The 56,276-nt window shown below is 68.4% G+C and carries 55 protein-coding genes and 7 pseudogenes (2 of these 62 only partly in view); 29 read left to right on the top strand and 33 right to left on the bottom strand.

The features are described 5' to 3' along the window. Positions 1-381 carry the end of a serine hydrolase gene (locus tag OG422_RS02090; RefSeq protein ID WP_405738998.1) on the top strand. The gene continues 522 nt to the left of window position 1, outside the view, so only the last 381 of its 903 coding nucleotides appear in the window; the start codon falls outside the window, past its left edge; its stop codon occupies positions 379-381. 52 nt (positions 382-433) lie between these two features. On the opposite strand, the gene OG422_RS02085 is transcribed toward OG422_RS02090, so the two are convergent. After that, complete coding sequence (locus OG422_RS02085; RefSeq protein WP_405738995.1) at positions 434-1,375, bottom strand: LLM class F420-dependent oxidoreductase; 942 nt, start codon at positions 1,373-1,375, stop codon at positions 434-436. A gap of 354 nt (positions 1,376-1,729) precedes the next feature. On the opposite strand from OG422_RS02085, the gene OG422_RS02080 reads away from it, so the two are divergent. The 3 genes from OG422_RS02080 (at position 1,730) to OG422_RS02070 (ending at position 3,337) form a co-directional block, all read left to right on the top strand. Next, a complete protein-coding gene (locus OG422_RS02080; protein WP_405738992.1) occupies positions 1,730-2,425 on the top strand; it encodes a DUF4232 domain-containing protein in 696 nt (231 codons plus the stop codon). 181 nt (positions 2,426-2,606) lie between these two features. After that, entirely contained in the window at positions 2,607-2,978 is a 372-nt protein-coding gene (locus OG422_RS02075) for a peptidase inhibitor family I36 protein (RefSeq protein ID WP_405738989.1), read from the top strand. Positions 2,979-3,130: 152 nt separating this feature from the next. Then, positions 3,131-3,337 carry a hypothetical protein gene (locus OG422_RS02070; protein ID WP_405748078.1) on the top strand — a complete coding sequence of 69 codons (207 nt, stop codon included), beginning with the start codon at positions 3,131-3,133 and terminating at the stop codon, positions 3,335-3,337. A gap of 513 nt (positions 3,338-3,850) precedes the next feature. On the opposite strand, the gene OG422_RS02065 is transcribed toward OG422_RS02070, so the two are convergent. Continuing rightward, the gene (locus OG422_RS02065; protein ID WP_405738987.1) at positions 3,851-4,453 is read right to left on the bottom strand and encodes a TetR/AcrR family transcriptional regulator; all 603 of its coding nucleotides are present in this window, start codon (positions 4,451-4,453) and stop codon (positions 3,851-3,853) included. 86 nt (positions 4,454-4,539) lie between these two features. On the opposite strand from OG422_RS02065, the gene OG422_RS02060 reads away from it, so the two are divergent. Both OG422_RS02060 and OG422_RS02055 read left to right on the top strand, forming a co-directional pair. Further along, complete coding sequence (locus OG422_RS02060; RefSeq protein ID WP_405738984.1) at positions 4,540-6,027, top strand: carboxylesterase/lipase family protein; 1,488 nt, start codon at positions 4,540-4,542, stop codon at positions 6,025-6,027. Between the two features lie 380 nt (positions 6,028-6,407). Next, entirely contained in the window at positions 6,408-7,316 is a 909-nt protein-coding gene (locus OG422_RS02055) for a hypothetical protein (RefSeq protein ID WP_405738981.1), read from the top strand. 1,009 nt (positions 7,317-8,325) lie between these two features. Here the strand turns inward: OG422_RS02055 and OG422_RS02050 are convergent. Next, positions 8,326-8,625 carry an ATP-binding domain-containing protein gene (locus OG422_RS02050; RefSeq protein WP_405747604.1) on the bottom strand — a complete coding sequence of 100 codons (300 nt, stop codon included), beginning with the start codon at positions 8,623-8,625 and terminating at the stop codon, positions 8,326-8,328. A gap of 193 nt (positions 8,626-8,818) precedes the next feature. Between OG422_RS02050 and OG422_RS02045 the strand changes: the two are divergent. The 3 genes and pseudogenes from OG422_RS02045 to OG422_RS02035 all read left to right on the top strand — a co-directional run. After that, positions 8,819-8,983 (top strand): annotated as a pseudogene (locus tag OG422_RS02045) (ferredoxin); the annotation flags it as partial. Between the two features lie 60 nt (positions 8,984-9,043). After that, positions 9,044-10,306, top strand: a pseudogene (locus OG422_RS02040) (NAD(P)/FAD-dependent oxidoreductase); the annotation flags it as partial. Positions 10,307-10,354: 48 nt separating this feature from the next. Then, entirely contained in the window at positions 10,355-10,969 is a 615-nt protein-coding gene (locus OG422_RS02035; protein WP_405747602.1) for a cytochrome P450, read from the top strand. A 118-nt stretch (positions 10,970-11,087) separates the two neighbouring features. Here OG422_RS02035 and OG422_RS02030 read toward each other — a convergent pair whose 3' ends face one another. Then, positions 11,088-11,336: a hypothetical protein gene (locus OG422_RS02030; protein WP_405738978.1), complete on the bottom strand. Its 249-nt coding sequence runs from the start codon at positions 11,334-11,336 to the stop codon at positions 11,088-11,090. Beyond that, positions 11,252-11,464, bottom strand: coding sequence for a hypothetical protein (locus OG422_RS02025; protein ID WP_405747600.1), 213 nt, complete (start codon positions 11,462-11,464; stop codon positions 11,252-11,254). Before OG422_RS02025 ends, OG422_RS02030 begins: the two co-directional genes overlap by 85 nt. Before the next feature lie 230 nt (positions 11,465-11,694). Between OG422_RS02025 and OG422_RS02020 the strand changes: the two genes are divergently transcribed. Then, the gene (locus tag OG422_RS02020) at positions 11,695-12,036 is read left to right on the top strand and encodes a hypothetical protein (RefSeq protein WP_405738975.1); all 342 of its coding nucleotides are present in this window, start codon (positions 11,695-11,697) and stop codon (positions 12,034-12,036) included. 166 nt (positions 12,037-12,202) lie between these two features. Here OG422_RS02020 and OG422_RS02015 read toward each other — a convergent pair whose 3' ends face one another. The 16 genes and pseudogenes from OG422_RS02015 to OG422_RS01940 form a co-directional block, all read right to left on the bottom strand. Further along, on the bottom strand, positions 12,203-12,340 hold the full coding sequence (locus tag OG422_RS02015) for a hypothetical protein (protein ID WP_405738973.1): 138 nt from the start codon (positions 12,338-12,340) through the stop codon (positions 12,203-12,205). Beyond that, positions 12,312-13,877, bottom strand: a complete 1,566-nt coding sequence (locus tag OG422_RS02010; protein ID WP_405738970.1) for a carbamoyltransferase C-terminal domain-containing protein — start codon at positions 13,875-13,877, stop codon at positions 12,312-12,314. The genes OG422_RS02015 and OG422_RS02010 overlap by 29 nt, the downstream gene beginning before the upstream one ends. A 49-nt stretch (positions 13,878-13,926) precedes the next feature. After that, the gene (hisN, locus tag OG422_RS02005) at positions 13,927-14,733 is read right to left on the bottom strand and encodes a histidinol-phosphatase (protein ID WP_405738967.1); all 807 of its coding nucleotides are present in this window, start codon (positions 14,731-14,733) and stop codon (positions 13,927-13,929) included. A gap of 80 nt (positions 14,734-14,813) precedes the next feature. Next, entirely contained in the window at positions 14,814-15,503 is a 690-nt protein-coding gene (locus OG422_RS02000) for a methyltransferase (protein ID WP_405738964.1), read from the bottom strand. Positions 15,504-15,529: 26 nt separating this feature from the next. Next, positions 15,530-16,819 (bottom strand): DegT/DnrJ/EryC1/StrS family aminotransferase, encoded by a 1,290-nt coding sequence (locus OG422_RS01995; RefSeq protein WP_405738961.1) that lies wholly within the window; start codon positions 16,817-16,819, stop codon positions 15,530-15,532. A gap of 167 nt (positions 16,820-16,986) precedes the next feature. Continuing rightward, complete coding sequence (locus tag OG422_RS01990; protein WP_405738958.1) at positions 16,987-18,009, bottom strand: Gfo/Idh/MocA family protein; 1,023 nt, start codon at positions 18,007-18,009, stop codon at positions 16,987-16,989. Between the two features lie 93 nt (positions 18,010-18,102). Then, a complete protein-coding gene (locus OG422_RS01985; protein ID WP_405738955.1) occupies positions 18,103-18,576 on the bottom strand; it encodes an NUDIX hydrolase in 474 nt (157 codons plus the stop codon). 1,112 nt (positions 18,577-19,688) lie between these two features. Then, positions 19,689-20,531: an SAM-dependent methyltransferase gene (locus tag OG422_RS01980; RefSeq protein WP_405738952.1), complete on the bottom strand. Its 843-nt coding sequence runs from the start codon at positions 20,529-20,531 to the stop codon at positions 19,689-19,691. 27 nt (positions 20,532-20,558) lie between these two features. Then, positions 20,559-20,702: a hypothetical protein gene (locus tag OG422_RS01975; RefSeq protein ID WP_405738949.1), complete on the bottom strand. Its 144-nt coding sequence runs from the start codon at positions 20,700-20,702 to the stop codon at positions 20,559-20,561. A gap of 92 nt (positions 20,703-20,794) precedes the next feature. After that, positions 20,795-20,995: pseudogene (locus tag OG422_RS01970) on the bottom strand (AarF/UbiB family protein); the annotation flags it as partial. Positions 20,996-21,167: 172 nt separating this feature from the next. Next, positions 21,168-22,244, bottom strand: coding sequence for an amidohydrolase family protein (locus OG422_RS01965; RefSeq protein WP_405738946.1), 1,077 nt, complete (start codon positions 22,242-22,244; stop codon positions 21,168-21,170). After that, positions 22,154-22,498: a hypothetical protein gene (locus OG422_RS01960; RefSeq protein ID WP_405738943.1), complete on the bottom strand. Its 345-nt coding sequence runs from the start codon at positions 22,496-22,498 to the stop codon at positions 22,154-22,156. The genes OG422_RS01965 and OG422_RS01960 overlap by 91 nt, the downstream gene beginning before the upstream one ends. 91 nt (positions 22,499-22,589) lie before the next feature. Further along, positions 22,590-23,222, bottom strand: coding sequence for a trans-sulfuration enzyme family protein (locus tag OG422_RS01955; RefSeq protein ID WP_405738940.1), 633 nt, complete (start codon positions 23,220-23,222; stop codon positions 22,590-22,592). A gap of 90 nt (positions 23,223-23,312) precedes the next feature. Beyond that, complete coding sequence (locus tag OG422_RS01950) at positions 23,313-24,164, bottom strand: PhzF family phenazine biosynthesis protein (RefSeq protein WP_221938105.1); 852 nt, start codon at positions 24,162-24,164, stop codon at positions 23,313-23,315. 200 nt (positions 24,165-24,364) lie between these two features. Beyond that, positions 24,365-24,673, bottom strand: coding sequence for a hypothetical protein (locus OG422_RS01945; RefSeq protein WP_405748076.1), 309 nt, complete (start codon positions 24,671-24,673; stop codon positions 24,365-24,367). A 175-nt stretch (positions 24,674-24,848) separates the two neighbouring features. Then, positions 24,849-25,016 (bottom strand): annotated as a pseudogene (locus OG422_RS01940) (hemerythrin domain-containing protein); the annotation flags it as partial. A 58-nt stretch (positions 25,017-25,074) separates the two neighbouring features. On the opposite strand from OG422_RS01940, the gene OG422_RS01935 reads away from it, so the two are divergent. The 5 genes and pseudogenes from OG422_RS01935 (at position 25,075) to OG422_RS01915 (ending at position 27,541) form a co-directional block, all read left to right on the top strand. Further along, positions 25,075-25,293 carry a hypothetical protein gene (locus OG422_RS01935; protein WP_405738936.1) on the top strand — a complete coding sequence of 73 codons (219 nt, stop codon included), beginning with the start codon at positions 25,075-25,077 and terminating at the stop codon, positions 25,291-25,293. A 32-nt stretch (positions 25,294-25,325) separates the two neighbouring features. Continuing rightward, a pseudogene (locus OG422_RS01930) lies at positions 25,326-25,526 on the top strand (alpha/beta fold hydrolase); the annotation flags it as partial. A 231-nt stretch (positions 25,527-25,757) separates the two neighbouring features. Beyond that, positions 25,758-26,303 (top strand): DUF6545 domain-containing protein, encoded by a 546-nt coding sequence (locus OG422_RS01925; protein WP_405738933.1) that lies wholly within the window; start codon positions 25,758-25,760, stop codon positions 26,301-26,303. After that, positions 26,300-26,872: a hypothetical protein gene (locus OG422_RS01920; RefSeq protein WP_405738930.1), complete on the top strand. Its 573-nt coding sequence runs from the start codon at positions 26,300-26,302 to the stop codon at positions 26,870-26,872. The genes OG422_RS01925 and OG422_RS01920 overlap by 4 nt, the downstream gene beginning before the upstream one ends. A gap of 510 nt (positions 26,873-27,382) precedes the next feature. Then, positions 27,383-27,541, top strand: a complete 159-nt coding sequence (locus OG422_RS01915) for a hypothetical protein (protein WP_405738927.1) — start codon at positions 27,383-27,385, stop codon at positions 27,539-27,541. A 687-nt stretch (positions 27,542-28,228) separates the two neighbouring features. On the opposite strand, the gene OG422_RS01910 is transcribed toward OG422_RS01915, so the two are convergent. Beyond that, positions 28,229-29,374: a Glu/Leu/Phe/Val dehydrogenase gene (locus tag OG422_RS01910; protein ID WP_143940511.1), complete on the bottom strand. Its 1,146-nt coding sequence runs from the start codon at positions 29,372-29,374 to the stop codon at positions 28,229-28,231. A gap of 61 nt (positions 29,375-29,435) precedes the next feature. Then, positions 29,436-32,351, bottom strand: coding sequence for an FAD-binding and (Fe-S)-binding domain-containing protein (locus tag OG422_RS01905; RefSeq protein ID WP_405738924.1), 2,916 nt, complete (start codon positions 32,349-32,351; stop codon positions 29,436-29,438). A 155-nt stretch (positions 32,352-32,506) separates the two neighbouring features. Between OG422_RS01905 and OG422_RS01900 the strand changes: the two genes are divergently transcribed. Continuing rightward, positions 32,507-33,421: a LysR family transcriptional regulator gene (locus OG422_RS01900; protein ID WP_405738921.1), complete on the top strand. Its 915-nt coding sequence runs from the start codon at positions 32,507-32,509 to the stop codon at positions 33,419-33,421. A 76-nt stretch (positions 33,422-33,497) separates the two neighbouring features. Here OG422_RS01900 and OG422_RS01895 read toward each other — a convergent pair whose 3' ends face one another. Both OG422_RS01895 and OG422_RS01890 read right to left on the bottom strand, forming a co-directional pair. Next, a complete protein-coding gene (locus tag OG422_RS01895; RefSeq protein ID WP_405738918.1) occupies positions 33,498-34,907 on the bottom strand; it encodes an amino acid permease in 1,410 nt (469 codons plus the stop codon). 362 nt (positions 34,908-35,269) lie between these two features. Further along, positions 35,270-36,184 carry a LysR substrate-binding domain-containing protein gene (locus OG422_RS01890; protein ID WP_405738915.1) on the bottom strand — a complete coding sequence of 305 codons (915 nt, stop codon included), beginning with the start codon at positions 36,182-36,184 and terminating at the stop codon, positions 35,270-35,272. Between the two features lie 126 nt (positions 36,185-36,310). Between OG422_RS01890 and OG422_RS01885 the strand changes: the two genes are divergently transcribed. From OG422_RS01885 to OG422_RS01875, 3 genes are read left to right on the top strand one after another with little or no spacing between them, the layout of a single operon-like run. Next, on the top strand, positions 36,311-37,531 hold the full coding sequence (locus OG422_RS01885; protein WP_143945063.1) for an FAD-binding oxidoreductase: 1,221 nt from the start codon (positions 36,311-36,313) through the stop codon (positions 37,529-37,531). A gap of 28 nt (positions 37,532-37,559) precedes the next feature. Next, entirely contained in the window at positions 37,560-38,981 is a 1,422-nt protein-coding gene (locus tag OG422_RS01880; RefSeq protein WP_405738911.1) for a 2-oxoadipate dioxygenase/decarboxylase family protein, read from the top strand. Further along, positions 38,978-40,507 carry an aldehyde dehydrogenase family protein gene (locus OG422_RS01875; protein ID WP_143940504.1) on the top strand — a complete coding sequence of 510 codons (1,530 nt, stop codon included), beginning with the start codon at positions 38,978-38,980 and terminating at the stop codon, positions 40,505-40,507. Before OG422_RS01880 ends, OG422_RS01875 begins: the two co-directional genes overlap by 4 nt. A gap of 368 nt (positions 40,508-40,875) precedes the next feature. Here the strand turns inward: OG422_RS01875 and OG422_RS01870 are convergent. Continuing rightward, positions 40,876-41,397, bottom strand: a pseudogene (locus tag OG422_RS01870) (L,D-transpeptidase); the annotation flags it as partial. A 185-nt stretch (positions 41,398-41,582) separates the two neighbouring features. Here OG422_RS01870 and OG422_RS01865 point away from each other — a divergent pair. Continuing rightward, entirely contained in the window at positions 41,583-42,098 is a 516-nt protein-coding gene (locus OG422_RS01865) for a GNAT family N-acetyltransferase (RefSeq protein ID WP_405738908.1), read from the top strand. 422 nt (positions 42,099-42,520) lie between these two features. Here the strand turns inward: OG422_RS01865 and OG422_RS01860 are convergent, their stop codons facing one another. The 3 genes from OG422_RS01860 to OG422_RS01850 form a co-directional block, all read right to left on the bottom strand. Continuing rightward, positions 42,521-43,429: a hypothetical protein gene (locus OG422_RS01860; protein ID WP_405738905.1), complete on the bottom strand. Its 909-nt coding sequence runs from the start codon at positions 43,427-43,429 to the stop codon at positions 42,521-42,523. Positions 43,430-43,514: 85 nt separating this feature from the next. After that, positions 43,515-43,832: a hypothetical protein gene (locus OG422_RS01855; protein ID WP_405738902.1), complete on the bottom strand. Its 318-nt coding sequence runs from the start codon at positions 43,830-43,832 to the stop codon at positions 43,515-43,517. 186 nt (positions 43,833-44,018) lie between these two features. Beyond that, on the bottom strand, positions 44,019-44,873 hold the full coding sequence (locus OG422_RS01850; protein ID WP_405738899.1) for a recombinase family protein: 855 nt from the start codon (positions 44,871-44,873) through the stop codon (positions 44,019-44,021). A 1,075-nt stretch (positions 44,874-45,948) separates the two neighbouring features. On the opposite strand from OG422_RS01850, the gene OG422_RS01845 reads away from it, so the two are divergent. The 5 genes from OG422_RS01845 (at position 45,949) to OG422_RS01825 (ending at position 51,829) form a co-directional block, all read left to right on the top strand. Beyond that, positions 45,949-46,791: a DUF3159 domain-containing protein gene (locus tag OG422_RS01845; protein ID WP_405738897.1), complete on the top strand. Its 843-nt coding sequence runs from the start codon at positions 45,949-45,951 to the stop codon at positions 46,789-46,791. A 182-nt stretch (positions 46,792-46,973) separates the two neighbouring features. Then, positions 46,974-48,113, top strand: coding sequence for an epoxide hydrolase family protein (locus OG422_RS01840; protein WP_405747598.1), 1,140 nt, complete (start codon positions 46,974-46,976; stop codon positions 48,111-48,113). 131 nt (positions 48,114-48,244) lie between these two features. Then, positions 48,245-49,669 carry an NAD(P)-binding protein gene (locus tag OG422_RS01835; RefSeq protein ID WP_405738894.1) on the top strand — a complete coding sequence of 475 codons (1,425 nt, stop codon included), beginning with the start codon at positions 48,245-48,247 and terminating at the stop codon, positions 49,667-49,669. A 262-nt stretch (positions 49,670-49,931) separates the two neighbouring features. Then, positions 49,932-51,155, top strand: a complete 1,224-nt coding sequence (locus OG422_RS01830) for a sensor histidine kinase (RefSeq protein ID WP_405738891.1) — start codon at positions 49,932-49,934, stop codon at positions 51,153-51,155. 2 nt (positions 51,156-51,157) lie between these two features. Then, positions 51,158-51,829: a response regulator gene (locus OG422_RS01825; protein ID WP_405738888.1), complete on the top strand. Its 672-nt coding sequence runs from the start codon at positions 51,158-51,160 to the stop codon at positions 51,827-51,829. 665 nt (positions 51,830-52,494) lie between these two features. Here OG422_RS01825 and OG422_RS01820 read toward each other — a convergent pair. The 3 genes and pseudogenes from OG422_RS01820 to OG422_RS01810 all read right to left on the bottom strand — a co-directional run. Next, positions 52,495-52,812: an alpha/beta fold hydrolase gene (locus OG422_RS01820; RefSeq protein ID WP_405738885.1), complete on the bottom strand. Its 318-nt coding sequence runs from the start codon at positions 52,810-52,812 to the stop codon at positions 52,495-52,497. Positions 52,813-52,861: 49 nt separating this feature from the next. Beyond that, positions 52,862-53,962, bottom strand: a complete 1,101-nt coding sequence (locus OG422_RS01815; RefSeq protein WP_405738882.1) for a bifunctional 2-methylcitrate synthase/citrate synthase — start codon at positions 53,960-53,962, stop codon at positions 52,862-52,864. A gap of 19 nt (positions 53,963-53,981) precedes the next feature. Further along, positions 53,982-54,182: pseudogene (locus OG422_RS01810) on the bottom strand (methylisocitrate lyase); the annotation flags it as partial. Between the two features lie 303 nt (positions 54,183-54,485). Here OG422_RS01810 and OG422_RS01805 point away from each other — a divergent pair. The 4 genes from OG422_RS01805 (at position 54,486) to OG422_RS01790 (ending at position 55,980) form a co-directional block, all read left to right on the top strand. Continuing rightward, positions 54,486-54,626, top strand: a complete 141-nt coding sequence (locus tag OG422_RS01805; protein WP_405738879.1) for a hypothetical protein — start codon at positions 54,486-54,488, stop codon at positions 54,624-54,626. A gap of 59 nt (positions 54,627-54,685) precedes the next feature. Further along, positions 54,686-54,952: a helix-turn-helix domain-containing protein gene (locus OG422_RS01800; RefSeq protein ID WP_405738876.1), complete on the top strand. Its 267-nt coding sequence runs from the start codon at positions 54,686-54,688 to the stop codon at positions 54,950-54,952. A 25-nt stretch (positions 54,953-54,977) separates the two neighbouring features. After that, positions 54,978-55,652 carry a hypothetical protein gene (locus tag OG422_RS01795; protein ID WP_405738874.1) on the top strand — a complete coding sequence of 225 codons (675 nt, stop codon included), beginning with the start codon at positions 54,978-54,980 and terminating at the stop codon, positions 55,650-55,652. A 118-nt stretch (positions 55,653-55,770) separates the two neighbouring features. Further along, a complete protein-coding gene (locus tag OG422_RS01790) occupies positions 55,771-55,980 on the top strand; it encodes a hypothetical protein (RefSeq protein ID WP_405738872.1) in 210 nt (69 codons plus the stop codon). 26 nt (positions 55,981-56,006) lie between these two features. Here OG422_RS01790 and OG422_RS01785 read toward each other — a convergent pair whose 3' ends face one another. Then, positions 56,007-56,276, bottom strand: the 3' portion of a protein-coding gene (locus OG422_RS01785; RefSeq protein ID WP_405738869.1) for a cation diffusion facilitator family transporter. Its footprint extends 849 nt past the window's final position; the window shows 270 of its 1,119 coding nt (coding positions 850-1,119); the start codon falls outside the window, past its right edge — the gene reads right to left on this strand; its stop codon occupies positions 56,007-56,009.

The raw sequence follows: 56,276 nt of genomic DNA, 5'->3' as shown, positions 1-56,276 counted from the left end.
GGCCACCGCGTGCCGCAGCTCGACACCACCCGCGCCAACACCGGCAGCGCCCGCGCCTACGCCGACCTGCTCCAGGCGCTGTGGACGCCCTCGGCGATCCCACCGGATGTCGCCGCGCGCGTACGGGAGCTGATGAGCCACCATCTGCTCCGCCACCGCCTCGCCCCGGACTTCAGCTCCGACGCCACCACCTGGTCCTCCAAGACCGGTACGTTGCTCAACCTCCGGCACGAGGCGGGCGTGGTCGAGCACGCCGACGGCCAGATGTTCGCGGTCGCCGTCCTCACCGAGTCGCTGGTCCCGGCGAGCGCCCAGCCGGGGGCCGAGGCCCTCATGGGCCAGGTGGCGCGTCGGCTCCGCGACCATCTGCGGCAGTTCTGAGCCCGCGGAAGCGGCCCGGTGGCGCCCGGCCCGGCGTACGCTCCGACGCAGGTCAGCCGCTGGTGACCGGCCCGCCCGCCAGTTCGCCGAGGAGTTGCCAGGTGCGGCGGCGGTCGGCGTCACCGGCGCTTTCCGTACCGGCGAACACCACCTCCGTGGCGCCTGCGTCGTGGTAGCGCCGTACCTCCTCCGCGACCGTGCGCTCGTCACCTATCACTGCGACATCGGCGGCCCGGCGGCCGCCCGAGAGCCCGATGACACGGGCGTACGAGGGGAACTGCTCGTAGAACGCGAGCTTCTCGGTGATCTTCGCGCGGACGGCGTCGACATCGTCGGTCACGACGCCGTGCACCAGCGCCACGATCCGCGGTGCGGGGCGCCCGGCCGCCTCCGCCGCGGCGGTCACCGCCGGAACGATGTGCTCCGCCAGGGCCCGGGGCCCGGCCAGATAGGGCAGGACGCCGTCCGCCAGTTCGCCGCTGACCCGCAATGCCTGCGGCCCCATCGCCGCGACCAGCAGCGGCACGCCCGCCTCGGCGCCTGGCACCCGCGCCGGTATCGGGGTCGTCGCGGTCAGCAACTCGCCGTGGAAGTCGGCCCCGCCGGTCTCGGTGAGCGCGCGGAGGGCGGTGAGGAATTCCCGCAGCCGGGCGACGGGCCGTTCGAAGGGAATGCCGAAGCCGCCCTCGGTCAGCAGCTTGGTGCCGAGGGCGAGGCCGAGGTGGTACCGGCCGTGGGTGGCCGCCTGCGCGGTCTGCGCCTGGCTGGAGACGGGCAGGGGGTGGCGCCCGAAGATGGGGATCGCGGACGTCCCCACCTGGAGCCCGGGCACCTCGCGGCCGACGATCGCCGCGAGCTGGGGAGAGTCGGCGCCGAAGGTCTGGCCGAACCACGCGGACCGCAGGCCCGCGGCGGCGGCCTCGGCGGCGAGCCGTACGGACGCGTCGATCTGATGGGTGTGGCCGCTTGCATCGAGAGCTACTCCGAGGGTCATGTGCCGGTGAACGTACGGGAGTTGAACGTCATTCCGCAGCGTATGGCAGGGGTGTGACAGTTCCGTTTCGTCGCGGAGGGCGGGCGGCCTGCCGGGACGAAACGGACGGCCCTCGTCCGGCCGCAGGTGCGGGCCCCGCCCAGGCCATGTTCCGGCCCCGGCGTGGCGGAACGCACGGCCCCGCGGCCCACCGCCGACACGTTCCGCCGATGCGCCACGCACCCCCTCTGAACTGCACGGATCGACACCAGCAAAGCATCAGCAGCACGTCAGCGGAACGCCAGAGCGCGCCCTCAAGCTGGTGTCGATCAGGTGCCCGCACCTGGCGTGAAGACCATGAAAACGGGAGTCCACATGCGTACCGCCATCCGTCGCCCTGCCGTCCTCGCGGCGGCCGCCGTCGCCACCCTCAGCCTCACCCTCACCGCCTGCGGTGGCGATGGCGACGGTACGAAGGACAAGGGAGACGCCGCCTCCGCCCCTGCCACGCAGGACGCCGCCCATGCGGACAAGGCGGACGCCGCCGACTCCCGGACCTCGGACGCCGACTCGCATGCCCCGGCCGCCCAGACCGAGGCCAAGAAGTCGACGGAGGCCGGGAAGACGACCGGCGGCAAGGCTCCCGCCTGCACCTTCGAGGATGTGAAGATCACCGCCGAGAAGCAGGACGGCGTGCCCACCACGCACCTCACGCTGACCGCCACCAACACCTCGGGCCACGCCTGCACGCTGCTCCAGTACCCGCTGATCGCCTTCGGGGACATTCACACCGCCAAGGACGTCCCGGCCGTGGCCAAGAGCAAGCCGGGCACCCCCGTCGTCCTGAACGCCGGGGCCCCCGCCTACGCGGCCGTGCGCATCAACAACGGCGGCGCCCACGAGGACAACCGCGCGGTCACCTCCTTCAACGTCAACCTCTTCGCGCCCGACGGTCCCGCTGAGGGCTCCAAGGTCGTCAAGGCGCCCAAGGGCGGCATCGCCGTCGACGACGCGGTCGCGAAGACCGGTTACTGGACGACGGAACTCCGCAACGGCGCCGACGAGTTCTGACCTGTCGCTCCCGGCCCCGCGCCACCCGTGGAAGGCCCCGGCTCCGGTCGGGGCCTTTCCGCACGGCGGAGCCCGGCGCGCCCGCGCGTCGTCCCGCTCTCCGTCCGAGCCCCTGCACGCCCCGCGGAGCCCACCCGGGGCCGGAATTCGGCTCCCCGCAGGCCCCTCGCTCCGTGCTCACATGGGCGGAAAGGCGGAATTCACCACGGACGGGACGAGGGATACCGCGAAGACACGCCTCTCGGCGCTGGCCTGCGCCACGCTCATGACCCTGCTGCCGCTCACCGCGCCCACCGCCGCACACGCGGCCACCAAGTGCCCGAAGAACGACATCTGCAGCTGGTCCCAGCCGAACCTCAAAGGCAAGAGGTACAAGCAGAACACCGCCGGAGACCACGGCTGTTTCCCCATCAGTGGCCGGCCGGTCTCCCACCAGAGCAGGTTCAGGGCGACCTTCTACAGCGATATGGGCTGCTACGGATCGACCTTCAAGCTCAAGCCGGGCACGTACTCGGCCAAGACTCCCTGGAAGGTCGTCAGCGTCAGCTACTGACGCCCCGTGCACCACAGGCCCGCGGCGACGAGCCCTTACCGCATTCCGCGGCCAGGTCCGGCGAGGCGGTCATGGCGACCGCGCGGCCCCTCCGTATGTGCCCGGCTTCACACCTTCGATGTTCAGGGGAGAAGGCCGTATAGCCTGGGGAAATGCTGACCGAAGTCATCGCGACCCGCTACGTCACGCCCTTGCGTGAAGGCGGGGCGCTGCCGGGGATCGTCGAAGCCGACGGCCTTGGCACGTATGTCATGTCTGGTGCTGGGCGGTACGTGGTTCTTGGGCAAAGAGGTTGTGCTCGGCGCGCTGCGACGGGGGTGGGACGTTACGGCGTCCACTCGCGGGCGTTCTGCGCCTGACGTGCCCGGTACGGCCCCGGTTCATGGGGACCGGACGTCGTCGGCGGGTCTTCAGCGCGTTGTCAGGCACGGTCCGTGGGACGCCGTGATCGACACCTCCGGCTCTGACCTGCCGCCGTACTCCTAGCGACCCGCACGCTGGGAAATGCTGCAGCCCGGTGGGTACACGTTTCCACGGTCTCTGTGTACGGAGGATGGCCACAGGCTCCTCTGACCGAGGACTCCCCGCGACTGGTGCGCCCGCCTGACGCCGATGAGACATTCGGGTACACCGGGGCCGATGGGGCGCCAACGGAGTACGGCTTCCAAAAGGCCGGAGGCGAACGCGCCGTCACGGCGTCCTGTGGCGCCGCCAGACCACAGCTCCGGGGCGTGGGCGCCCCTCGCGGGGCGCGTCCACTCCTACCGGAAGCACACCTCCGTTGGCGACCTGCGGGCGTGTGGGGTAGTCAGCCGTGGTTGGCGTTCTTGGGCCGTCCGTACCGGAGCGTGACCGTCGGCGATCGGGCGCGGTCAGGTCTTGTTGGCGAACAGTTGGTTGAGGTGTTGGTGGACGGCGGTCAGGGCTTCTTGGGGCTCGATCACGCCCAGTTCGATGAGCGGGGTCAAGCCGGTGAGTGTCAGGAGCAGGTTGGTCTCTGTCGCCGGATCGCGGTCGGGGCTGATGTGGCCATCGGTGATTGCCTGGCGGACGATCTGCTTGATGAGGTCGCGGCCGTGAGTCAACCCGTCGCGTGCGCGTGTGTGGATGTTCGCGTTATGGAGTGCCTCCAGGACGCAGGCGGCGCTCATCCGGCTCGTCGCGCGTGCGTCGGGATGGAGAGGGAGCATCTCCGTAAGCATCACTCGGAGCATGTCACGGGGGTGTGGTGGGTTGCCGAGTTCTCTGACGCCTTCGGCGACGCGCAGTGATGTCTGTTCGGACGCGAAGTCCATGGCGAAGGCCAACATCTCTTCTCGAGTGGCGAAGTAGTGCTGCACCGCGCCGTGGGAGATGCCCGCTTCCTGGGCTACTTCGCGGACGCTCGCGTGCGCGATGCCGCGTTGTTCCGCTACGCGCCACAGTGCTCGGGCGATCGTCTCGCGGCGTTCGCGGTGATCCACCTGCTTGGGCATCGTTGACCTCCCCTGTTTCCATACAGTTGACATATTACAGTTGACCGGTAAAAGCTGGGAGTCCGTTCGTGGAGGAAGGGCATGGCATGTCCGGACAACCCAGAGCACGGACCGCGGAGGGCCTCGTCGAAGGGCACCGGCGGGGAGAGCATGCGGTGTTCCGTGGCATCCCCTATGCGCAGCCGCCGGTCGGGCCGCTGTGCTTCCAGGCGCCTGCCCCGGTCGAGGGGTGGGACGGGACGAGGCAGGCGACCGAGTTCGGCCCTGTGGTTCCGCAGGTGGGGCCGACAGCCGAGAGTTCAGTCGGGAACGACTGGCTCACGCTCAACGTCAGCAGCCCGGCCCTGGGGACGGCCGGGCTGCCCGTGCTGGTGTGGATCCACGGTGGTGCCTACATCGCGGGGGCCTCCAGCGATCCGATGTACGACCCTGCGGCCCTGACCAGCGCGGGCCTGGTCGTGGTGAGCATCAACTACCGGGTGGCAGCCGAGGGTTTCGCTCTTGTCGAGGGCGCCCCGGCCAATCGCGGGTTTCTCGACCAGATCGCGGCCTTGGAATGGGTACAGCGCAACATCGCCGCTTTCGGCGGAGACCCTGACCAGGTCACGGTGGCGGGACAGTCCGCCGGGGCGGGGTCGATCGCGGCCCTGCTGACGATGAAGCGGGCGCGCGGGTTGTTCCGCAGGGCCATCGTGCACTCGGTGCCGGGATCGCTGTGCACCCGCGCGCTGGCGGAAGAAGTCGCCGCCGCGCTTGCGGGCCGGGTCGGTGCGATATCTGACGCTGAAGCCCTGTCCGGCATAGACCCCTTGCGCCTGGCCGGTGAGCTCACCGCCCTTGGTGCCGACCTTCCCGGCCACCGCGAGAGTTGGGGGCGGCTCTCGCAGATCGGTGTCGCCGTGTGCCCGGTCCTCGACGGCGTGGTGCTCACCGAATCGCCCTGGAGGGCGTTGGCCGGCGGCCGTACGGGCGGAATCGAGCTCCTCGTCGGCCACACCCGCGATGAATTCCGGCTGTTCAGCGTCATGATGGGACGTCTGGGCACCTTCACCGAGGACGAGGCCCACACGGCCCTGGATCTGTTCGCCCCGGCACCAGGCGGCGCCGACGCCTACCGTGCCACCTACCCACAGGCCACCCCTGAAGAACTGCTTGAACTGGTGTACTCCGATGCCCTCTTTCGGATGCCCTCACTGCAGCTGGCCCAGGCGAACCAAGCGGCTGGAGGCACGTCGTTTCTCTTCGAGCTGCAACTGGCGGCTCCGGCGTCCGGCGGAGTCCTGGGCGCCTGCCACAGCCTCGACGTTCCCCTGGCGTTCGGCACGTTGGACAGCCCCGCCGGCCGGTACTTCTTCGGCGACCGGCCAACGCCGGAGGTCTCGGCAGTATCCTGGGAACTGCAGCGGGGATGGGTCCGCTTCGCCACGGCCGGCGACCCCGGGTGGCCCGCCCACCGGCCCGCGCGGCAGCTGACTCGCGTCCTGGACATCGAGTCGAAGACCTTGCCCTACCCGGAAGAGGCGTCTCGCCAGATCTGGGAGCGACACGACCCGGCCCCCTTTGACCTCACGTAGACGAGGATCCAGTCTGCCTGGGTCTTCCCCACCAGCGGGGCATAGATTGCCCATCATGGCCCCGGTGCCCTAGGCCGTTTCGTTCGGATCATCTGATCCGAACGAAACTGCCTAGCCCACTCCCCACCTGAACGGTGCGAGCATGAGCAATATCGGCAAGCCGTAAATGAAGGTATCAAAGCCCAAATGGCATCCCATTCAAGGTCATTCCGCGGCTCCCGCACGTGCCTGGGCACCGATCGCGTCTCGGATTACGGGCCGCCGATTGCGCGCTGACCCCTCGCCCGTACGATGCCGGAACTTCGTCCCGCCCGTATCTCCTCGGGAAGGCCATCGCGGAAATGCCCGTATTCAGACGCCGCAAAGGCAGTCACCCCCGCTTGCTACCCGAACTCGACGACACCGCCCTGGGGCAGGTCCGGCGGCGCGTCGAGTCGTGCTGGGACCGCGGTTCCCTCGACACGCCTGTCATGGCCTTGATGGCGGACGTCCTGGACGACGCCGGTGAGGACTGGGACCGCAAGGCGCACCGCCTGAGGGTGCTCGCGGGATCCGCGGGGCGGGCGCTGCCCGGCATCTGGCGGGAACGCAACCCGGGCAACCAGTCCGCTGTGCTGCTGCATGCCTGGTCGGATCTGTTCCAGGCCGGGCAGGAGGGTTCCACGATCGACCTCGATGCGACCCGGGAGTCCTGCCGGCTCGCCGCCGAACTGCTGCCCGCCGACCCCACGCCCTGGACGGTGTACCTGGCGACGCTGCGCCTGGAGCGCCGCCCGTCCACCGAACCGTCGGCGGTCTGGCGCGAGATCAAGGCCCGTGACCCGTGGAACCGGGAGGCCCACCTCCAGGCCCTGGGGTATCTCTCGCCCGACGAGTGCGGCTCCAGCGGCCAGGTGCTGGACCTGCTCGACAGCATCCGCGTCATGCCGCCGAACGCCCCCGCGGCCGGCTTGGAGCTCACCGCGCTCGTCCGCAACCACCAGCGCGCCATGGCTTCCGGAGGGGTGACCGCCCTCGGTGCCGGGGAGTTCTGGCGCCGCCATGACGCCGTCGCCATGCTCGACCGCGCGGCCCACTACTGGCCGAGCCCCGGATTCCTCCACCACGCGGAGGCGCTCGCCGATCTGAACCTGCTGGCCTACGCGCTGATCAAGGCCTCGCGGCCGAGCGATGCCGCGACCGTGCTGCGCGCCACCGGCGGCGTGGCGACGCCCTGGCCGTGGAACGCGGAGGGCGAACCTCTGGCGGGCTTCTCGCGCCACTACGCCCGCGCCCGCGAGACCGTCTGACGCGCGGCCACCTCCCCGCCGTGCAGGCAGCGCAGGTGGCGGTGGAGCGGCCCCGGCTGTGCATCCGCGGGTTGTGTTTCCGCGGCGCCCCACTACAGCCGGCTCGCTCCGACCTCATCCCCTTGCATTCAGACATGCAATTCATACCCGGAACGAGTGGAACAGCCGACTCATTCCGATGGCTCCCGAACACCCCGATCTCTCCCCGGGGATGCCTTCCACGGAAGAGCGTTGGGAGGCCTCCATGCGTGACAGCGTCAGCACCGGCCGCGGCCGCATGCTGTTGGTCCTGGCACTGTTGACCTTGCTGTTCACGGCGCTGACCAGCGCCTACTCCGATGCGGTGCCGCCCGCGGCCGCGAATTGCTCCGCCGCCGAAACGTCCGCCGCCACTGGCCCGGCGGACCAGACTTGCGCCCCAAGGCCGACGTGTTGGAACAGGCGGAGGACGACACGCGCCACCCCGGCAACGGCTTCCGGCGGCTGTGCCACGCCACGGTCTGCCATCTGCGGCCGCAAGCTCCTACGGGGCCGAGCGGCAAGGCGGTGCGGGAAACGCCTGTGATGGTGTCCGCGGCCGGCGCCGGCGGTCGGCGGGAGAACGAGGTCCAAACCGGTCGCCCGTCGCGGCAGCTTCTTCCGCGGCTCCGGCCAGTAACCCGTCAGACAGGCACTAGACATCCAGCACCTCAAGCCTGACGCAGCGTCAGTAAAGTCAGTACCGAGTCAGCTTTAGCCCTGCCGGAACGGGCTTCACCCTGCCGAACCTGCACATGCCGAAAGAGGCATCGCCAACCACGAAGCGCGGGATCCGGGACTGCCCGATGCTCTCCCGCTGCCCGCGCCACCGTGATCTGCATGACCTCGGCGACGCCGAGGTCCCGGTAGTCGATCAACGGCCGTGTTCTCAGGGGTCCGGCCACGGTTGACCGACTGCGGATGGAGTATCGCGGCGGCTGGGCCCACGAGTACGAGGCCCAGCCGGCACACGTCGGCGCCCCTGGACCTCTTACACCGCGAGACTGAGGTGATGTGCCCTGGTGAGCGCGACGTAGAGCGCGCGGTGGGCCTCGTCGGTGGGGTCGAGACCTCTCCGGAGCGCGGCCGCGTCGGCCTCCTTCAGCCTCACCCCGACCCGGTCCCACTCCCGCCCCTTCGCCTGGTGGCAGGTCATGCCGGGGACCAGCCCCTCGCGGGCGTCCTCCAGCCTCGTCCGCAAATTCGCGAGGGCGGCCCGGGTGTCCGTCTCTGGCCCTCCGACGGCTCGACGGGCGTCATGGTGACCATTGTGGCTGCCAAGGCGGTCCAGATTCCGGCGAGTTTGCCCTGGCCCGCCAGGCGCTCAAGGGCGCTACGCAGATGCGGACGCAGCTCCGCAAGAGTGTCGCTGGCCGACCCGCGGCAGGATGCGGCCCTCACCGTGCTGTGCTCCACTGAGAGAGCAGACGCGACGTGGGGTGTGACGAAACGGCCGATCCGCATGGTGCGGAAGGGGCGTCCACATGAAGATCGTCGTTGATCTCACGCGGTGCCAGGGATACGCACAGTGCGCCTTCGCCGCGCCGGATGTGTTCACCATACGGGGGGATGAGGCGCTGCTGTACGACCCCGATCCGGACGACGCGCAGCGGGAGAAGATCGCGCGGGCGGCGGCGGCCTGCCCGGTCCAGGCCATCTTCCTCGAACGGGAGGACGCCCGGAATCGGCAGTCCGGGCCCGAGCCGCAGGTGGCCGCCCAAAGCGCGGAGGAGGCGTTCAGGCGCACCGGACGTATTGTCATTGTCGGGGCGTCCCTGGCTGGGCTGCGGGCGGGGTGGACGCTGCGCCGGGAGGGCTTCACCGGCTCGCTGACCGTGATCGGGGACGAGCCTCAACCCCCTTACGACCGGCCGCCGTTGTCCAAGCAGGTCCTCATGGGCCAGGCTGATGCGGGGCGGACCGCGCTTCCCCGCCGCGACGAGATCGGCGTGCACTGGCGGCTGGGAGTCGCGGCCAGAGGTCTTGACCTGGGCGGCAAGCAGGTGGTTCTGGCTGACGGCGAGAAGGTGGGATTCGACCGGTTGCTCATCGCCACCGGGGTGCGGGCCCGCCCGTGGCCGAACGAGGCAGAGGCCGGGCTCGACGGGCTGTTCGTGCTGCGCACCCCGGACGACGCGGACGGGCTGCGGCGAAGGCTGAATGCCGGTCCGGGCCGGGTGCTGGTCATCGGTGGCGGGTTCACCGGCTGTGAGGTCGCCTCCGCCTGCCGTGAGCTGGGTGTGCCGGTGACGGTCGCCGAGCGGGGGCTGACCCCGCTGGTTGGGGCGCTGGGCGCGGTGATCGGCGGTGTCGCGGCGCAGATGCAGCGTGACCACGGGGTCGACTTGCGGTGCGGTGTTCAGGTCGAGGCATTGGAGGGGGATGGGAACGGGCGGCTACGGCGGGCCCGGCTGTCCGAGGGGAGCGTCCTGGATGTCGATGTGGCGGTGGCCGCGCTCGGCAGTATCCGCAACGTCGAATGGCTGGAAGGCTCGGGGCTGGCGGCAGGTGACTGGGGGGCGGCGTGCGATGCGGGGTGCCGCGCTGTCGACGTCAACGGCGTCGTTTCCGACGATGTGTTCGTCGCCGGCGACGTGGCCCGCTGCCCCCACCCCGTCTACGACTACCAGTATCTGGCCCTTGAGCACTGGGGCAACGCGGTCGCCCAGGCGGAGATCGCCGCACACAACATGGTCAGTGCCCAGAGCGAGCGGTGGCCGCACCTGGCGCTACCGGAGTTCTGGTCGACCCAGTTCGGTGTCGAGATCAAGTCCGTGGGCGTGCCGACCTATGCCGACCAGGTCGTCATCGCCCAGGGATCGGTGGCTCAGCGCCGGTTCGTCGCTGCCTACGGCTACCGCGGGCGCATCACCGCGGCGGTCACCTTCAACCAGTCCAAGTGGCTGGAGTTCTATAAGGGGTTGATCGACCGGGCGGCGCCGTTCCCGCCCTCCTCCCGCGCCGTCGACCAGTACTTCGCCCAGCTCCTCGACACCCGCCACGGCCAACGGGGCGACGACCTGCTCTCCGGACTCCTCAGCGGCGACGGCGACGAGGTGCCGATGTCACCCGAAGAGATACTGAGCAACGCGGCCCTGCTGCTCGTCGCCGGCCACGAGACGACCGTCAACCTCATCACCAACGGCATGCTCACCCTCCTGCGGCACCCCGATGTGCTCGACCGGCTACGCGGCGGCGACGAACCCGATCTTGCTGCCCAGGTGGTCGAGGAACTCCTGCGCTACGAACCACCGGTGCAGTTTCTGTCCAACAACCGGAACACCCTCGATGACATCGAGGTCGCCGGCACCACCATCCCCAAGGGCTCACCCGTCACCCTCGTACTGGCCACCGGCAGCCGCGACCCGGACTTCGTCCCGGACCCCGACCGCTTCGACCCCGATCGAGAGCACAACGAGCACCTCGGCTTCGGCGGCGGCATCCACTACTGCTTCGGAGCCCCGTTGGCCCGTCCCGAGACGCAGATCGCCCTCACTGAGCTCGCACGCCGGCTGAAGAACCCCCGACTCGTCGCCGACCCACCGCCCTACCGCGGGAGTCCGAGCCTGCGCGGCCCCCGCCACCTCCTCGTCGAGATCGACGGCGTCAACCCCGCGCAACACCGGCCCCCGTGAGCAGGCAGCTCGCAAGGGTCACTCGCACACCTGGGAGGACGTCGAGGCCAAGGTCTGCGACGTCATCGTCACCGGCATGGTCGCGTTGACCCGCATGAACCCCGAGGCCGCGACCGTCTCAGCCTTGCAGCGGCGGGTAGTCGGTGTAGCCAGCGACGTCCGGGCCGTAGATGAGGTCCGGCTTCGGTTCGGCGAGCGGTGCGCGGGAGGCGAACCGAGCCGGCAGGTCCGGGTTGGCGATGAACGCCTGTCCGTAGGCGACGAGATCCACCAGGTCATCGGCTAGAAGTGCGTTGCCCCGGTGCTGATCGATCCCGACGTGCGCGATGATGGTGCCCTGATAGAGCTTCCGGAAGTGCCGGAACACCTCGTCGCCGGCCAGAGGGACTCGCCGACGGCTTCGATGATCTCGAAGAGGAACCGGGCGCGGTTCTCGATCGGGCCGCCGGAGTCGTCCGTGCGCACATTGGTGCGGGGGTTCAGGAACTGGCTGATCAGGTAGTTGAAGCCTGCCTGTAGCTGAACGCCGTCGAACGGGAGCTGGCACGAAACGGATGAAGCTCGGCCCCGGGTTCGGCCTCCCGGGCTGCCGACCGGCCCTGATTGCTGTCAGGTACGGCTGCCAGTAGCTCCGCAGGCCCCTCGCGTACTCGTCGATGATCGCGGGGCCGTTCCACCGGTTGCGTCACCTCGCCGCAGGGTCGACAGAAGCAACCCTTCCGGGTGTGCGGCGGATGTGGGTGCTCGACCACAACGAGATCTCCGCCCTGGTCCACCCGCGTCACCGCGACGAGCGCAACGAACTCACCCTGCGCCACTTACCCATCGCCGGCGACCTCCTCGACCTGCGGGCCCTGCCCGCTCTCCGCGCCTACACCCTGGCCGGACCCCCACGGCCCCCGCTGCTGACCGCCGCCCAGACCCGTGCGGTCCGCCACCCGTACGGGGATCCGAGCCTTGTCCCCGGACCCCGCCTCGACGCCGACGAACACCACCTCGTCAACGCGTTCATCAAGGAGAGCGGCCTGATCTTCCGCGACGGCCGCTGGCCGGCCGTTGAACCATGAACCACGACCGACGGCAGGCCCGCAAGGCTGTCCGCGTGCGCTGCCCCGGGCGGGCTTCGGCCCGGAGCAGCGTCACTCCCACCCATTTCCTCTTCCTGCGTAAGGACAGGGCGGGGGAGCCCTCGGCCGTCGTGGCCGGCGGTTGGCCGATCACGACGACGTGCGCTCAGTCTGTGCTGCTCTCCATCTGCTCCAGTTCGAGCCGCCAGCCCTTGCCGAAGCTGTAGGCGCCATCGATGGTCGCCCGGAAGTTGACCGATTCGGCGGTGGGTGCATTATCGCCGCGGGGTAATGAAGGTGCCATTGACGGCATATCCATCCAGCCCGTGGAGTTCGCCGTACGCCATCAGGTCGCTGGTGCGGTTGATGAACCCGCGTCCCGAATGGTTGAGCGAGGTGTTGCAGAGGACGCTGAATCCGGTCAATTCGCCGAAGGAGGTCAGCAGTTCGGCTATTTCCGGGTTCGCCGTCGGGTCGACGGTCTGGGTACGAGCCGTTCCGTCGACGTGCGTCACTGCCCGCAGTTCGCTGGACTCGACCTCGCTGAAGTACAGCATGTAGGGATCGGGGACCCCTCCACTGAACCAGCGGCCCGCGTCCTGCTCCAGACAGATCGGGGCGATGGGGCGGTATCCCTCGCGCTGCTTGATCTTGTTGAGCCTGCCCGTCGTCTCCTCGGTGAAAGGAGCGGCGAGGATCGACCGGTTCCCGAGGGCGCGGGGTCCGATTTCCCAGCGGCCCCGCGCCCAGCCGATGATGTTCCCGTCGCGGAGGTAGCGGGCGACCTCGTCGTAGCGCAGCGGGCGGATTTCGTAGCGCTGCGGGTCGAATTCCATGTCCTCGACGAATTCGCCACCCGCGTAGACGTCCCAGTCCAGTCCGGCCGACCCGGTGTAGAAGTGCTGGGCGTCGATGGCGGTCCCGATCGCGGAGCCGCTGTCGTTGGGGCACGGTGGGACGAAGACCGCGGGGAAGAGCCCGCACTCGCGCCAACGGCGATTCCACTCGCAGTTGAGTCCGCAGCCTCCGGAGATGAGCAGCGGGAGGCCCTCCGTCAAATGCTCCCGGGCGTATGCGTAGAACCGGTCGAAGACGGCGTTCGACAGGCGGGCGGCGAGGTTCTTGTACGCGTCCGTTTCCACGCCGATGTTGTAGTAAGGGGAATCGGTCATCCGGTCCTTCAGGCTGCCGGTGATGACCTCCCTCTGGCCGAGTACGAAGTCGATGACTTCCTGTTCCGCCGGGGTCGCCGATCGGTTCTCGGCAAATCCGGCCAGTGCCATCTGCTTGCCTGCGTCCTGGAAACGGACGAATTCCTCGTGTGAGCTGTACTTGGGGTCGGCGAGCGCGAAGCCGTAGGAGTACTTGTTGCCCGGGTAGTTGAGCACCTCCTGGAGATGGGTCACCTTCCCGTGCTCGTCGATGCGGTAGAACGAGCCGATGTTCCCCTCCCACACCAGGCTGTAGAAGGGCTGGTCCCTACGGAATGCCGACATTCCGTAGGACGTCATGATGTGGGAGCGCTCGTGCGTGGAGGAGAAGACGCGCACGCTCTTCCCGAAGAACCGGCCGGCCTCGTCCGAAATCGCGGATTCGCCCACACCGAAGTACCCGGCACGCGAGGGCTGGTCGGTGGCCTGGGTCCCCTTGATCCAGCCGCTCACGGCGACGACGTCCGGCTGTTTGCCCAGCCGGTCCGCCGCTACGGCGAACACCTCGGCGGTCAGAGTGCTGTAGCGGACGAACGAGTCCTTCTCCGCCTCCAGGGAGAAGAGCAGCTTCCCGTCCTCGACGGCCGCAATTGCCCCGTCATGGCCTTCCTTGAGGGAAAGAATCAGCATGATGGTCCGTTTCTCTGCGAATTTCCGACCTGACAGTTTGACGCCGGGATCAGACGGCGCCGGAATCGGCTGCCGCCGAGAGAACTTTCAGGGCGAGCTGGTGCAACTGCGGGTTGGCGGACAGGGCGCCGGTGCCGTTCTGGGGCGAGGTGCCCAGGAGATCGGTGCAGACACCGCCGGCTTCCGCCACGAGGATCTGTACGGCGGCGATGTCCCAGGGGTTCACGACCGGTTCGGCCGCGATGTCGAGGGTTCCTTCGGCAACCATGCAGTGTTGGAGGAAGTCTCCGAAGGCACGGTCTTCCCAGCACTCTTCGGCCAGGTGTAGGTATGCCTCACGTGAGTGGAAGGTGTCCCAGGTACGTGTGCTGGTGGTGGACAGGTAGGCGTTGGCGAGACTGGTGTTGCCGGAGACCCGCAGGGGCAGGGGGGCGCTGCCGGCCGACCCACGCCGCAGCCAGGCGCCCTGTTCGGCCGCCGCCCACCAACGGCTGTGCAGGGCGGGGGCGCTGATCACCCCGACGGTGGGCCGGCCGTCCTCCAGCAGGGCGATCAGCGTGGCCCAGACGGGTACCCCGCGCAGGAAGTTCTTGGTGCCGTCGATGGGGTCGACCATCCAGGTGCGCCCGGCTGTGACGGAGCCGCCGGTCTCCTCCCCGGCGAAGGCGTCGTCGGGGCGGGCGGATTTCAGTGCCTCGCGTACGGCCGTCTCGACGGCGGTGTCCGCGTCGGTCACGGGCGTACGGTCCGGCTTCTCCCGGATCCTCAGGTCGAGGGCCTGGAAGCGATGGCTGGTGATGCGGTCGGCGATATCGCCGAGTTGCAGGGCCAGTTCGAGATCGTCCTGTCGTGACATGGGGCGCCTCACTGCACACCTCGTGGGTTTCGGGGGGCTCGGCCCATGGCGATCCGGGCGGAGCGCCACGGGCCGCCGGACTACTTCGCGTGCAGTTCGAGCATGTGGTACTCCATGACCCGGACCTCCTCGATCCGGCGCACGCGGCGCAGCAGTTCGACCCGCATGCCAGCTTCCTCCGCGATGGCATCGAGCCGTTCGCGGTCCCCGAGGTCCGCCGTGCCCAGCAGCAGCCTTCCGCCGTCGGCCAGGTGCTCATGGGCGCCGGCGATGTACCGGGCCTGGCCCTGGTAGCCCGGATCGAAGACGGCGGAGTGCAGATCGGTGGAGAGCGAGAAGCCGTCCTCCACATAGGTCCAGGGCACGTTCCAGAAGATGGTGTCGAAGCGGTCCGTGGGCTCCAGCGCCGTGTACATGTCGCTGTGGAGGACGCGCACCCGGTCGCTCACACCATGCCGCTCGGCGTTGGCGGCCGTGTTGGCCACCGCCTTTTCGTTGATGTCCAGCGCGGTGACGGATGTGCAGCCGTTGAGTGCGGCGGTCACGGAGATGACGCCCGTGCCGCAGCCGACCTCCAGGAACGAGCCGCCCAATGGGTAGGGCACGATCGAGGCCAGCACCTCGGTGGCGGCGCTCAGGGTGCTGGGGAACACGCCTCGGTGCAGGCTCCATTCCCGCCCCAGCAGGGTGAAGGAGTCCGGCAGGTCGTCACCCACGAGGGCGTGCTGGAGGACCTGGGCCACGGCCTCGGGGGACTCCTTGACAGTCATCGTCTCTGCGTCTCCGGTGGTATGGGTCATCGGTTCGGGCCGGACGCGTACCGCACGAGCGCCTCGCGGTGACGACCGATCTTGCGGAAGGCCTCGGCGTACTGGTCGATGAGCGTCTTGTCCTCGGGCCAGTTGGTGAAGGTGGGCAGGGACAGCGCGTGCTTCTCGACATGTTCTGCGTGCGAGCCGCTCTCCGGTGCGATGCCCTTCTTCGACGTGCCGGGGAAGAGGGGGTTCTCCTGGCGGGCGTAGAGCGGCAGGGTCGCCAGCCGGGGGCCGGAGGGGGCGCCCACCTCCATGCCTTCGGCGCGCAGCGCCTCGATGAGGACGGAGCGGGGGACGCCGCTCAGTGCCTCGGGCCGGTAGAGCGGTTTGTAGCCGTACCAGGCGCCCATGTCGACGTGGTCGGCAACGTGTACCGGCTCCAGAAAGGCCACGTCGCCGAGTTGCCTGCCGAGGTGGCGCAGACAGCGGTGCCGGGCCTCCTTGCGTGCCGGGAACGCTGCGAGCGCGTGCCGGGCGACGATGGCGTTGAACGGCGACATGCGCAGCTTGAGCCCGAACCCGGTGACCCAGTGCGCACGCAGGTCCTCGTCGAGGACGGCGTCCCGGGAGCGGTCCCGGTAGTGCCCGAGGAGAGTGGCGCGATCGTGCACCTGGGGGTCGCTCGTGACGAGGATGCCGCCCTCGCCCGCGTAGACGGCCTTGTTGGCCTGGAGGGAGAAGACCGCGGCGTCGCCGAAGGTGCCGACGGGCTTGCCCTTGTAGCGGCTGCCATGGGCGTGGGAGCAGTCCTCCAGAACGCGCAGCCCGTGTCGCTCGGCGATCCGCAGGATCGCATCCATGTCGCAGGGGTGGCCCCACTGGTGGACGACTGTGATGACCTTGGTGTGCTCCGTGAGCGCGGCTTGAAGTGCTGTGGGCTCCAGACCGCGGGTGTCGGGGTCGATGTCGGCCAGGACCACGTCACCGCGGAGCGCGAAGACGGGACTCAGCGCCGCATGGTAGGTGAGCGCCGGTCCCACGACGTCCACGCCTTCACGCACACCGAGTGCGAAGTAGGCGGCGAGGAGGGCGCTGGTACCGGAGTTGAAGGTGACCGCGAAGCGGGCTCCACCGTTCAGGAAGGCGAGGAAGTCGGCCTCAAGTCGGCCGATGGGACCGCCGTTGCCCTTGATGGAGATGTCGGTGTTCCGCTGTGCGGCCAGTTCGGACAGCTCCGCCTCGTCGGCGGGGGGCGGCCAGACCTCGTGCGGCAGCGGCTGTTCGATGGCAGGTGCGCCTCCGAGGAGGGCGAGTTGCTCGGCGGTGCTCATGTGTCCTTCCTGTTTTCGCGGTTGGGCCCGGGCCCGACGCGCCGGGCCCGGGCGGTGCGGATTCGGCTCATGCTCATCGCTGAGTGATACGGGCGCCGAGGCGCAGGTTGAGTTCCTCGCGGGCCCCCGACGGCACGTGCCTCTCCGGGGGCCTTGGAAGGGTGGGGTCAGGCGCACCGGTCGGCGAACTCGTTCTGCTCGCGCAACCGATCCCGGTAGATCCCGTCGATCGTGCGTACGGAGAGGAGTTGACGCTGGAGGTGGTCCTGCCGGTAGTAGCGGTCGTCCAGATGGCTCAGATGGTGGGCGATCATGGAACGCACGGCGTCGATCTTGGGACCTTCCCAGGTGTAGCTCTCCAACGGCAGCCCTCCGATGGAATGCAGGACGGCGACCCCGGGGGCGACGTTCAACGCGCCCTCCGTACCGAGCACGCAGAGGTGTTCGACCTTCTCGTAGTTATGGCGTGAGATGCGCAGCGAGCCCGTCAGTCCCGTTGAGGGATAGCTGCACATGAGGCTGACGAGATCCTCCAGTCGACGATCCCGCATCTCCTGGTAGTGGTGCACGAAGGCGGAGTGCACCCGGGGGAGTTCGAGCCCGGGGAACATTCCGCTGAGCACATCGATGAGGTGGTAGCCCATGTCGAGGAGCACACCGCCCCTCGCCTGCTCCCTGGCGGCGCGCCAACCCGTGGTCATATGAGCCAAGTTGAAGTGGTAGTCGTAGGAAAACCAGTAGGGCTCCCCGATCCGCGCGAGGTTCTCCTGGGCGAACTGGAAGACGGGGTTGAAGTTCCGTTGCAGCAGCGTGAAGACGCTGCGGTCAGCCCGTTGCGCCAGGTGTATCAGTTGCCGGGCTTCCTGCTCGGTGACGGCGAACGGCTTTTCCTTGATGACGTGCCTGCCGTGTGCCAGGAGTTTCGTACAGACCGGGAAGTGCTCACTGTGTGGCACGGTGACCACAGCGGCGTCGAATTCGACCTTGTCGAGTGCCTCACCGAGGACGTCGTAATGCGGGAAACCCCATTCGTCGGCGAGTGATGAGGCCGCCGGGGCGGGGTCGACGCCGCCGACGACATCTGCATTCTCCCGCACGATCGGCAGATACTCCTTTCCTTGATGTCCAGCAAATCCGACCACCAGTACTCGCGGTCGCGGACGCACGTTCTTCAACCTGTCACTGGACATGCGGAATATCCCCCTCGCAGAAGATCTGAGGATGACGCGGGCAGCCAGGAAAGGATCGTGGAGATCCCGATCGGACCCTTGGTCGCAGGGGATTCAGGGGACTCTTCGGCTCTTCCCGGAAGCATCGGCGAGCCAGGCGTGTGCTGCGGTCACCACGTCCTTGATAAAGGTGCTTCCGCTTGGCTGTGTGTTCTCGTCGAGCAGCGAGACTTCCGCGGCCGTGATCCAGGCGAACTCGGTGTGCTTGTCCCGTTCGAGTTCGGGCGAGGAGAGGTCCCCGTCCACCTCGACGACGTAGTCCGACTCGACATGCCGTAGTCCGTCCGCCGCCCACTCCTCGTGTGCCACCCGGGCAAGAACGCGGCGCAGCCGCCACCCGGTCTCCTCCGCGATCTCCCTGCGGAGCGCGTCCAAGAGGGACTCCCCTTCCTCCACTGCTCCGCCGACGACGTCCCAGCACCCGGGGAAGAGGCGCCGGTCGGCCGAGCGGCGCTGGACGAAGATCCGGTCGTACGGGTCGCGGATCAGCGCGCCCACCACAAGTCGGGGTGCGTTCGGCTCGGTCACGTCAGCCGTTCACCGGGCTCAGGGGATCGCACGGTCGACGAATCCGCGGAAGCGGCCGGCGAGGGCTGCTGGAGGAACTGAGGGAGGAATGAGGTCCCAGCTGCACCTGCAGCCACACGCCTTCTTCCGCGGAACAAGCTGACCATTCTTCCCTCGTTTCACCTGCACGTAAGAGATTTCGCGTGCGCCATGCGTCGGGTAAAATAGAAAAGGAGTACGGTCCGAAGGAAAATTCAAGCAGTCCGAATTGTCGCCGAATCGTGTTTGTTGCCGGGCCTGATTTTCCGCCCTGAATAATACCTGGAGCCCCGTGCTGCGCATGGGTTCACGCAAGGCTTCGGACGCCTCAACTTCTTCTTGACACGGCATCAAGTAATATGCTGAAGGTATGATCCGGTAGGTGCCGCACATTCATTCGGGCGTAGGCGCTCCGGCAGTCTGCACCGAACCGCAGGCCGCTATCATCTCGGTCTGCCCGCCCGGTGGGTGAGGGGTTTCCTCGTCGCGCTTCGCCTAAGCGATCATTCTTTCTTGCCACCGTTGGCCGTTTCGCGGTGGAATATGTTGGCGAGATTTGCCAATCGTCGAGGCCCGGTGGCGCTGCCCGTCGGCCACATGGACACGCAGGAGACGACGCTCGATGGGCTGGGCCGCCCGGACTGCGACCTCAGCGGCATCCAGAACCTGGTTTGCCGACGCCAGAAGACGTCGCTCCTCGTTGCTCGGTGCGACCTTGCGACAGCTACGGACGAAGAGCGAGACACCCAGCGAGCGCGTGGACCTGATGATGGGGCGCGGCAACACGGGCCCGGTCTAGCCGTGGTTCGGCAAGGACATCCGCCAGGGCATCCCGCTCGCCGCCTTCCACCATTCTGGACGGCTTCCATCTCGACAATGCCGCGCCGACACGGGCCGACTTGCGCGAGGCGACCAGCGCACGTGCGCCTACTCCAGAGCGGCTCGCACGGCACGAGGGCAGGTGCCGACCTCTGACTCACCTGCCGCCGGGCGAGCCGGAGCAGCAGGGTCCTGCCGGGCCGGGGTCGGTCGCTTGCCTGCCGGCGGGGTCCCGTGGTGCCACTCCTGCTTCCCCGGGCGGGCGGGTTCTTCGTTCAGAGGCGGCGGGCGACCAGGAAGACGTAGCCGATTTGTGGGAGCGCACCGAACTGGGGAAGGGAGCGGGTGGAGTTGAAGAACTCGTAATGGGGGTCATCGGCGGAGGGTGCGACATCGTCGAAGGAGTCGGCGAACGCCTGGTAGGTGCGCCGGACGTGCTCTCCGATGTCGTTGAACTCCACCACTTCCAGACCGGCGCGGTCGAGGGCCGTGCGGAGCTCCGCCGGTTCGGGAAACGAGGGGGACTGGAACGCCCGGCACGTCTGGCGGACTGTCTCCGCGGCATCCCCGGTCACCGGCGAGCGGAGCAGCACATCGGTGATGACCAGTGGGCTACCGGGTCGCAGGGTCCGGGCGATCTCGGTGAGGGCGGTGGTCCGGTCGGGGATGTGCATCATGGACTCGATCGCCCAGCCACCGTCGAAGGACGCGGCTTCGAAGGGCAGTGCGCAGGCGTCCGCGTACCGGAAGTCCACCCGGTCGGCGAGCGCGGCGGCGTCCGCCCGGGTTCGGGCGAGGTCGATGTCCTCGTTGCTGACCGAGATTCCTGACACACGCGCACCGGTGGCCCGGGCGATGCGCAGGGCGGGCCGTCCGGTTCCGCAGCCGACGTCCAGCAGGCGCTGGCCGGGTGCGGCGGCCAGCCGCCCCGCCACGAGGTCGGTGAGCCGGTCGGTGGCTTGGTTGAGCGAGCGGTCGTCTGCGGCGCTGTCCCAGTAGCCGACATGGATGTTCCCGTCGACGGCCGCGCCGTCCACGGTCTCGGTGTGCTCGTCATGGAGCCGGCCGACGTCCAGTGACGACGGGACGGTGCGGTGCATGGGCGGGTCGTTGGTCATCGAGATCTCCCGAGCTTGAGGGATGTGTCAGCTGGTGAAGAGGCCCGTCTGCCGCATTTCGCCGAATGAGCGGTCAAAGGCTTCCAGGGCGAACGCGATGTCCCTGTCTGTGTGGACGGCCGAGAGCAGGAAGGAGTGGAGCTCCGGCAGATACACACCGTGCGTCCGCATGAGGGTCTGCACACCTCCGTAGGCGACGCGGAAGCCGGGGACGATCTCGTCGAAGACCAGGGGATGTCGTGTCGCGCACAGAGCGCGCGTTTGACCACCTTCATCGCTACGGGGGAGTCGTCCTTCCGAGGCCCGCGGTGCACCTGGGTTCTGGTAGCGCTCGCCGCGGAGCGGGTGTCGAAGGAGTCGAAGACGTCCGTGAGGCGGCTGCCATAGGCCCTCTCCGGTTGGTGTCTGACGGTGGTGGTGGGAATCGAGCGACGATTGTCCTGGAGGGCGCGTAGTTCGTCCAGGGCGCAGAGTCGGCGTAGTCGCGACCGAACCGTTGCGCACCAGGCTTCGCAACCTGTACCGCGCCCAAGGTGGTCGCTTCGTCATCTGGGAGAAGTGATGGCACGGCGGCCGTCCTGCAGAAGCTGCTCTCTGAGGGGTGGGCACGCAACTTGCGGACTACTGTGCGACCGGTCACACGCGTCGGCAGTCGCGGTGTTGTGCCCCAGTTGCTCCTGCTCCGCCTACGGTAGGGGGTTCCAGGTGCCGTCGAGCGGGGACGCCGGCGGCTGCGGCGATCCGGTCGCGTGATGCGAGCAGGTGGGTCCTGAGCGCCGGCAGGTCGACGTCTACCAGTACGCCGTCGCGCTTGACCACGCGGCCAGCGACGAGGACGGCGTCGACGAGGCCGGGGCGGCCGGCGCTGACGATGGTGCCGGCCGGGTCGGTGACCGGGAAGACGGTCAGGTCGTCAGTGCGCAGCAGGATGATGTCGGCGTCCTTGCCGGGGGTGATGCTGCCGGTGCGGTCGGCGAGTCCGCAGGAGGCGGCGGCGTCGGTGGTGGCGAAGTCCAGCAGGTCGCGGGAGCGCAGGCTGCCGTCCAGGCCGCGCTGTACGGCGAAGGCGGTGCGCATGGTGGAGAACATGTCGCCGCCGACCGAGGGGACGTCGTCGATCGACAGGGTCGGGCGTAGGCCGGCGACGAGTGCGCGGCCGGTCATCGGCGATCCGAAGCCCATCTTCAGCTCGACGTCCGGGCTGATGGAGATCGAGGCGCCGGCGTCGGCGAGCATCCGCAGTTCCTCGTCGCTGATCCCGTTGGCGTGCACGGCCGTGGTGGTTGCCTGCAGCAGGCCGTGCTCGCGCAACGCGGTGATCGTGCCGCTGGCTTCGATGTGCAGGCTGGTGCGCAAGCCGAGTTCGTCCGCCAGCTTCAGCTCCTGAGCGACGGTGTCGACGCTGGTGGCCTCGGGGCCGCGCAGCCCGAGCGCCATGGTGACCAGGCCGTCTTCGGCGATGCCGTAGCGGACGCGGCGGATGTCGTCGTCGACGGGGTCGGGGCTGCCCCATCCAGCGCCGAGGCAGAAGATTGACCGTCCCGGCGTGTCGCGTGGTGCGGCGATGGCGGCGTCTTCGTGCTCGTGCCTCTGCGCGACGTGGTACCAGTCCAGCATCGTGGTCACGCCGGAGTGCAGGGCCTCCAGTCGGCCGAGGAGCGTGCCCGCGTAGACGTCCTCGGGCGGGTAATGGGGTTTGGCCGTGGCGTGCATGGCTGTGGCCCAGGGGGGAAGGTCCAGTCGGCGCCGATGCCGCGGAAAGCGGTCTGCCAGGCGTGGCGGTGGTTGTCGACGAAGCCGGGCATGACGATCCGGTCGCTCGCGTCGATCACTTCGGCGTCCGGCGCGTCGATGCGCTCGGCCACCGCGGTGACGACGCCGTCTTCGATCAGTACGTCACCGCGGTCGAGGTCGCCGACTGCCGGGTCCATGCTGACCACGGTGCCGCCGGAAAGCAGGATCTTCATGGGCGGCTCCTTCACTTCGGGGTGGTTCACGGGCAGGTTGCAGTGGGGGTGGGCAGGCAGTGGCGTGGGCGCTGCCTCGCACGACAGCCGTTCAGGCGGTTACGGCTTGGACGAGTACGGCGTCGGCCGCGGCGAGCGCGTCGGCGACCAGGTCGGCGGTGTCCTCCGTGCCGGCCGCCAGCCGCACCAGGCCCGGCGGAACGGCTTCGGTGAGCTGTTCGTCGCTGAGCATTCCGGCCCACATGGACGCCGGGTGCACGGCGAGTGATTCCACGCCGCCGAGGCTGGCCGAGCGGCGGGGGTAGCGCAGGTGTCCCAGGAAGGCGTCGGCCATCTCGAATCCGCCGGTGAACTCGACGCTGAGCACTCCGCCGAATCCGTTCATCTGGTCGGCGGCGAGCTTGTGTTGAGGGTGGGTGGGCAGGCCGGGGTAGTGCACTTGCGTCACGGCCGGGTGCGTGCTCAGCGCCTCGGCGAGCGCCAGGCCGTTGTCGTTGTGCCGCGGCATCCGCAGCGGCAAGGTGCGTATGCCGCGCAGCAGCAGCCAGGCGTCGATCGGGCCGAGGGTGGCGCCGGTGAGCAGGCTGGTGTCCCAGATGCGGTCCAGGATCTTCGCCGGTCCGGCCAGCACTCCGGCGGAGACGTCGGAGTGACCGTTGAGGTACTTGGTCGCGCTGTGCCACACCACGTCGATGCCGAAGTCCGCGGGCCGCTGGTTCACCATGACAGCCCCGCCCTGCCCAGGCCGGCACCCCGTGGCAGTCGCCTGTCGCCGGGGACCGGTGAGTGCCACGGGGCTTGGACGAGTGGGCCTTCACACGGTGATGGAACCCCGGATGCAGATGGTGGCGGCACCGCTGACCCAGACGGTGCCGTCCGCCTCCGCGGTGATCTCGATGCTGGCGGCCCGTTGCAGCCGTGTGCCCTGGGAGACCCGGTAGGTGGTGGGTGCGGCGCCGGTGCTGGTGAGCCACTGACCGACGGCGGCGTTCATGCTGCCGCACGCGGGGTCCTCGGGAACGCCGGCGCCAGGGGCGAAGGTGCGCATCTCGAAGTGATGCTCGGATCCTTCGGGATGGGCCCCGATCGCGCCGACCATCGCGGCCGGGATGTGGGACAGGTCGGGTTCGAGGGCGAGGACCTCCCTCGCGGTGGCCAACTGGATCACCGCCCAGCCGGGCCCGTTGTCCACCCACTGGTGGGCCAGGACCTGCTCGCGCGTGATGCCGAACGCGGCGACGATCTGGTTCAGGTAGGCGTCGTCGAGCACGCCGTCGCGGATCCGGGGCGGGGCGGCGAAGGACAGGGCGTCCTCGCTGCGGCGCACGGTGACCAGGCCGGCGGCGCATTCCTGCACGATCCGGTCGGCGTGCCGGGGTATGCCGCCGCCCTCCAGCCAGGCGCGCGCGGAGCCGAGGGTGGGGTGCCCGGCGAACGGCAGCTCGTTCTGGGGCGTGAAGATCCGTAGCCGGTAGTCCGCCTCCGGGGCGGTGGGCGGCAGCACGAACGTGGTCTCGGACAGGTTCGTCCAGCGGGCCAGGCGCTGCATGTCCTGTTCAGTCAGGTCGTCCGTGCCGTCCAAGACGACCGCGACCGGGTTACCGCGATAGGGAAGAGCGGAGAACACGTCGACCTGCATGAACGAGCGGGTGCGCGGCATGGTCATCAGGGGCCTTTCGTAGCGGGAGCAGACGGGGCCTGCCTTCGCTGCTCAGCGGAGGCAGGCTCATCCCACGGGGTGTCTGTCGCAAGAGAACAGGGCCAGTTGAAACACAGTGGACTGGCCGGGCCGCCACGGTGTGCACGGGGCGGCGGCGTGAACGCCGAGAGCCCGGGGGTGTTTAGCGACCAACCATCGGGTGGCTGTCAGTGACGGGGCTGTGTACCGGGCCGTCCAGAGGCGGGCGGCCCCGGCATCACGACGAAGACGAGCAGCGCGATCGAGGCGAGGGCGAAGGGGAGCGGGCGCACCCACTGGTTCCAGTGCGCGAACTGATCGGCGACGGTCAGGGAGTACAGCCGGTCCGAGACGTAGATGGTGGCCAGCAGGGTGGCGAACTCGGCCCAGTGCGGCATGGCCGGCGTGCGGAACATGTGCGGCATGACGTTCCGGAAGCTGGGAATCGGGGCCGCGCTGTGGTCGACGGCTTCCTCGGGGAGCGGGTCGTCGGCCAAAACTCCCCAGATTCTCCCCAGGGATGGCCCGTGCAGCGCGACGGGGTACCGGCGGAAGCCGTCCCCCTGAGGCGCTGCTAGCTACGCTGCGTGACTGTGCGGGCCAGGCAGGGCCCGCGGCACGGAGGCTGCCGAGCAGGTGGGCGATCATCGAGTGATCCTGCTCGAGCGAGCGCAGCACCGGGCGCAGCTCCGGATGCGCAGCTGCGATGGCCGGGAACAGAGTGTGGTCTTCGCCCTGGTGGTGGCTGTCGAGAGCGGTACAGAAGCCGTGGCAATACAGCAGCAGTTCACGGGTGGCTGCCTCACCGGGGGTGCCGTTGGCGAGGGAGGCGCGGGTCACGGACAGCGCTTCCCGTAGTCGCCGGTGCACTCGACGGAGTTCTTGGCTCCAGGCGAACGTGACGGCAGGCGGCCCGGCGGCCCGTGTCGCCCTCTGCCAGGCGGACGGATTCCGCTGGGTCACCCTCGAAGGCCGGGCCAGCGTCACCGACGACCCCGCGCGCCTGGCCGAGGCGGTCCGCCGCTACACCGTCCGCTACCGCGCGGCCCCGCCCGCCCCACTGGACCTGGTCGTCGTGGAGATCGCCGTCGACCGCGTCCTGAGCCTCAACCTCTGAATCCCTCGTACGGAAAGCGAAGTGACACCGCCATGCCCACCCTCCCCGTCCTCGACTCCACCCTCCACTACCGCGAGTCCGGCGACCCCGACGGACTGCCGTTCGTCTTCCTCCACAACAACCCCACCTCCTCCCACCTGTGGCGGAACGTCCTGCCGGGGGTGGCCGCGCCCGGCCGCCGCCTGCTGGCCCCCGACCTCATCGGCATGGGCGACTCCGGCAAGCCCGGGCTCCGTTCAGTCAGCGCGTGAATGGGCTCGGCCGGGTCGCAGTTGAACGATTCCGAACTGGTATGTCTCGCCGTCGCGCAGGCGTTGCTGGGGTTCGTCTCGGAGGCCCGTTGAATGCGATCCACATCCCGTCCGGCGACCAACTGGGCGCACCTTCGTACGCCTTGTCGTCCCGCGTGCCCCGCACCGGGCCCCCGGCCCGCCGCCAGGTGCGGCAGGTCCAGCCCGCCGGCGGTGGAGGACGAAGACGACGGACCGCCGTCGGGTAATCAGGTCGGGTCGGTGTGCACCCGCGTCGAACGAGATCCGGCCTGCCAGGTCGACGCTCGCGCGGTGCCGCGCGATGACGTCGACCAGCTCCGTGAGCACCGCGAGCACCGACTCTGCGACAGCTGCGGCCTCCGGCAGCTCGCCGAGCAACGCCGGCAGCACCACCGCGGCGAACCGGTGGGAACGGCACATCACTTCGGCGGGGTCTCTCTCGGGCCCAACCCGGAACGCAAGAGAGTTCGCCACGCCGAGAACCTGCGGCACGGCGGCGTTCCGTCCGGCCGCGGGAGGCCGCAAGCCCACAGTGCTGTCGCTCAGGCATACTGGATCAAAGCCGCGCTCGCAGCCAAGGCGGGAGGGGCGCCTGCGGGTCCGGTCGCGGCGTTCGAGCAGCAGGCCACTGACCAGGACGGCGAAGTCGCCTGGTTGCGGCACGTCGCCAATGCCTATCGGAAGACCGACCCATCCCAGGCGCAGCGCCTGCTCGCCACCGCAGGAGCAACCGCATGACCATCACCACGGCGGCCAGGACCGTTACCGACATACTCCAGCCTCGCAATGTCCTGCTGGCCGGCATGCTCGGCATCGGCATCGCAGCGGCTGGCGACTGGACCGGCATCCCCTGGGGCCTGCTCGGCGCGCTGTGCGCCGGCATCATCCCCACGGCCTACATCGAGTGGGAGCGCAAGCGGGGCACCTGGGGGGACCGTCACGTGGTGGACCGCACGAAGCGGGCCCCCATCTTCGTCGTCATCCTGGCGTCCATCGGCCTCGGTTCGCTCGCCATGGTCCTTGGACGTGCGCCGACCGGCATCCTCATCGCGATGCTTGCCCTGTGGGCCATGACCATCGGCCTCCTGACCATCAACACGGTCTGGAAGATCAGCGTGGACAGCGCGGTGGCCTCCGCCGTCGTCGCGATGCTCGCCGTCGTCCACTCATCGTGGTGGCTGCTCGCCTACCTCCTCACCGCAGCCGTGTGCTGGTCCCGTGTGGCACTGACGTATCACACCGTCGCCCAGACGGTGGCTGGCGCATCCCTCGGCGCCGCCACCGCTGCGGCGTTCCTCCTGGCCTGACACCCGAACAGCAAGAGACCCCGGACAGTGCGTCCGGGGCTCCTTTGCATTCAGCGCGCTGGGGTAGCCGTCTGAGCCGTGCACGGACGCGGGGCCGACGGTCGACACCGTTCGCACCGCTTCGAAGAAGGCTTCAACAGGGGGGCGATGATTGAGGGTCACCGACCAGGCCCAGTCCGCCGACAGCACTGCGAAGAGCCCGGCAAGGCCGGTCAGCATGATCCGCGAGCTGCCGTCGTGCGGTCGCAGCTGCCTTGATCTTCCCCAGCAGGGCTCGGTACCTCAGGGAGCGAGGCGGCCGGTACGTTTCGAGGCACACGGTGCCATCCGCCCAGAGGGCGCCGATATGCCGCGCGGGCGTCCGGTTGACGGCCAACAGGTCGGATGGGAGACAGGCAGCCAGCAGCCCTGGAGCGGCAACGTCGCCCGCGAAGTGACCTGGCAGTTCGGGACCACACACACGAGCTGTCCGGCCACCGTCCGGTCGAAGACCGTCACCACCATCGTGACGTGGGGACAGATGTGCTCAACCGCGAGCGCATGGCGCAGGGACTCGGCGTCGTTGTCCAGAAGAATCGCGATGCCTGCCACCTCCTGGTCCACCCGCGCCCGGTCCAGTGCCTGGCGCAGATCATCACCGGAGGGTCTTGCATCCGCTACATCTCATGAACAGTCGGCCGCAGTCGCACTTGGCGGCACTCGGATCACCGGAATCCCTGTCCAGGACAGGGAGGCGGGGGATCACGCCAGTACCAGGACGGGGCCGTTCACTTGCAGCACGTATTGGTCTCTTCCGATCGCATGAAGGCGCAATGGGGCCTGGTCACGCAGCGCTCCGGACCACCAGCGGGTGGGCCTGGTGCGCCAACCGCCTGAGGACGTTCCCGTGCAGGGGGCCTTGGGGCACCGACTTGGAGTGGGCGAGGTGCCGTATACCTGCTGATCAGGTGCTCGGCACCCTCGCACCGAGGGGTGGCGGGTGTGCAGACAGCCGGCCGCCCTCCCCATCGGATCGCAGGGGGAGTCGAGATCAGCGCGGGAGTCACGGCTCGCCCGCTCACCGTGAGCGTCGAGCCGGCCGGCGAGGAACGCCGGGGATCACCCGACGCGGAATCTCGTGTACACCGAAAGTAGGGGGCGCCTCCCTCCACACCATGGACAGATGTCAGATTCTTGGCGCTCGCGATGCGACACATGCTCAACCCCCGCAGCGGGCGCTGGGCATCCCGGGGGTGGATGGCAATCTCTGTCGAACCCGGAACGGCCCGGCGTCCGGGCGACCACCCTTTGATCGCCCGGCGTCACTCCGGACAACTCGCCGTGATTGTCCACCCGGCGCGGCGTGCAAGCCGTGCCTCAGCGGGGGATACGTCCCTTGCTGTGCATGGCGGTGCGGACGCGTTCCTCTGCCAGGCTGCGGCCGGCCGTGTGCGGTGTCGTGTTGCGGCGCTTGGCCTCCTCAAGGACGGTGACGGCGTTCGTGCGCAGCCGGCTGGAGATCGTCTCGAAAATGGTGGGGGTCTCGGGCCGGAAGCCGGAGTAACGGGCGTCCATGGCGAACGCGGCGGCGACAACGCCGCCGGCGTTGGCGACGAAGTCGGGCAGTACGGTGACACCGCGCTGCGCGAGGATCTCCTGAGCCTGCGGAGAGGTGGGCAGGTTGGCGCCCTCGACGACCAGTTTGGCCTTGATCCGGTGGGCCTTCTCGGCGTCGATGACGTCCTGCAAGGCGGCGGGAACCAGGACGTCGCAGTCGACGGTCAGTTCCAGGCCGGCGTCGATGACAGCGCCTTGGGAGAACCGGTTCACGAAGGCGTCGCCGTGCTCCTCGCGGGCGGCGAGTAGGGAAGGCACGTCCAGTCCACTGGGGTCGTGGAGTCCACCGTGGGCCGTGGATACCGCGACGACGGTGGCGCCGAGCTCGGCGTACCGTGCGGCTGCGGCAGCGCCCACGGCACCGAAGCCCTGGATGGCCACCCGGGCACCGGCCAGGGGCATCCCGAGGCTCTGCGCAGCGGAATCGGTGGCCTCTGCGACGCCGTAGCCGGTGACCCCGAGCTTGTCGTAGGCGACGCCCCCCAGGTGTTCGGGGGTGCCGACGGCGGCTCCGCGGTCGCCCAACTCGTCCTGGATGACGGCCGCGTCGCATTCGGTCAGCCCCATGTCCAGGCCCATCACGTACTCGCGGGGCACCTCGTTGGACAGGGCACGGGCGAACGCGCGCAGGATCGCTTCCTTGTCGCGGGAGGCGGGATCAGCGACGATGCCGGCCTTCGCGCCGCCGTAGAACAGATCGACGCCGGCCCACTTCCAGGTCATGACGCGGGCCAGCCGCGCGATTTCGTCGACCGTCACGGTCGGACTCATGCGCGTTCCGCCCTTGCCGGTGCCCCGGGCGGTGTTGTCGATGACCAGCACGCCTTTCATGCCGGTACGCCGGTGGGAGACAACAACGATCTTCTCGGGACCCCAGTCGTCAACGAGGGAGAGTGCGTCAGTCACGTCTGTCTTTCCTTGTGGGTAGGTCGGTGGGTGGGTTGATAGGGAGGCGCGATCGCGCGGGCTACGAGGAGGGGCCGGAGGGCGGCAGCGCGCGGGCGATGAGCTGGGCGACGTGGGTGCCGGTGCGGTCGGTCTGCTGAGAGATCTGGGTGCGGCAGCTGAAGCCGTCGGCGAGGATGTGGGTGTCGAGGTCGGCGGCGCGCACGGCGGGCAGCAGGACCTGCTCGCCTGCGGCGACGGAGACGTCGTAGTGGCCGCGTTCGAACCCGAAGTTGCCCGCCAGGCCACAACAGCCCGAATCCAGTGTCGTGTTGTCGACGCCCATGCGGCGCAGCAGTGTGCTGTCGGCGCTGAATCCGGAGGTGGCGTGCTGATGGCAGTGGGTCTGGCTGATCGAGCTGGTTTCGATCAGCGGAGGCTGCCAGTCGGACGCCTGGTGGATGAGGAGTTCGGCGAGGGTGACGGTGGACCCGGCAATGGCGCGGGCATCGGCGTTTCCGTCGAGGAGTTCGGCCAGATCACTTCTCAGGGCCGCGGTACAGCTGGGCTCCAGCCCGACGATGGGGATGCCCGCTCCGGCGGCGGGGCCCAGGGCAGTGGTGGTGCGCCGGGCGATACGGCGGGCGATGCTCAGCTGTCCGGTGGTGATCCAGGTCAGTCCGCAGCACTGGGTGCCGTCGGGGACCTGGACGCGGAAGCCGGCGCTCTCCAGCACGTCGACTCCGGCTTTGAGGACGTCGGGAGTGAAGTGGTTGTTGAAGGAGTCGACCCACAGCATGACCGGTCCACGGTGTCCCTCGCCCTGAGGCGTGCGGCTGCGGAACCAGGTCAGGAAGGTCTGGTCGGCGAACTGCGGAAGGTTTCGCTGCGCAGCGATCCCTCCGAGACGTTTGATGAGGGAGGCCAGACGGGAGGAGGTAAGGGCGTTGACCAGTCGTGGCATGCGGGCTGCCAACCGGGACAGCAGGGGAAGCCAGCCCATCGTGTAATGCGAGGCGGGCCGGACGCGCCCCTTGTAGTGGTGGTGCAGGAACTCCGACTTGTACGTGGCTACGTCCACGCCGACCGGGCAATCGACGCTGCATCCCTTGCAGGACAGGCACAGGTCGAGGGCGTCGCGGACTTCCGTGGACCGCCAGCCGTCAGTGATCACTTCGCCCTGCGTCATCTCGTACAGCAGGCGTGCGCGGCCGCGGGTGGAGTCCCTTTCGTCCAGGGTGACGCGGTAGCTGGGGCACATGACGTCGCCGCGATGGCCGGCGGAGCGGCATTTGCCGACGCCGACGCAGCGGCGGGTGGCCTTGGCGAAGTCACCGCCGTCCGCGTGGAAGGGGAGGACCGTCGTCAGGGGGAGCGGGGTGCGGTGCGGACTGACCCGCAGGTTTCCGTCCACGGGCAGCGGGTGCACGATCATGCCGGGGTTGAGGCCGTTGTCGGGGTCCCAGATGCTCTTGAACTCCTCGAACAGGGCGATGATGTCGGGCCCGTACATGAGGGGCAGCAGTGCGGAACGAGCCTGCCCGTCGCCGTGCTCGCCGGACAGGGAACCGCCGTGCGCGGCGATCAGTTCGGCGGCGTCGGTGACGAAGGCGCGGAAGACGGCCGTGCCCTCCTCGGTGGTGAAGTCGAAGTTGATGCGTACGTGCAGGCAGCCCTCGCCGAAGTGACCGTATACGGCCCCCTGGAGCTGATGGTGGCCCAGCAGTTCGGTGAACTGGCGTAGGTAGGAGCCGAGTTGGTCGGGCGGGACGGCGGCGTCCTCCCATCCCGGCCATGCCTCGGAGCCTCCCCCGGGCCCAGGCAGGCGGGTGGCCAGACCGGCCCCGTCCTCGCGGATGCGCCACAGCCGGCGGGCCCGTGCCGGATCGGCGATGACCTCACTGCCGGTGAAGCCGTCCGCCTGCCGTGCCGATGCGGCAAGGGCCTCGGCGCGGCGGGGCAGTTCGTCCGGTGTGCCGCCGATTTCGGCGAACAGCCAGGCCCGGGCGGCGGGCAGGGTGTCGATGGCGGCGCGGGTCTCGGGCCGGGTGACGATGTCGGTCAGGGCTTGGTCGAGTCCTTCGAGCGCCAGCAACCGGTGGTCCAGCAGGAAGGGCACCGCGTCGGCTGCGGCACAGGCATCTTGGAACCCGAGAACGACCAAAGCCCGAGCAGGCGGCGGAGGGATGAGGCGGACGGTCGCCGAGAGGACGACCGCGAGGGTGCCCTCGCTGCCGACGAGAGCTCGGGCCAGGTTGAAGCGGTTCTCGGGCAGCAGATGTTCCAGGGCGTATCCCGACACCTGCCGCGGGAACTGTCCGAGCTTGGTCCGCAATGCGGCCAGATTGCTCTGGGCGAGCTGGTACAGGGACGCGATCAGCTGAGCGCGGTCGTCACCGGCAGCCATTGCGTCATCGATCTCGTCCTGGGTCATCTCGCCCAGATGGACCACCGTGCCCCGGTAGGTGACCACTTCGAGTTCTGCGACGTTGTCCGCGGTGCGGCCCCAGGCCACGGAGTGGGTTCCGCAGGCATTGTTCCCGATCATGCCGCCGAGCGTGCAGCGGCTGTGGGTGGAGGGATCGGCGCCGAAGAGCAGGCCGTGCTCGGCGGCGGCCGTCTGAAGGTCATCGAGGACGATGCCCGGCTGCACCGTCGCGGTGCGTGCCTGCGGGTCCAGGGCGAGGAGCCGGTTGAAGAAGCGGGAGAAGTCGAGCACCACGCCGGCGCCGACAGCTTGACCGGACGTGCTGGTGCCCGCGCCCCGGGACGTGACCGGTACGCCGAGGCGGCGGCACACCCCAAGGGTGTTGAGGACGTGCCGGCGCTCGCGGGGGAAGACCACCGCCAGTGGGATCTGCCGGTAATTGGAGGCGTCGGCCGAGTACTGTGCCCGGCGGCCGGCGTCGCCGGCGACCTCACCGCAATTTCCCCGGCTGAGGGCGTCGGTCACTGCTGCCGCATCCACGCTGCCGAGGTCCTGCACTGTCGCGGTCACTGTGCTGCTCCTTCGTTCACCGGCCACGTTCGACCTGGTCACCCCACGATGTGGGTCGACCACCACAGAGACAAGAGCCAGCAGGGCGAAAGATTTGACGCTTGAGGCCAATAATTGCTTATGCTCGCCGTCTCGAAACCCCTCAGGAGCCCGCTGTGCTGAAGCCTCTGCATCTGCTCACGTTGAAGGCCGTCGTCCGCAGTGGATCATTCGCCGTCGCGGCCCGCGATCTCGGCTACACGTCCTCCGCGATCTCGCAGCAGATCTCCGCCCTGGAGAAGGAGACCGGGCTGGTCCTGTTCGAGCGGGAGGCGCACGGCATCCATCCGACCGCCGCGGCGCACCGCCTGGTCGACCTCAGTACGCGGGCGCTGGCTGCCATGGACGACCTGAATTACCAGGTGCAGGAGCTCGCCAGCGGCGCCACGGGGCGCCTCAGGCTGGGCAGCTTCCCGACGGCCGGCGTCAGGCTGGTGCCGCCCGCGCTGTCGACCCTGAGCGAAACGCATCCGCGCGCGCAGATCCAACTGGAGGAGGGCGAACCGGAAGAGCTCATCGCCGCCCTCGGCAGCGGCGACCTGGACATCGCCCTGGTGTACGAGTACGGGCTCAGTCCACGCCAGTGGCCCGACGGACTGACCTGCCGTCATCTGTTGCGGGAGGACCTGATCCTGCTTCGGGCGCACGGCAGCGGCCTGAGCGCGCAGCTTGCCCACCTGTCCAAGGCGCGGTGGATCACCAGCCGGGAAGGAACGGCCGGGGCCCGCTCGCTCACCCGGCTGTGCGCGGCGGCAGGGTTCGATGCCGCGGTCGCCTTCCGCAGCAACAACTATGACGTGGTGCGGGAGTTGGTCTCTGCCGGGCTCGGGGTGGCCATCGTGCCGGCACTCGGCCACGTACCGAGTGAAGCCATCGAGGCCACCCGCCTGACGCAGCGTTCCGCGCACCGCCAGGTGATGGCGCTGCACCGCAGCGAGAACAGCAACCCCTTGCTGGCCACGATGTTCGACGCGCTGCGGCGTGCGGTGCCCACTGGCGAGCCGCATCTGCACCCGGCCGAGGGCGCCTAGAGGAGGCATCCTCCCTGGTGTCCAGTGGCCAGGGAGGACGGCAACCAGCCGGCCGATGGTGCGCCCGGCGTTCGCGTTACCGGGCGGGCTCCCGTTCGGGATCGGGCGCCGGTTCGTCGGAGTCGGACATGTCGTCGAGCGCGTCGAGATCCACCGAGCCCCCCGGCATGACCCTGCGCGTGCGGTGATACCCGTAGGCGGCGTAGATGACGAGGCCGACGACCAGCCAGCCGCCCAGTCGTACCCAGGTCTCCCATTCCAGGAACGACATGAGCCAGACGGAGAAGACCATGCCGAGGATCGGCACGACCGGCATTCCCGGACATCGAAAGCCCCGCTTGAGGTGCGGCTTGGTGTAGCGCAGGATCAGTACCGCCGCGGAGACGACCACGAAGGCCAGCAGCACCCCGATATTGGTGAGTTCGGCGACGGCGTTGATGGGCAGCACGCCTGCGAGTACGGCGGAGACGACGCCGATGACCCAGGTGGCGCGGTGCGGAACCTTCCGCTTGGGGTGGATGGCGCCGAACCATGCCGGCATCAGTCCGTCACGGCTCAGCGCGTACCAGAGACGGGATGCGCCCATCATGAAGGAGAACGTCACCGTGACGATGCCGATCACCGCACCGACGGCGATGACGTTGGCCAGCCCGTTCAATCCCGCCTTCGCGAAGGCGCTGGAGATCCCGCTGCTCGGGTTGAGATCGGTGTAGCGCTGCATGCCGGTGAGCACGATGCAGACCAGGACGTACAGAACCATGGAGATGGCCAGCGAGAGCATCATCGCCTTGGGCAGTTTCTTGCGTGACTCCACCGACTCTTCGGCGGCCGTGCTCAGCGCGTCGTAGCCGAACACCGCGAAGAAGACCGTTGCGGCGCCGGTGAAGGCCCCGCCGATGCCGAACGGCGCAAAGGGGGTCAGGTTGTCGGTGTTGACCTTGGTGAAACCGACCACGATCACCAACAGCACAATGCCGATCTTGATGATGGTCAGTACCGTCTCCACACGGGCCGAGGTGCGCGTTCCGCGAGTCAGCAGCCAGGCCACGGCCAGGCAGATCGCCACGGCCAGCACGTCGACCCTATGGCCGTCGCCGGTGCCTGGAGCGCCCAGCGCCCAGGTGGGCAGGTGGATGCCGACGGCGTCCAGCAGGAATCCCAGATAGCCCGACATGCCGATCGCGACGACGGCGACGATCGCGGTGTACTCCAACAGCAGGTCCCAGCCCACGATCCAGCCGACGATCTCCCCGAGGACCGCGGCGCAGTACGTGTAGGACGAGCCGGCCTTCGGAACCATGCCGGCGAATTCGGCGTAGGCGAAGGCGGCGCACAGTGACGCCGCCCCGGCCACCAGAAAGGAGATCAGGACAGCGGGGCCCGCGACATTCCTGGCCACGGCCGAGGCCAGGCTGAAGATGCCGGCTCCGATGATGGCTCCGATACCGATCATCGTGAGCTGGGTGAGGCCGAGCGTGCGCACCATGCGCTTGTCGGCGGGCTGCTCGGAGGGAAGCGTTCGCCTGAAGACTCCCTGCGGGCCTCTTCCCAGCAAAGGGGGAAGGTGAGATTTCGGGGTGTGATGGGGGGACATCGATCGCTCCCTGTCAGGCAACGGCGGCACGACGGGCCACCGTCGTGGCGTGGGTCACCACTGGCCTGAAACCCTCACCCACTTCCTCGGTCGGCGAAAGAGAGTGCAGCCCGACAACTTGCGACGCTGAGGGCCAGCAAAGCTGATGCCTGTGCGGTGGAGGGCGAGGAAAGCGACCTCTGATGCAGAGCGCACCTATCCGTGGCCGGATGGCCTCCGCGCTTCCGGAGGCCGGCTGTCGACCCTATGAGTGCCTACGCCGGGTTGCCGCGCCGGGCCTCGGAAACTGCCTTCAGGACGGAGACCAGGGCCGCCACCGTAGGCCGGTGCTCCGCGGAGGAGCGGATGACGACGACGATGTGCCGCTCGATCGTCTCGTGCAGCTCCACCACGTCGAAGCGTGACGAGCGCAGTGAGAGCATCAGATCCGTCACCGTGCTCACACCGACGCCCGCCTCGACAAGCGCCAGTGTGGCCGCGGTGTCCGTCACCTCGTGCTGCACCTCGGGCTCGACGCCCGCCCGTCGGCATGCGGTGCGCACGGCACGGCCGTAGTAGCTGTCGGCCGACGGCAGGATCCATCGCAGATTCTGAGTGTCCGCCAGGGAGATCCCCTCGCGGCCGTTCATCGACCCTGCGGGCACCGCGAGGGAGAAACGTTCCCGGTACAGCTGAATCACCCGCAGGGCTGGATCGCGGCGGATGGGCACATCCGGGTAGTCCAGGCCGAGTGCGAGGTCCACGGATCCGGACGTGACGGCGTCATAGACCTCGTCCACGTCCATGTCACGGCTGTGCACCAGCAGCCCCGGATGGATCTCGCGGGCCTTGTGCAGAACCAGAGGCAGGATCTCGGCGGCAGCCGTGGCGAAGAGGCCGACCAGCAGCGACCCGGAGGCTTCGTTGCGGGTGCGTTCGAGCGCTTCGACGGCCTCGGCTTCCGTGGACAGGATCCGCTCGGCGTGCCGGGCCAGCGTCCTCCCTGCGTCCGTCAGCTCCACCCGGCGCCCGATCCGCTGCAGTAGTTCCATGCCGGTGGCCTTTTCCAGCGCGGCGATCTGCTGGGAGACCCCGCCGGGCGTGTATCCCAGAGCCTCCGCCACCGCGGTGACGGTCCCGCGACGGGTCAGCTCCACCAGGGAGCGGAGCTGAGCGCTCGTCCAGTCCATATAGAGACTCTAATAGATATGGGGAACAAACTATTCATAGACGTCAACGGTCGGGTTGCTACACGATGACGCACAGATAGCTGATCAGCATCGACACGCACTGACAGCCCAAGCCACGCCCCACGGATGCCCTATCGGCTCTGGCGTTGGCCTCTGGAAGGGACCGGCCTCTTGTCCTCCTCATCCACCTTCCGCACCGTTCCGCCGACCGCCGATGTCGTGATCATCGGCGGTGGAGTGATGGGTGCCAGTACCGCGTTCCACCTGGCCGAGTCAGGGGTGCAGAACATCGTTGTCGTCGAACGCGGCGACCTGGGCTGCGGCAGCTCGGGCAAGCCGATCGGCGGGGTGCGAGCGCAGTTCTCCGACCCGCTCAACATCGAGCTGGGAAACCGGAGCCTGCGTGCCTACCAGGACTTCCCGCACCGCCCCGGCGCCGGTATCCGACTCGACACCGTCGGATACCTGTTCCTGCTCAGCACGGCCCAACAGGCCACGGACTTCGAGAACAGCGTCCGGATCCAGAACAGCCTTGGTGTCCCCAGCCGCATGATCGGCCCGAGCGAGGCGCACCGGCTGTGTCCCTACATCAGCACCGACGGACTCGTGGCCGCCGCCTATTCTCCCACCGACGGCCATGCCCGCCCCGGACTGGTCGTCCAGGGATACGCGCGCTCCGCGAACCAGGCCGGCGTCACCCTCGCGACGCACACCGCCGTCACCGGCATCGACACCCGCAGCGACCGGATCACGGCAGTGCACACCGATCACGGAACGATCTCCTGCGCCACCGTCATCTGCACCGCCGGTGCCTGGTCGGCTCAGATCGGGGACATGCTCGGGATCAACCTCCCCGTCCGTCCGGTACGCCGCCAGCTGGCCTTCACCGCCCCGCTCACCCCGCCCGCCCCGCGCATCCCCTTCACCATCGACTTCTCCTCGACCGGCTACTTCCACAACAGCGACGACGGGTTGCTGTTCGGTCTGGCCGATCCCGACCAGCAGGACGGCTTCGACACCGACTGGACGCCGGAATGGCTGGAGCTGTTCCGCGGCGCGGCGCGGCGCCGGGCGCCCGCCCTGGCGGACATGGAGATCGCCGACGGCTGGGCCGGCCTCTACGAGGTCACCCCGGACCACAACGCACTCATCGGCCGCTCCGGCGAGGTGCACAACTTCCTTTATGCGACCGGGTTTTCCGGGCACGGCTTCCTGCAGGCCCCCGCCGTCGGAGAGATCGTCCGCGATCTGTACCTGGACCGCGAACCCTTCGTCGATGTCACTCCGCTCAGCGCCGACCGCTTCATGACAGGGGCCGAAGTCCGCCCCGAAGCCCACGTGGTGTGAATCCCCCGACTGAAAGGCAACACTTGCGATGACCAGCCAGTGGCAGCTGCGCGCCGCATTCGCTGCGCGGCTCTCCGACATGTACGGGCGGGAGGTCCCCGCCTACACCACCCTGGTGGACGTCTCCCGTGAAGTGAACGAGGACGTCCTGCGCGCGCGGGGCGCCGACGCCGAACGCCTGGGCTCCATCAGCCGGGTGACCGCGGAGCGGCACGGCGCGATCCGTGTCGGCACCCCCCAGGAAATGCAGCAGGTTGCCCGCATCTTCGGCGCCCTGGGCATGCGCCCGGTCGGCTTCTACGACCTGCGTGAGGCCGCCGCCAGCGCGGTGCCCGTCATCTCCACCGCCTTTCGCCCCACCAGCAGAGAAGAGCTGGCACGCAACCCGTTCCGCGTCTTCACCTCCATGCTGACCCCCGCCGACCCGCGGTTCTTCGACGACGACCTGCGCGCCCGCCTGGAGACCTTCCTCGCAGGCCGCGAGCTGTTCCCCCCGGAACTGCTCGCTCTTGCCGACCGGGCCGAAGCCGAGGGGGAACTGCCCGAAGTGGAGGCCGAACGTTTCCTCCAACTGGCCGTTCATGCCTTCGAACTGTCGACGGAACCGGTGGACAAGGCGTGGTACGAAAGGCTGGAGAGGGTCTCCGCCGTCGCCGCGGACATCGGCGGCGTGCGCAGCACCCACATCAACCACCTCACCCCGCGTGTCCTGGACATCGACGAGCTCTACCGGCGCATGACCGAGCGCGGCATCGAGATGATCGACACCATCCAGGGCCCGCCGGCCTGGAAGGGCCCCGACGTCCTGCTGCGCCAGACATCCTTCCGGGCCCTGGCCGAGCCCCGCGCCCTGCGCACCCCGGACGGCACCGTCATCAGGGGAGCCCTGCGGGTGCGCTTCGGTGAGGTCGAGGCCCGTGGCCTTGCCCTCACCCGCGAGGGCCGGGCTCTCTACGACAGCTTGCTCGCCCGCATCGACGAGCAGGCGTCTGCCCACCCGGGAAAGGATCGAAGCGAACTCGCCCACACCGTTTGGGCAGAGCACATGCCCCACACCGAACACGAGCTCGCCACTTCGGGTTTGGCCTACTTCACCTACCACGTCGCGCCCGACCGGCCGCGCGACGGAAGCCGACCGCCCACCCGCATCAGCGAACTGGTGGAACAGGGCTGGGTACGCGCCGAGCCCATCGTCTACGAGGACTTCCTGCCCCGCTCCGCAGCCGGCATCTTCCAGTCCAACCTCAGCGGCGAGGGCTCGCGGAACAACGATCAGCAGGGCGCCGCGTACGACGCCGCATGGCTCTCCGGCGCGATCGGCCGCGAGGTCCTGGACCCCTTCTCCCTCTACGAGCAGCAGCAGAACCACTCCATCCGGCAGGCCGCCCGCGAACTGGGACTCGACGGCGCCCTCGGCCAAGCCCCTCACCTCCCCGAAGGAGCATCATGACCAGCACCGCCCTGCCCACCACCGAGGACCTGCGCACCCGCGCCCGCACCAGCCTTGAGCGCGTCGGCGTCACCGTCCCCGAAGGCACCGATTTCCGGGCCCGCACCCCCATCACCGGCGAGGACCTCTTCGGCCTGGAAGCCGCAACGGCCGCCGACACCGAGGAAGCCCTCACCGCAACCCGCGCGGCGTTCCTCACCTGGCGCACCACGCCGGCCCCACGCCGAGGCGAACTCGTACGCCGTCTGGGCGAGTTGCTGCGCGACCACAAGAGCGACCTGGCGGACCTCATCACCATCGAAGCGGGCAAGATCCGCTCCGAGGCCCTGGGCGAGGTCCAGGAGATGATCGACATCTGCGACTTCGCCGTGGGCCTGTCCCGCCAGCTCTACGGCCGCACCATCGCCTCCGAGCGCCCCGGCCACCGCCTCGCCGAAACCTGGCATCCGCTCGGCGTCGTCGGGGTCATCTCCGCGTTCAACTTCCCCGCCGCGGTGTGGTCCTGGAACACCGCCGTGGCTCTGGCCTGCGGTGACACCGTGATCTGGAAGCCGTCCGAACTCACTCCGCTGATCTCCCTGGCCTGCGACCATCTTCTGGCACGGGCAGCCGAAGAGGTCGGCGCGCCGCGCGACGTGCACCGGCTGCTGCTCGGCGACCGCACCATCGGCGAGAAGCTCGTCGACGACCCGCGCGTCGCGCTCATCAGCGCCACCGGCTCGACCCGCATGGGGCGCGAAGTCGGCCCCCGCGTCGCGGCCCGCTTCGGGCGCAGCCTGCTGGAACTCGGAGGCAACAACGCTGCCGTCGTCGCGCCCTCCGCCGACCTGGATCTGGCCGTGCAGGCGATCGTCTTTGCCGCGGCCGGCACCGCCGGGCAGCGCTGTACGACCCTGCGCCGCCTCATCGTGCACCGCGACATCGCCGACACCCTCGTCGCACGGCTGACCGCCGCCTACCAGAAGCTCCCCATCGGCAACCCCTTCGACGACGCCACCCTCGTCGGGCCACTCATCTCCACCAAGGCTCTCGACGGCATGCAGGACGCACTCACCCGCGCCCAGGGCCAGGGCGGCAAGATCCTTGCCGGTGGAGGTCGGCGCCTGGCCGAAGCCGCAGCCCAGGCCGCCTATGCCGAACCCGTCATTGTCCGCGTCGACAAGCAGAGCGATGTCGTACGGGAGGAGACCTTCGCCCCGATCCTGTACGTGCTGACCTACGACACACTCGACGAGGCGATCGCGCTGCACAACGACGTCCCGCAGGGCCTTTCCTCCAGCATCTTCACCCGCGATCAGCAGGAGGCGGAACTCTTCCTGTCGGCGGAGGGCTCCGACTGCGGCATCGCCAATGTCAACATCGGGACCTCCGGCGCGGAGATCGGCGGAGCCTTCGGCGGCGAGAAGGAGACCGGCGGCGGCCGTGAGTCCGGCTCCGACTCCTGGCGCGCCTACATGCGTCCGGCCACCAACACCATCAACTACTCCAGCCGGCTCGCTCTTGCACAGAACGTCAGTTTCCTCTAGGCGCGCCCCTCACCCCGCACGAGGAACCTGCACGCCTTCGCCCGGAGTCAGGCAGCTCCGGGCGAAGGCTGCGACGGCGAGTCCAGCAGGCCGGGGCCCACACACGCCCCGACTTTCGGAAAGGCCGACCGGGTGAGCACACACCCGCCGGCAGCGTCGGGGCCGTCGGCGAGCGATCACGCCTCCCCGTCGGTCGAACGTCCTGCGCGGGTGTCCTTACGGGCCGGCCCCCTGAGAGCCTGTCGGCTGGCTGATCGTAGCGGTGTCCGGCTGCCGTCCTCTCCAGCTACGGTGGAGCACATCCGCTCAGACGACGCGCCGTTTTGCGGGGGCCGCACCGCCGTCCTTCCGTACGGCGCGGACGCCGATCACAGCGCGCTGCCCGCCTGCCAGTCGGACCAGGACAGGTTCCACCCGTTGAGGCCGTTGTCCGGCTTGACGGTCTGCTCGGGCGAGTTCTTGACGACCACGACATCGCCGATGAGCGACTGTTCGAAGAGCCACTTGCCCAGTGTGTCGCCCCCGCCGCCCTTGTTGTCCTGCAGGTCGACGCATCCGTGGCTGGTGCCGGTGCGGCCGAAAATCGACGGATTGCCCCAGTAGTTGCCATGGAGGAAGGTGCCGGAGGCCGACAGTCGCATGGCGTGCGGCACGTCCGGGATGTTGTAGGCGTCCTTGCCGAAGCCGACCGTCGAACCGTCCATCCGGGTCTGCACGAGCTTCTCCGAGATCACCATCTGGCCGCTGTAGGTCGGCTTCTGCGGGCTGCCGCCGGATATCGGCACCGACTTGAGAGTCTTGCCATCCCGTACCACCGTCACGGTCTGGGTATCCATGTCGACAGTGGAGACCTGGGAGCGGCCGATGGTGAAGGACACCGTCTTGGACTGGGCCTCCGCCAACTTGAAGTCGCAGCTCAAAGGGCTGGTGTGCCTCGTGCTCAGGGGACTCACCCCGGTCGTGGACGGCAGTCCGCGGAGAAGATCGTTCGTCAGGAGCCGCTCTCGTAAGAGGAGGCACGGACGGCGGGGTAAAGCAGTTCGTCCTGAGGTACCTGTGCCATTACGGTGGCGCGATGGTGCACGTGCGGGAGATGGATGCGGCCGACATCGAGGCCGTTTCGACGATCCGAGTCCGAGGATGGCAGGCGGCGTACGCCGGCGTCGTTCCCCAGACGTATTTGGATGCCATGACGGTGGAAGGTGATGCCAGGCAACGGCGGCAGTGGTTTTCTCAACCCGGACGAAAGTCACGAGACCTTGTGGCGCTCGGTGACCGTGGCCCGGTGGGGTGGATCTGCTTCGGGCCGTGTCGAAGTGAGGTGCCCGGTCTGGGACGGGTCGGTGAGGTCTACGCCCTGTACATCTCGCCGGATCTGATTGGCCAGGGCATCGGCCGGATCCTCCTGGGCGAGGCTCATGCTCAGATGAAGGGCCAGGGCTTCGAGGCGTCAGCTTTGTGGGTTCTGTGTGACAACCAACGAGCCCAGCGCTTCTACGAACGGGCCGGCTATCAGGCTGACGGTGCGGCTCAGGACGACGTCTACGACGGGATCACGCTCACGGAGCTTCGCTACCATCGCGTGCTTTGAGTCGAGCGACGCTTGGCGCATCTTTGTCAGTTCGAGGACCGCCATCTCCCGCTCCAGGACCAGCTTGTCGGTTCGCACTCACCGTGACCGGGCGGCCTTCTAGGATCCGGGCGGGGCGGACGGTCGGCCACGGATATTCCACGTGGTTTCCGCGCTGGGGCAGCGGAAGCCGGCGCCGGCTGCGGCCATGCCTGCGGGTCCCGCGGAGCAGCTCGCGACGGTCAGCCAGTACCGCCGCCGAGGCCACCGGCCCCGGTATACTGAGGCCCTGCAAAATTCGGCGTCCAGACGACAACCTCGGCGGGTCCGCCGGACGTTGTCCGCATTGGAGCCCGTCAGGCGATTTCTGCGGCACCGGTACACGACCGTCACTGATCCGGACCGCCACCGGCGAAGAAGGGCCTCGGCATCTCCATGCGGCATCAGCTCGTTTCGCCGTCGAGTCGGATCGCCTTCAACGCGGGACGCAGCGCTTGGCGGACCGCCCTGCTGGTGGCTGCTCGGCTGCGCATCACACATCCCTTGGCCGGATCGAAGCGTATGAAGTGCGATCCCCATTCCGAGTCGAAGTGGACGACACCCTTGAGTGCGTAGTCCCGCGTGCCCGATTCCGTGGGCTTCGGGTAGTCCGGCAGTGCCGGTGGCAACCCAGAGGTCCCCATCTGTAAGGAAAGCTCGCCCTGTTGTTGCTCGAATGCCGTTTCCGACAGTTGCCGGAACGCTTCGTAGATCTCGGGGCCGTGGTAGACGGCCAGGAGGAGGTGGCAAGGGGGAAGGAGACGGATCGCCTCCGCGTACTCCCAGATCGTTCCGGGACCCGGCCCCGCGACGAGCACGACCAGCCGCGCGCGCAGCATCAGCTCGCGTACGGTGTCCTGCCAGTCGTTCAGTGGCAGATAGGTGCGGTGTGCGCCCGCGTAGGGGAGCTGCTCACCTGGTTGACCCACCGCGATCAGGACGCCGAACTCCCGCAACAGCCGACCGAGTTGCTCCTCCAAGGTGAGCCCTGAGGTGATGAAGCCCACGGGGGGCCAGGGGACCTCGGGTTGCTGTGCCATGGACGCTCCGTCCGCATCGGCGGCGAACGGACGCAGATACAGCACGAACGGGTCGTCGCTCATGTCCGCCACGGAATGGATGACCGGCGTGAGGTACCGGCGTCCGTGGCGCGCGATCCGGCGGCCGACATTGGACAGTCGCAGGCACACCAGCAGCACGGTGGTGTGGAGGGTGATTGTCCACCAGGACGACAGGCAGTCGGCCAGGATGAGCTGGAGGAAAACTCCGATGCCGTAGGCGGCGACGGCGAGGCGCCAGATGAGGCCGATCACGACGAGGGTCCGGCCGATGACGCGATCCTCTCGGGTCCGTGACCTTGATGTGAATCCGCGGAATGTCGTCATGAGGGCACCCGAGTCAGATCGCGAGTGCCATGAACCCTACGAGGTATGCGGCGCAGTAGATCACGAGCACCCACTGCTCCACGTAGGCCAGCGGGATGTGCACAACCTTGAACATGGCAGCGTTGAGCTGCCGGTGGGAGCGCACCATCACCGCCCACGCCGCGCACTGTCCCAGCAGGACCATGAGAGCTGTCGGCAGCAGCCAGCCCGGAGCCCGCGTTGCCAGGTCGGCAGAGGTCCCGGCGACGACCGCGGAGACCATGCTGTTGAGGGGGAGGAAGAACGTGTTGGCGAGGTTGCGCCGCACACTGACCCGGTCGGCCATCTCCACGCCCAGCTTGTACTGCTCGAATATCGCAGCCTGGTGCGTCTCTCTGCGCGCAGAGTAGTTGGAGGGCCGGACCGAGGAGTTCCAAAGACTCTCCGCGTCCGGTGGTCATGAAGGCATCATGACCACCGGGCGGAAAGGCCGCCACCGCTTCGCTCATAAACGCGACGCACTCAATGGCCCTGCATGTCAAGGTTGTTGCTCACGTGACACAATGCGTGATCTGTGCTGTGAGCCGACAAGCAACACGGGAGCCTCGTTCGGGACGAGCTGCCCCTTACGCTCGCCTTTGCGGACCCAGCCGTAGGCGATGCGGCCTTGGGCGAGTCCGTTCTGGGCGGCGGAGAGGTGTTGGCGGGCGACGCGGCGAGCGGTGTCCTCGGAGGACTTGAGCGCCATCACGCACATCATGCGAGCCATGTGGTGGTCGCTGTCGTTGATGAGGTTCATGCGGCCGCTGGTGGCGCCGGTGACCGGGCGCTTGACGTATTCGACGATGTCGATGAGGTCTTCGAGATCCCGGGGTTGACGGACGAGCCGGTCGAGGTCGTAGAAGATCACGCCGTCGATGACACCGTTGGCGAGGTCGGCCAGGAGCTGACGGAATTCGGGGCGCAGGACGATCCAGTCGATGGAGCCGTCGGGCTTGATGACCTTGCGCTTCTTGAAGGCTGAGGTGTCGTTTTCCCGGTAGATCTTGGCGAATGGTCCCCAGCGTAGGCGGGCGCGGGTGTCTTGGGCGTCTTCGAGCTGGCGGTCGACGCCGGTTTCGAGGCCGAAGCGGTCGGAGGAGATGCGGAGGTAGGCGCCGGGGCGCTTGGGGGCGTATGCCGCGAGGTGGTCGTGGAGGTTGAGGGTTTTCCGCCGACAGGACGGCGAACCTGGCCCCTGCGAAGTTCCGAGGAAAGTGGTATCGGTCCGGAGGACGTTAGCCCAGGTCAGAGAGCTCCGGCAATGGCTGAGGACGGAGTTGAAGCGCTGGCACCGGTTTTGACTTGGCTGCGGACCCCTGTCTTTGCCTCGCACTGTGACTGGCCTGCTCACGAGCCAGCTGGATGCACACGATGCCCCGATTGTGGCCGACCACGCAGTCGTTCGCTCGTGTCAGAGCGTTGCCGGAGGGAATGAAGGGGGCTGAGGCTTGGTCGGCGGCCTCGCTCTTGGGCGGCCATGAGTCGGTCGCCCGCGGAAGTGACCGTTGTTGCGGACTGGTAGGCAACGCTGTGCCTTGAGTGTGTCACGGCTAGAACGCGGACCCTCCTGCGTTCGTCTCCTCCGGTGAGGAGCTCACCTTCGCGGTACCCATTGACTCCACAGCCTGGAGTGGGAGAGGTCGGCGTGCTGGACACGAGCACCTGGGAACAGCTGTACGCGCTTGAGCGCCTCAACCCGGTCAGGTGGTGGGCTCGGTGTCCCTTCGGCTCCCGTTGACTCCGCCCATCCAGGCTCCGCGCCAATAGCCCCATGCTGTGCTCGGGTTGCTGCTCAGTATTCCGTCGCGACGATCTCACGTCCTTCGGCGGCTTCCCCGAACGCAAACCGACGCCGACTACCTGCACGCCGACGAGCTGCACGCCGCCGAACGGGCCGGCGCGGTCGCCCTGCGTCCTGCCTTCAGCGAGGCCCCCGTCGACGGCCGGCGCTTCGTGCAGGACCGCCTCACCGCCGAGGCCGACGAAGTGTGGGAGCTGGTGAACACCGGAGCCCGGGTCCACGTCCTGGCGACGGCGCCCGTATGGTGCCCGGCGTGCGCGACGCCTTCCAGGCCGTGTACCTGCGACGCTCCCAAGGCGCCGACCGAACGGACGCCCAGGACTGGCTCCGGACCCTGATGGAACAGGGCCGGTACATCGAGGGCGTCTACAGGGGCTGCCCCCCTCGCGCCCGCGGCCTGCCGCCCCGAAGCGGCGGCTGCATCCGGCTGACGGCGCGACTGCCGAGTCCAGGTGACATGTGGTCGGCGTCTGCGCTGGTGGTAGGCGCTGAAGACCTCGTACTGCGCTTGCGGTAGATCAAGAGTCTGCGGGCGCACAACGACAGCCTCGGGGCGAGACGGCACGGTAGTCAGTGCCGCAAGCGGCGAAGTGAGCAGCAATCTGTCGAGGAGCCTGGAGCAGTTGTGGACCCTGCAGTACACCGCGAAGCCGGTGGCGAGGATGCGATCCGGGCCGCCATGCGCCATCGGCTACGCAATGCAGTGGTCAATGTTGTGCCCGTTTTCGGATTCACCCTGAGCTTCGCGCTCACTCACCGGATTGCCGTTGCGCTGGCGCTCGCCTGCGTGGCCGGGGCCGCGGTCTGCGTCTACCGAGCGGCGCGCAGGGAGCCGGTGTGGGGCGCCCTCGGGGCCCTCGGCCTTGTGTGTGTTGCGGGTGCTCTGGCCGCAGGGACCGGGCAGGCCACCAGCTTCTTCCTGCCGAGTCTGATGCTGCACGCCGTGATGGCCGTGGTGTCGGCCGTGATGCTGTTGCTCGGATGGCCGCCGATGGGCGTGGTGGTGGGGCTGATCACGAAGGAGGGGAGCGGCTGGCGCCGGTGCAGGGTGCGCCGTTGGGCCTTCACCAGAGGCAACTTGGTTGTCTTCGCCGGGAATCTCAAGATGCTGGCGGTCCAGATCCCGCTGTTCCTGTCCGGCCAGACCGTCGCCCTCGGAGCGGTTGATGTCCTCGGGCCGGTTGTCATCGCGCTCAGCGCACTGCTGGGTTGGCGCGTCTACCGGCGTGTCCTTGGAGGGCACCGCTGTGGCAGTCACGACCGCTTGACGGCTGTGGCCGACCCCGCGATTCGGCGCGAACCGCTGCCCGGTAGGCATCGGCGGGGACGCGGCGCACGATTCCCCGACGCCATCGCCTGCACCGGGGAAGTTCGTTATGAGGGGCCCGCCGGAGAGCACCTGGTTCCGGCGGTTGCTCATCGGCCCGTTCACAGTGCGCCGGATGCGCCAACTCCCGCGGTGGAGTAGATCGTCGCCGAGCGGTCGGCCTGACGTCGCCGGCTTCCTGACTTCGGGGCGGGGCCTACGGGTATGCGCGAGCGAACCCGCTCCGGTCTCCCTTGTGCCGTGTATACGCAAAAGCGGCTTCTGGTAATGCAAGAACGCAACGACCGTATCGCCGCTGTGTCTGCGATGCGGGGGAGAGAGTAATTGTGGTTGATTCCGATACCGTCGTGCCCTTTGTGCTCGGCGTTTCCGACGAAGCGCTGGAGGATGTGCGCGACCGTTTGCGTCGTGTCCGGCTTCCCGAGGCGGAGACGGTCGATGACTGGTCACAGGGGATTCCGCGTTCCTACGTCGGGGAGTTGTGCCGGTACTGGCTCGAAGAGTATGACTGGCGCCGGCTCGAAGCCGAGCTCAATGACCGCGGTCAGTGGCGCACGGTGATCGACGGGCTGGGGATTCATTTTCTGCACGTCCGTTCCCCTCGTGCGGATGCGCGGCCCCTGCTGATGACTCATGGGTGGCCCGGTTCGGTGGTGGAGTTCCTCGATATTCTCGACGAGCTGGCCGATCCGCCGGCCGGTGAGCCCGCGTTTCACGTGGTGGTGCCTTCGTTGCCGGGTTTCGGTTTCTCCGACAAGCCGGTTGGGGCGGGCTGGGGGATCGAGCGTATTGCCGATGCCTGGGCCGAGTTGATGACCCGGCTCGGCTATGAGCGTTTCCTTGCCCAGGGCGGCGACTGGGGTGCGTTCGTGACGACGGCGCTGGGGGTCCGTCACCCTGACCGCGTCGAGGCGCTGCACACGACGATGCCGCCGGTCCAGCCGCCCTTGGGGTTCACCGAGGACGATCTCGGCGAAGCCGAGCGCGCGGACCTGGCTGCGACCAGGAAAGTGCTGGCGGCCGAGCGCGGGTACATGACTGTGCAGTCGACGCGCCCCCAGACGCTCGGGTACGGCCTGACCGATTCCCCGGCCGGGCAACTCGCCTGGATCGTGGAGAAGTTCCAGGGCTGGACCGACTGCGACGGGCACCCGGAGAACGCGGTGCCTCGTCAGCGGCTGCTGGACAATGCCGCGATCTATTGGTTCGGCGCGTGCGGCGCGTCGTCGGCGCGGTTGTACTGGGAGAGCCTGCCACCCCGGAACTTCACTCCGGTGACTGTCCCGTCGGCGGTGTCGAGGTTCCCGAAGGAGCCGTTCCGAGCGCCCCGCGCCTGGGTCGAGGCGCGCTTTGAGGACCTGCGCTACTGGAATTCCCTGGACCGTGGCGGGCACTTCCCCTCCCTTGAGGTTCCGCATCTCTTCGTCTCCGAGCTGCGAGCCGCCTTCGGACGCGAGTCCTGACGAGACGGGTCGCTGTCCTGCCGTGTACGCACGGGCACACAGCGGAGAAAAAGCACTGGTGAGCGGCGACGAAGACGTCAATTTGCCAGCGCAATTGCGAGTTTGCACCCATACAAGAGAGAGGGAATACGATGTCAGAGCGGGAAACAATAGAGGTTGACTACCTGATCGTCGGGGCTGGAGCCATGGGCCTGGCCTTCGCCGACACTCTGTTGGCCGAGACGGACGCGACCGTGGCCATCGTCGATCGCTACGGGCAGCCCGGTGGCCACTGGACGGTCGCCTACCCGTTCGTGCGCCTGCATCAGCCTTCGTCGTTCTACGGTGTCAATTCCCGTGAATTGGGCACAGGTGAAGTGGACCAGCACGGCTGGAATGCAGGGCTTCACGAGCTGGCGTCGTCCGATGAGATCCTCACCTATTTCGACCAGGTGATGCGCAAAACTCTCCTGCCCAGCGGTCGCGTCTCGTACTTCCCCATGTCCCATTACGATGGCGCGGATCCGGCGCGACCGGATGTCCAGCGGTGTCACTCCGTCGTCACCGGTGGCGAGTTCGACATCCGCGTGCGTCGGCGGACCGTGGACGCCACCTACATGAACGTCACGGTTCCCGCGATGTGCCCGCCGAAGTATGAGGTGGCTTCCGGGGTCGGGCTGATCACTCCCAACCTGCTGCCGGCCCTGGAACAGCAGGCGTCGCACTACACCGTGGTGGGAGCGGGGAAGACGGGCATCGACGCGTGCCTGTGGCTTCTGCAGCATGGCGTCGACCCGTCCGGCATCACCTGGATCATGCCGCGCGACTCGTGGCTGCTCGACCGTGCTCAGATCCAGCCCGGATCGGAGTCCGCCGCGAGCGATGCCGAGTCGTTCACCGCTCGCATCCGCGCGGTGCTCGAATCCCGCACGGTCGAGGAGCTCTTTCAGCGGCTGGAAGAGCGCGGGCTCCTGCTGAGGCTGTCTTCGGACGTCACGCCGACGGCGTATCGCTGCGCGACCGTCAGCCGGACCGAACTTGAACAGCTCCGGCGGATCACCGACATCGTCCGCCACGGCAGGGTCCGGCGCATCGGCCCCGATGCGGTGGAGCTCGACGGCGCGACCGTCCCCGCGGGCCCCGGAACCCTCTACATCGACTGCACCGCGGACGGCCTTGAGGCGCGGCCGGTGGTGCCGATGTTCAGTGGCTCCCACATCACGTTGCAGGCGCTCGTCCCGTGCCAGCAGGTGTTCAGCGCCGCCTTCGCCGCCCACGTCGAGGCAACATACGAAGACGACGCGCAGAAGAACGGGATATGCGTCGCCGCGCCTCACCCCAACACCGCCCTGGACTGGCTTCGCGGCAGTGCGCACCTCGATGACCTGCTCCTGCGGTGGTTTGCGGACCGTGGGCTCCTCGAATGGTGCGACGCATCGCGTCTGACGAAGTACTCGATCGGTTCGCTCCCCGAGGAACTGCGGGCCGCGCTCTTCGAGGGCCTGCACGCCGAGAGGATGCAGCTGCAGCAACTGCTGGCACACGAGGACCAGATCGTGGCAGTGGCAGCGAACTGACAACCGTCACCGGGCGGGCCTGCGCGCCGCGCTGGAAGATCTGACGCAGGCGAGGGGCGACCCGTGCGGTCCGGTACGGTCCGGCCTCGACCAGGTGTGATCTCTGGTCGAGGCCGGACCTCGGCCGACGAGGAAGGAGGCATGCCTCGTCTGGATGTCCTGGGTGCGGGGGGAGCGGATGGCAAGAGGCCGGCGAGCACCGCAGGGCCGGAACGGCGTCATCAGCCGGTCCGGCCGGACTACGTAAGGTAAAGGGGTGCAGATGTTCGAACGGCTCAGGAAGTCGCTGCTGGTCCAGCCGTGGATGCGTGATCTGGCCGTCGCGGTCAGCTGCTTCGTCTTGTCCACCCCGGTGGCGGTAGCAGGCTCCTTCGTCCACGGGACCCCGGTGACCTGGCCCATTGGTGCCCTGGCGATCGCCTGCGTGCCGCTGCTCGCCCGCAGCCGCTGGCCGTTTCAGGTGCTGGCGGCGACCCTGACCGTGAGCGTCGTCCAGTTCCTGCTCTTCTCCCTCCCCGGGCCGTCGCCAGTCTGCACCGCGGTCGCGCTCTACTCAGTGGCGATACGCACCAACCGGCGCACTGCCCGGCGAGTCGGCGCGTGCGCGACGGCAGTGCTCGTCGTTGCCTCGCTGATCTGCCGTCCGGGCCTGGAGAACCTCTGGCAACACCTGGCCCTGATCGCCGGGCTGGGCCTCGCGGTGGCCAGCAGCGACGCCGTCCGCAGCCGCCGCCAACTGCTCGACTCCGCCCTGGAGCGAGCTGAACAGGCCGAGCGCACCAGGGAGGAGGAGGCCCGGCGCCGCGTCACCGAAGAGCGCCTCCGCATCGCCCGGGAGCTCCACGACGTCGTCGCCCACCACATCACCCTGGTCAACGCCCAGGCAGGCGTCGCCCACCACCTGATGCGCACCGAGCCCGACCATGCCTACCAAGCGCTCGAACGTATCCGGGACACCAGCCGGGCGGCACTGGACGAGCTACGCGCCACCGTAGGACTGCTCCGCTACAGCGACGACCCAGCCGCGCCCTGCGAACCCGCTCCCGGCCTCGCCGATCTCGACGCTCTGCTGGATTCCTTCCGCCACTCCGGTCTCGACGTCACCCCCGAACGCACCGGGCAACCGGGCGAGCTGCCAGCGATCACCGATCTGACGGCCTACCGGATCATCCAGGAAGCCCTGACCAACACCCGCAAGCACGCCGGCCTCGTATCGGCACGGGTCCACCTGGACTACCGCGCTGACGCCCTGCGGATCGCCGTCGAAGATGACGGCCCCAGCACCCCGGGAATCAGCAGCGGCAACACACCCGCCACCACAACCACCGACGAAACCCAAGGCACTGGCACCGGCACTGGACACGGAATGATCGGGATGCACGAGCGGGCCAAAGCCGCAGGCGGCACCCTCACCGCCGGACCACGCCCCGCCGGAGGGTTCCGGATCAACGCCGAACTGCCGCTCCGCGGCCGCCGAAAGGGCTGACCATGACCATCCGTGTCCTCCTCGCCGACGACCAGGCCCTGCTGCGCGGCACCTTCCGCATACTCGTCGACTCCGCCGCCGACATGGAAGTGGTCGCCGAAGCCGCCACGGGACGCGAGGCCGTCGAGCTGGCCCGCAGCCACCGCGCCGACCTGATCCTCATGGACATCCGGATGCCCGACCTCGACGGCCTCGCCGCCACCAGACTCATCACCGAGGACGAGAACCTCGCAGGCGTCAAGATCCTCATACTGACCACCTTCGAGAACGACGAATACGTCGCCGAAGCCCTACGCGCCGGCGCCAGCGGATTCCTCGGCAAAGGCATCAACCCCGACGAACTCCTGGACGCCATCAGGGTCGTCGCCGCAGGGGACTCCCTGCTCTCACCAGCCGCGACCCGATCCCTGGTCAACCGCTTCCTGTCCCAACCCACCCCGCCCGGCCCGAACACGCCGCCACAACTGGCCCCCCTCACCCCGCGAGAACATGAGGTCGTCACCCTGGTCGCAGCCGGCCTGTCCAACGACGACATCGCCGAACGGCTCTACGTCACGTCGCTCACCGCCAAAACCCACGTCAACCGCGCCATGACCAAACTCGGCGCCCGGGACCGCGCCCAACTCGTCGTCATCGCCTACCAGACCGGACTGGCCCGCCCCGACGGCCCGTGATCGCCTGCCCTGCGTAGCAGGGCCGCCAAGTTGCTCAACGATTCGCTGAAGACCCAGACCACCTACGTAATGAGTGTCTCGGAATACTGGACGAATAGGCGGAGTCAGCCAGGCAATGGCGACTTCGGGGTGCATCAGGCGCCGTCGTACACCCAGACACGGCCGGTCTGCCGGTACTCCTCCACGGGGGATCGGTTCGACACCGATCCTCATACGAGCCGTGTACAGCAGCCTGTCGAGGTGGTCGATCTCGTGGTGGACGAGTTGGGGGAGGCCGCTGCGGGGCATGCACCTGTTGGTGCAACCGTCGGGCCGCCCGTACGGGTCTGGATGAAAGCCCCGAGCGGATGCGTGACCGGCTCGCCGCCCTGCCACACGTGGAGGTCTCCGACCGGGGTGACCGCGTCCGCTACAAAGACCTGTTGGCCGGCGCCCGCTTCGACTGTTGGTCACCAAGGGAGGCGAGTGCCTCTTCACACCAGGCACCCGGGCCTGAACTGGCTGACCGAACTCGGTGACTGAGCGGAGAGCCGGCAGAGGTGCTCCGCACGGCGCCGGAAAAGCGGAGGCTGAGTGTCACACCAGCAGGCCACTGCACCAGCTTGGCGCTCTCCGGAGGCAACAGCGTCCACGAGCTGCAGCGATGCCGCCCACCTGATGTGTCCTCATTCCTGGCTGCGGCCCTCACCGTGCCAGATAGAGCGGTAAACGTGGCGCACCGCCCCGATTCCCGCAGCGGCCTCCGCAGTGACGATCCCGCCGTAGCTGTGGGCGACCAGGATGGTCGGTTCGTCGCCTGCCTGCAGCTCCTGCCGTACCGCGGCAACATCCTCGGGTAGCCCCGGTCCGCCGACGCCGCCGGGCCTCGGCAGCGCCGGGGCCACGCTCGGCACCCCTCGCTCCTGCATTAGCTCGGCGGTGCGGTGCCACCACCACGAACCGTCACGCACGCACGCACGCACGTGCACGAACACGACTCTCATCGCCACCTCCAAGTGGGCCTCGACTGCCCCCGGCCGGTTTTGCCGATCGTCAAGTGCCCAGTGCATGCGTCCCGGCGATGAGGGAACGGACGACGGACCATCGGCCACGGTCAGCCTCCCCGCGCAGGCTCATCACGAAGAGGGGGGTGAAGGTGGGAATGCCGAACCCCATCAGGTGATACGCGAGCCCGGCGGGGTAGTCGAGGTTGGGGTGGATGCCCTTGCGGCTGAGCATCGCGTGGCGAAGCGCGGAGTGCAGGGCCGCCAGCCGGGCCGCGTCCGCGTCGTCCGGACTCGCGACCAGCAGGTCGGTGGCCTCTTGCATGATCGGGACGCGGGAGTCGCCGTGCTTGTAGACCCGGTGTCCGAAGCCCATGATCCTTCGTTTGTCGGCCAGTGCCCCGTCCAGCCACTTCTCGGCCCATTGCGGATCGCCGATCTCGTTGAGCATGTGCATCACGGCCTCGTTGGCGCCGCCGTGCAACGGGCCCTTCAGCGCGCCGATCGCCGCGGTCACGGCGCTGTAGAGGTCGGAGAGGGTGGAGGTGACGATGCGGGCGGTGAACGTCGAGGCATTGAAGCTGTGTTCGGCGTAGAGGATGAGGGAGATCTCGAAGCAGCGCACGACCTCGGGGGAGGGCAGGGCGCCGAAGCACATGTGGAAGAAGTTCTCGGCGTAGCCCAGGGACGGGTCGGGCTGGATGGGGGCGAGTCCTTGCCGGCGGCGGTGGTCGGCGGCGACCACGACCGGCAGCTTCGCCAGCAGCGTGAGTGACTTCGCGTGGTTGGCGGCGGTGCTGCCGTCGTCCTCGGTGGGGTCCTCGGAGCCGAAGAAGCTGACGGCGGTGCGCAGGACGTCCATGGGGTGGCAGGTTTCGGGCAGCCGGGCGAGCAGTTCGGCGGTGGTGCGGTCCAGCGGTCGCAGGGCGCGCTCCCGGGCCCGGAACTCGTGCAGCTGCTGGGTGTCCGGGAACTCGCCGTACCAGAGCAGGTACGCGACTTCCTCGAACGAGCAGTGGGCGGCGAGGTCCTGGACCGCATAGCCGCGGTAGGTCAGGGAGTTGGTCTCCTGGATGACCGTGGAGATGGCGGTGGTGTCGACGACGACACCGGCGAGACCGCGGTGGATCTCGGGCGTGGTGGTGGTCATGGCGGGCCTCCGGTGCGGGTCAGGTGCCGGGCGGGAGTGTGAAGTCGAAGACGGCCGAGTCGAAGGTGGCGTACTCCTCGTAGCCGAGCACCTCGTAGAGACGGGAGCGGGTCTGCATCCGGGGGAGCAGGGACTCCTGGGTACCTTCCGCGGCGAGGGTGCGCAGTCCGTCCTCGACCGCGCCCGTGGCGAGGCGGAAGAGGGTGACGGGGTAGAGGGCATCAGCGCCCGCGTCCACGTAGGCCTTTAATCCGGGCCCTGTTCGGGGGCTGCGCCTTCGAATCCGCCCCACGGATCTCGCCACGTTCCGTTTAGCGTCAGATGCACTCAGCTACTCAGCTGGGCGGCATCAGGACCCGGCCTACGGATCGCAACCTCAGCCGGAGTCCCTGCCGACGCCCCCTCGAAGGAGAAGAACGTAAATGGCCCCCTCCCCCCCCGACGACGGCGACGTGAACCACGGCATGCCCGATCGCGCGCTAGGCCATGGAGGTGGCCGTGCGCCTCCTGCCTTGAGAACTGCGTGCGCATTCTGGCCAGCCAGGCGGATGTGCTGCTGTTCCAGGAGCGCGGATCCTGGCTCAAGGAAGTCGCCACCCTCGCACTCCTGTGTCTGCACCTGAAGCGGCACAGTTGCGACAGCAACTCGAACCAACAGCTCTGAACAAGGTCTGGGCGCCGCACGGCGCGGCGCCCAGAACACTCCTCGCGCCCGGAGCGCCCATGCATCAGACACGGCATCACATCGGAGTGGTCCTGGAGCGGATCTGCTCGCAGGCACGCTTGACGGCTGAAGCGGTAGCCGACAGGACTGGATCCACTTCCCGCGACGTCGCCGACTTCCTGTCCGGCAAGAAGTTCCCCAGCGCGATCTTCATCCTCCGCTTCGCGCAGATCAGTGGAACAGACCCTCAACTCCTCTTCAAGGTCTGGGAAGACGAACGTGAACGGAGGGCGCCCCGGCCTGCACGGGCGGGCCAAGATCGTTGACGATCAAGCTGGATAGGCTGTGCTCATGTCACGTGTTCGAGTCGCCCTTGCCTCTGTCCTCGTCGGAATGGCCGCGCTCACCGCCTGCTCCTCCAGCAGCGACAAGCCGGACTCTGCTTCGGGCGGCGCAAAGCCGGCCTCCTCCCCGGCCCCGAAGCCGATCACGAAAGATCTCGCCCAGGCGGACCTGACCCAGGCGCTGCTGGGGGATGGCGAGACGCTTCCGGGGTACTCCCTGCACGGCGACAAGTCGACAACCGAAGGGCAGTACTGCAACGCCACGGACGACGACTCCACCCCGAAGGGATGGGTCCGCGGCTCGGACGTCGCCTACGAGTACAACGGATCCACACTCAATATGGCATCCGTCCACATCTGCCTCTTCGGCTCGGCCAAGGACGCGCACAGCGCCTACGCCGCATGGAAGGGCAACGAGACGAGCAAGCAGCAGGACCCCAAGCACCCCGTGGGCGACGAGAGCACGCTTGTGATCAACCCCGGCGCGAGCGAGGACAGCGTCTACGGCTACAGCCGCTCCGGCAAGGCCAACGTCCGCGTGAAGATCGACGGCGCCACCGGCGGTGACCCCTCGGGCGCGGAGGTCATGCTCTCCGCGACGTTGAAGCGCCTTCAACAGCTCCAGGACGGGAAGCCCCCCACAGCCACTGCGGCGGACGAGCAGGCCAACGCCCGCAAGTAGCCGGAACGGAAAGGGACTCATAGCCAACTGCCAAGAAAAGTTCGGCAGTTGAAGTGGGCGGGCGAGATGGAGACGGCCTCGCAGTGCGAGCGGACGCGGAATCGATCCCACGTCGCCATTGTCGGCGAAGGGCGTCCAGGGGCGTCCGGCGGGTCTCAACGACGATCTGCTCCGCCAGCCCAAGGACACGCTGCCCAATCCGGAGAACAGCGTGGAGCCGATCGTGAAGATCCTCGGTGTCTCCGTCGGGACCCCCTGCAACCACATCCCCGACCTGAAGGAGCTGCGCGGCTCCCGAGCGCCGCATCGGATCGAATACGCCCAGTAGAGCGGACCTGGTTCGTGCCGAGGCCGTCAGGCGTGGGCGTGGTGGTGAGCCAGAGGCGTATGCGGGTCCGCCTCGTCGTGGCCGGCAGCGGGGTCGGTGTGGACGAGGGCGGCAGTCAGCCGGGGGACGGCGTGCAGGAGGGCGTGCTCGGCGTCGACGGCGACCCGGTGCGCGTCGCGGACGCTGAGATCGCCCGCCACGACGATGGCGACCTCGGCCCGCAGCTGGTGGCCGATCCACCGCATCCGCAGCTCACCGACCTCCAGAACGCCGTCGACCTGGTGCAGGGCGGTTTC

The organism is Streptomyces sp. NBC_01525 (genome assembly GCF_045040405.1).
GTDB classification, from domain to species: Bacteria; Actinomycetota; Actinomycetes; order Streptomycetales; family Streptomycetaceae; genus Streptomyces; species Streptomyces benahoarensis.
Note: the sequence above shows the minus strand (reverse complement) of the source record. Positions and strands in the feature narration are given on the sequence as shown.

Coding starts and splice junctions, on each gene's coding strand:
- OG422_RS02085 (WP_405738995.1), bottom strand. CDS start 1,375: ATGACCCTCGGAGTAGCTCTCGATGCAAGCGGCCACACCCATCAGATC.
- OG422_RS02080 (WP_405738992.1), top strand. CDS start 1,730: ATGCGTACCGCCATCCGTCGCCCTGCCGTCCTCGCGGCGGCCGCCGTC.
- OG422_RS02075 (WP_405738989.1), top strand. CDS start 2,607: ATGGGCGGAAAGGCGGAATTCACCACGGACGGGACGAGGGATACCGCG.
- OG422_RS02070 (WP_405748078.1), top strand. CDS start 3,131: ATGCTGACCGAAGTCATCGCGACCCGCTACGTCACGCCCTTGCGTGAA.
- OG422_RS02065 (WP_405738987.1), bottom strand. CDS start 4,453: ATGCCCAAGCAGGTGGATCACCGCGAACGCCGCGAGACGATCGCCCGA.
- OG422_RS02060 (WP_405738984.1), top strand. CDS start 4,540: ATGTCCGGACAACCCAGAGCACGGACCGCGGAGGGCCTCGTCGAAGGG.
- OG422_RS02015 (WP_405738973.1), bottom strand. CDS start 12,340: ATGGCACCTTCATTACCCCGCGGCGATAATGCACCCACCGCCGAATCG.
- OG422_RS02010 (WP_405738970.1), bottom strand. CDS start 13,877: ATGCTGATTCTTTCCCTCAAGGAAGGCCATGACGGGGCAATTGCGGCC.
- hisN (WP_405738967.1), bottom strand. CDS start 14,733: ATGTCACGACAGGACGATCTCGAACTGGCCCTGCAACTCGGCGATATC.
- OG422_RS02000 (WP_405738964.1), bottom strand. CDS start 15,503: ATGACTGTCAAGGAGTCCCCCGAGGCCGTGGCCCAGGTCCTCCAGCAC.
- OG422_RS01995 (WP_405738961.1), bottom strand. CDS start 16,819: ATGAGCACCGCCGAGCAACTCGCCCTCCTCGGAGGCGCACCTGCCATC.
- OG422_RS01990 (WP_405738958.1), bottom strand. CDS start 18,009: ATGTCCAGTGACAGGTTGAAGAACGTGCGTCCGCGACCGCGAGTACTG.
- OG422_RS01980 (WP_405738952.1), bottom strand. CDS start 20,531: ATGACCAACGACCCGCCCATGCACCGCACCGTCCCGTCGTCACTGGAC.
- OG422_RS01975 (WP_405738949.1), bottom strand. CDS start 20,702: ATGCGGACGCACGGTGTGTATCTGCCGGAGCTCCACTCCTTCCTGCTC.
- OG422_RS01965 (WP_405738946.1), bottom strand. CDS start 22,244: ATGCACGCCACGGCCAAACCCCATTACCCGCCCGAGGACGTCTACGCG.
- OG422_RS01960 (WP_405738943.1), bottom strand. CDS start 22,498: ATGAAGATCCTGCTTTCCGGCGGCACCGTGGTCAGCATGGACCCGGCA.
- OG422_RS01955 (WP_405738940.1), bottom strand. CDS start 23,222: ATGGTGAACCAGCGGCCCGCGGACTTCGGCATCGACGTGGTGTGGCAC.
- OG422_RS01950 (WP_221938105.1), bottom strand. CDS start 24,164: ATGACCATGCCGCGCACCCGCTCGTTCATGCAGGTCGACGTGTTCTCC.
- OG422_RS01920 (WP_405738930.1), top strand. CDS start 26,300: ATGACCATCACCACGGCGGCCAGGACCGTTACCGACATACTCCAGCCT.
- OG422_RS01895 (WP_405738918.1), bottom strand. CDS start 34,907: ATGGTGCGCACGCTCGGCCTCACCCAGCTCACGATGATCGGTATCGGA.
- OG422_RS01890 (WP_405738915.1), bottom strand. CDS start 36,184: ATGGACTGGACGAGCGCTCAGCTCCGCTCCCTGGTGGAGCTGACCCGT.
- OG422_RS01885 (WP_143945063.1), top strand. CDS start 36,311: ATGCCCTATCGGCTCTGGCGTTGGCCTCTGGAAGGGACCGGCCTCTTG.
- OG422_RS01880 (WP_405738911.1), top strand. CDS start 37,560: ATGACCAGCCAGTGGCAGCTGCGCGCCGCATTCGCTGCGCGGCTCTCC.
- OG422_RS01875 (WP_143940504.1), top strand. CDS start 38,978: ATGACCAGCACCGCCCTGCCCACCACCGAGGACCTGCGCACCCGCGCC.
- OG422_RS01865 (WP_405738908.1), top strand. CDS start 41,583: ATGGTGCACGTGCGGGAGATGGATGCGGCCGACATCGAGGCCGTTTCG.
- OG422_RS01835 (WP_405738894.1), top strand. CDS start 48,245: ATGTCAGAGCGGGAAACAATAGAGGTTGACTACCTGATCGTCGGGGCT.
- OG422_RS01830 (WP_405738891.1), top strand. CDS start 49,932: ATGTTCGAACGGCTCAGGAAGTCGCTGCTGGTCCAGCCGTGGATGCGT.
- OG422_RS01825 (WP_405738888.1), top strand. CDS start 51,158: ATGACCATCCGTGTCCTCCTCGCCGACGACCAGGCCCTGCTGCGCGGC.
- OG422_RS01820 (WP_405738885.1), bottom strand. CDS start 52,812: ATGAGAGTCGTGTTCGTGCACGTGCGTGCGTGCGTGCGTGACGGTTCG.
- OG422_RS01815 (WP_405738882.1), bottom strand. CDS start 53,962: ATGACCACCACCACGCCCGAGATCCACCGCGGTCTCGCCGGTGTCGTC.
- OG422_RS01800 (WP_405738876.1), top strand. CDS start 54,686: ATGCATCAGACACGGCATCACATCGGAGTGGTCCTGGAGCGGATCTGC.
- OG422_RS01795 (WP_405738874.1), top strand. CDS start 54,978: ATGTCACGTGTTCGAGTCGCCCTTGCCTCTGTCCTCGTCGGAATGGCC.